Source organism: Bacillus coreaensis, assembly GCF_050586445.1.
Taxonomy (GTDB): Bacteria; Bacillota; Bacilli; order Bacillales; family Cytobacillaceae; genus Robertmurraya_A; species Robertmurraya_A coreaensis.
In genome coordinates this window covers 1-57,671 of record NZ_JBOCCY010000011.1, presented here as the reverse complement: position 1 = coordinate 57,671, position 57,671 = coordinate 1, and the positions used below count along the sequence as shown (strand labels likewise).

Annotated in this window: 55 protein-coding genes (1 of these 55 running past the window's edge); 45 read left to right on the top strand and 10 right to left on the bottom strand. The window is 38.1% G+C overall.

Annotated features, from left to right (window positions below; genetic code table 11):
* The 5 genes from ACQ5H4_RS16285 to rarD all read left to right on the top strand — a co-directional run.
* Nucleotides 1–953: the 3' portion of a cysteine desulfurase family protein gene (locus ACQ5H4_RS16285; RefSeq protein ID WP_430776055.1), read on the top strand. The gene continues 190 nt to the left of window position 1, outside the view; only the last 953 of its 1,143 coding nucleotides appear in the window; its start codon lies off the left edge, out of view; the stop codon is at nt 951–953.
* Nucleotides 953–2,164 carry a tRNA uracil 4-sulfurtransferase ThiI gene (gene thiI / locus ACQ5H4_RS16280; protein WP_430776054.1) on the top strand — a complete coding sequence of 404 codons (1,212 nt, stop codon included), beginning with the start codon at nt 953–955 and terminating at the stop codon, nt 2,162–2,164. Before ACQ5H4_RS16285 ends, thiI begins: the two co-directional genes overlap by 1 nt.
* Nucleotides 2,165–2,248: 84 nt before the next feature.
* Complete coding sequence (locus tag ACQ5H4_RS16275) at nt 2,249–2,449, top strand: alpha/beta-type small acid-soluble spore protein (RefSeq protein WP_430776053.1); 201 nt, start codon at nt 2,249–2,251, stop codon at nt 2,447–2,449.
* Between the two features lie 159 nt (nt 2,450–2,608).
* Complete coding sequence (gene mbcS, locus ACQ5H4_RS16270; protein WP_430776052.1) at nt 2,609–4,195, top strand: acyl-CoA synthetase MbcS; 1,587 nt, start codon at nt 2,609–2,611, stop codon at nt 4,193–4,195.
* 125 nt (nt 4,196–4,320) lie between these two features.
* The gene (gene rarD, locus ACQ5H4_RS16265; RefSeq protein ID WP_430776051.1) at nt 4,321–5,247 is read left to right on the top strand and encodes an EamA family transporter RarD; all 927 of its coding nucleotides are present in this window, start codon (nt 4,321–4,323) and stop codon (nt 5,245–5,247) included.
* A 315-nt stretch (nt 5,248–5,562) separates the two neighbouring features.
* Here rarD and ACQ5H4_RS16260 read toward each other — a convergent pair whose 3' ends face one another.
* Nucleotides 5,563–6,468 carry a nuclease-related domain-containing protein gene (locus ACQ5H4_RS16260; protein ID WP_430776050.1) on the bottom strand — a complete coding sequence of 302 codons (906 nt, stop codon included), beginning with the start codon at nt 6,466–6,468 and terminating at the stop codon, nt 5,563–5,565.
* A gap of 47 nt (nt 6,469–6,515) precedes the next feature.
* On the bottom strand, nt 6,516–7,316 hold the full coding sequence (locus tag ACQ5H4_RS16255) for an NAD kinase (RefSeq protein WP_430776049.1): 801 nt from the start codon (nt 7,314–7,316) through the stop codon (nt 6,516–6,518).
* 146 nt (nt 7,317–7,462) lie between these two features.
* On the opposite strand from ACQ5H4_RS16255, the gene sppA reads away from it, so the two are divergent.
* The 10 genes from sppA (at nt 7,463) to ACQ5H4_RS16205 (ending at nt 16,061) form a co-directional block, all read left to right on the top strand.
* Entirely contained in the window at nt 7,463–8,473 is a 1,011-nt protein-coding gene (sppA, locus tag ACQ5H4_RS16250) for a signal peptide peptidase SppA (RefSeq protein ID WP_430776048.1), read from the top strand.
* A 43-nt stretch (nt 8,474–8,516) separates the two neighbouring features.
* Nucleotides 8,517–8,984 (top strand): RDD family protein, encoded by a 468-nt coding sequence (locus tag ACQ5H4_RS16245; protein ID WP_430776127.1) that lies wholly within the window; start codon nt 8,517–8,519, stop codon nt 8,982–8,984.
* A gap of 82 nt (nt 8,985–9,066) precedes the next feature.
* Nucleotides 9,067–9,762, top strand: a complete 696-nt coding sequence (locus ACQ5H4_RS16240) for a DUF2953 domain-containing protein (RefSeq protein WP_430776047.1) — start codon at nt 9,067–9,069, stop codon at nt 9,760–9,762.
* Between the two features lie 12 nt (nt 9,763–9,774).
* Nucleotides 9,775–10,236: a GerW family sporulation protein gene (gene ytfJ / locus ACQ5H4_RS16235; RefSeq protein WP_430776046.1), complete on the top strand. Its 462-nt coding sequence runs from the start codon at nt 9,775–9,777 to the stop codon at nt 10,234–10,236.
* Nucleotides 10,237–10,367: 131 nt separating this feature from the next.
* On the top strand, nt 10,368–10,868 hold the full coding sequence (gene tpx / locus ACQ5H4_RS16230) for a thiol peroxidase (protein ID WP_430776045.1): 501 nt from the start codon (nt 10,368–10,370) through the stop codon (nt 10,866–10,868).
* Between the two features lie 113 nt (nt 10,869–10,981).
* Nucleotides 10,982–11,965, top strand: a complete 984-nt coding sequence (locus ACQ5H4_RS16225; protein WP_430776044.1) for a class I SAM-dependent methyltransferase — start codon at nt 10,982–10,984, stop codon at nt 11,963–11,965.
* A gap of 222 nt (nt 11,966–12,187) precedes the next feature.
* Complete coding sequence (locus ACQ5H4_RS16220) at nt 12,188–13,375, top strand: acetate kinase (protein ID WP_430776043.1); 1,188 nt, start codon at nt 12,188–12,190, stop codon at nt 13,373–13,375.
* A gap of 104 nt (nt 13,376–13,479) precedes the next feature.
* Nucleotides 13,480–14,322, top strand: a complete 843-nt coding sequence (locus ACQ5H4_RS16215) for an EcsC family protein (RefSeq protein WP_430776042.1) — start codon at nt 13,480–13,482, stop codon at nt 14,320–14,322.
* On the top strand, nt 14,315–14,827 hold the full coding sequence (locus tag ACQ5H4_RS16210) for a MogA/MoaB family molybdenum cofactor biosynthesis protein (protein WP_430776041.1): 513 nt from the start codon (nt 14,315–14,317) through the stop codon (nt 14,825–14,827). The genes ACQ5H4_RS16215 and ACQ5H4_RS16210 overlap by 8 nt, the downstream gene beginning before the upstream one ends.
* 97 nt (nt 14,828–14,924) lie before the next feature.
* Entirely contained in the window at nt 14,925–16,061 is a 1,137-nt protein-coding gene (locus tag ACQ5H4_RS16205; protein ID WP_430776040.1) for a metallophosphoesterase, read from the top strand.
* Nucleotides 16,062–16,090: 29 nt separating this feature from the next.
* Here the strand turns inward: ACQ5H4_RS16205 and ACQ5H4_RS16200 are convergent, their stop codons facing one another.
* Nucleotides 16,091–16,405 (bottom strand): hypothetical protein, encoded by a 315-nt coding sequence (locus tag ACQ5H4_RS16200; protein ID WP_430776039.1) that lies wholly within the window; start codon nt 16,403–16,405, stop codon nt 16,091–16,093.
* 211 nt (nt 16,406–16,616) lie between these two features.
* Here ACQ5H4_RS16200 and ACQ5H4_RS16195 point away from each other — a divergent pair, with 211 nt between their 5' ends.
* Together ACQ5H4_RS16195 and argH are read left to right on the top strand one after the other, a co-directional pair.
* A complete protein-coding gene (locus tag ACQ5H4_RS16195; protein WP_430776038.1) occupies nt 16,617–17,822 on the top strand; it encodes an argininosuccinate synthase in 1,206 nt (401 codons plus the stop codon).
* Nucleotides 17,819–19,213: an argininosuccinate lyase gene (gene argH, locus ACQ5H4_RS16190; RefSeq protein ID WP_430776037.1), complete on the top strand. Its 1,395-nt coding sequence runs from the start codon at nt 17,819–17,821 to the stop codon at nt 19,211–19,213. The genes ACQ5H4_RS16195 and argH overlap by 4 nt, the downstream gene beginning before the upstream one ends.
* 22 nt (nt 19,214–19,235) lie before the next feature.
* On the opposite strand, the gene ACQ5H4_RS16185 is transcribed toward argH, so the two are convergent.
* Nucleotides 19,236–19,682 carry a universal stress protein gene (locus tag ACQ5H4_RS16185; protein ID WP_119709383.1) on the bottom strand — a complete coding sequence of 149 codons (447 nt, stop codon included), beginning with the start codon at nt 19,680–19,682 and terminating at the stop codon, nt 19,236–19,238.
* Between the two features lie 112 nt (nt 19,683–19,794).
* Between ACQ5H4_RS16185 and ACQ5H4_RS16180 the strand changes: the two genes are divergently transcribed.
* Nucleotides 19,795–19,965 carry a hypothetical protein gene (locus ACQ5H4_RS16180; RefSeq protein ID WP_430776036.1) on the top strand — a complete coding sequence of 57 codons (171 nt, stop codon included), beginning with the start codon at nt 19,795–19,797 and terminating at the stop codon, nt 19,963–19,965.
* Nucleotides 19,966–20,008: 43 nt separating this feature from the next.
* Here ACQ5H4_RS16180 and ACQ5H4_RS16175 read toward each other — a convergent pair whose 3' ends face one another.
* The gene (locus ACQ5H4_RS16175) at nt 20,009–22,087 is read right to left on the bottom strand and encodes a transglycosylase domain-containing protein (protein WP_430776035.1); all 2,079 of its coding nucleotides are present in this window, start codon (nt 22,085–22,087) and stop codon (nt 20,009–20,011) included.
* 151 nt (nt 22,088–22,238) lie between these two features.
* On the opposite strand from ACQ5H4_RS16175, the gene ald reads away from it, so the two are divergent.
* Complete coding sequence (ald, locus tag ACQ5H4_RS16170) at nt 22,239–23,357, top strand: alanine dehydrogenase (protein ID WP_430776034.1); 1,119 nt, start codon at nt 22,239–22,241, stop codon at nt 23,355–23,357.
* A gap of 43 nt (nt 23,358–23,400) precedes the next feature.
* Here ald and ACQ5H4_RS16165 read toward each other — a convergent pair whose 3' ends face one another.
* The gene (locus ACQ5H4_RS16165; protein ID WP_430776033.1) at nt 23,401–24,498 is read right to left on the bottom strand and encodes a M24 family metallopeptidase; all 1,098 of its coding nucleotides are present in this window, start codon (nt 24,496–24,498) and stop codon (nt 23,401–23,403) included.
* A gap of 116 nt (nt 24,499–24,614) precedes the next feature.
* Here ACQ5H4_RS16165 and ACQ5H4_RS16160 point away from each other — a divergent pair, with 116 nt between their 5' ends.
* From ACQ5H4_RS16160 to ACQ5H4_RS16150, 3 genes are all read left to right on the top strand, one after another.
* On the top strand, nt 24,615–25,295 hold the full coding sequence (locus ACQ5H4_RS16160; RefSeq protein WP_430776032.1) for a metal-dependent hydrolase: 681 nt from the start codon (nt 24,615–24,617) through the stop codon (nt 25,293–25,295).
* A 98-nt stretch (nt 25,296–25,393) separates the two neighbouring features.
* Nucleotides 25,394–25,636, top strand: coding sequence for a hypothetical protein (locus tag ACQ5H4_RS16155; RefSeq protein ID WP_430776031.1), 243 nt, complete (start codon nt 25,394–25,396; stop codon nt 25,634–25,636).
* Nucleotides 25,637–25,747: 111 nt separating this feature from the next.
* Nucleotides 25,748–27,067: a DRTGG domain-containing protein gene (locus ACQ5H4_RS16150; protein WP_430776030.1), complete on the top strand. Its 1,320-nt coding sequence runs from the start codon at nt 25,748–25,750 to the stop codon at nt 27,065–27,067.
* Nucleotides 27,068–27,105: 38 nt separating this feature from the next.
* On the opposite strand, the gene ACQ5H4_RS16145 is transcribed toward ACQ5H4_RS16150, so the two are convergent.
* Entirely contained in the window at nt 27,106–27,414 is a 309-nt protein-coding gene (locus ACQ5H4_RS16145; protein ID WP_430776029.1) for a YtpI family protein, read from the bottom strand.
* A 115-nt stretch (nt 27,415–27,529) separates the two neighbouring features.
* On the opposite strand from ACQ5H4_RS16145, the gene ACQ5H4_RS16140 reads away from it, so the two are divergent.
* Nucleotides 27,530–28,462 (top strand): DHH family phosphoesterase, encoded by a 933-nt coding sequence (locus ACQ5H4_RS16140; RefSeq protein WP_430776028.1) that lies wholly within the window; start codon nt 27,530–27,532, stop codon nt 28,460–28,462.
* A 33-nt stretch (nt 28,463–28,495) separates the two neighbouring features.
* Here ACQ5H4_RS16140 and ytrI read toward each other — a convergent pair whose 3' ends face one another.
* Together ytrI and ytrH are read right to left on the bottom strand one after the other, a co-directional pair.
* Nucleotides 28,496–29,002, bottom strand: a complete 507-nt coding sequence (gene ytrI, locus ACQ5H4_RS16135) for a sporulation membrane protein YtrI (protein ID WP_430776027.1) — start codon at nt 29,000–29,002, stop codon at nt 28,496–28,498.
* Between the two features lies 1 nt (nt 29,003).
* Nucleotides 29,004–29,345, bottom strand: coding sequence for a sporulation membrane protein YtrH (gene ytrH / locus ACQ5H4_RS16130; RefSeq protein ID WP_430776126.1), 342 nt, complete (start codon nt 29,343–29,345; stop codon nt 29,004–29,006).
* Nucleotides 29,346–29,483: 138 nt separating this feature from the next.
* Between ytrH and dnaE the strand changes: the two genes are divergently transcribed.
* The 8 genes from dnaE to ACQ5H4_RS16090 all read left to right on the top strand — a co-directional run bounded on the left by dnaE (nt 29,484) and on the right by ACQ5H4_RS16090 (nt 40,351).
* Entirely contained in the window at nt 29,484–32,843 is a 3,360-nt protein-coding gene (gene dnaE / locus ACQ5H4_RS16125; protein WP_430776026.1) for a DNA polymerase III subunit alpha, read from the top strand.
* 119 nt (nt 32,844–32,962) lie between these two features.
* On the top strand, nt 32,963–34,201 hold the full coding sequence (gene ystJ, locus ACQ5H4_RS16120) for an NADP-dependent malic enzyme (protein WP_430776025.1): 1,239 nt from the start codon (nt 32,963–32,965) through the stop codon (nt 34,199–34,201).
* A 13-nt stretch (nt 34,202–34,214) separates the two neighbouring features.
* The gene (locus ACQ5H4_RS16115; RefSeq protein WP_430776125.1) at nt 34,215–34,838 is read left to right on the top strand and encodes a FadR/GntR family transcriptional regulator; all 624 of its coding nucleotides are present in this window, start codon (nt 34,215–34,217) and stop codon (nt 34,836–34,838) included.
* 148 nt (nt 34,839–34,986) lie between these two features.
* Entirely contained in the window at nt 34,987–35,862 is an 876-nt protein-coding gene (gene accD / locus ACQ5H4_RS16110) for an acetyl-CoA carboxylase, carboxyltransferase subunit beta (protein ID WP_430776124.1), read from the top strand.
* A complete protein-coding gene (gene accA / locus ACQ5H4_RS16105) occupies nt 35,847–36,827 on the top strand; it encodes an acetyl-CoA carboxylase carboxyl transferase subunit alpha (RefSeq protein WP_430776024.1) in 981 nt (326 codons plus the stop codon). Before accD ends, accA begins: the two co-directional genes overlap by 16 nt.
* A 293-nt stretch (nt 36,828–37,120) precedes the next feature.
* Nucleotides 37,121–38,080 carry a 6-phosphofructokinase gene (pfkA, locus tag ACQ5H4_RS16100; protein ID WP_430776023.1) on the top strand — a complete coding sequence of 320 codons (960 nt, stop codon included), beginning with the start codon at nt 37,121–37,123 and terminating at the stop codon, nt 38,078–38,080.
* A gap of 32 nt (nt 38,081–38,112) precedes the next feature.
* A complete protein-coding gene (gene pyk, locus ACQ5H4_RS16095; RefSeq protein WP_430776022.1) occupies nt 38,113–39,870 on the top strand; it encodes a pyruvate kinase in 1,758 nt (585 codons plus the stop codon).
* A gap of 94 nt (nt 39,871–39,964) precedes the next feature.
* On the top strand, nt 39,965–40,351 hold the full coding sequence (locus tag ACQ5H4_RS16090; protein ID WP_430776021.1) for an FxsA family protein: 387 nt from the start codon (nt 39,965–39,967) through the stop codon (nt 40,349–40,351).
* Between the two features lie 26 nt (nt 40,352–40,377).
* Here ACQ5H4_RS16090 and ytvI read toward each other — a convergent pair whose 3' ends face one another.
* Nucleotides 40,378–41,466, bottom strand: a complete 1,089-nt coding sequence (gene ytvI, locus ACQ5H4_RS16085) for a sporulation integral membrane protein YtvI (protein ID WP_430776020.1) — start codon at nt 41,464–41,466, stop codon at nt 40,378–40,380.
* 246 nt (nt 41,467–41,712) lie between these two features.
* On the opposite strand from ytvI, the gene ACQ5H4_RS16080 reads away from it, so the two are divergent.
* The 14 genes from ACQ5H4_RS16080 to ACQ5H4_RS16015 all read left to right on the top strand — a co-directional run bounded on the left by ACQ5H4_RS16080 (nt 41,713) and on the right by ACQ5H4_RS16015 (nt 57,461).
* On the top strand, nt 41,713–42,171 hold the full coding sequence (locus ACQ5H4_RS16080) for a DUF441 domain-containing protein (RefSeq protein ID WP_430776019.1): 459 nt from the start codon (nt 41,713–41,715) through the stop codon (nt 42,169–42,171).
* A gap of 242 nt (nt 42,172–42,413) precedes the next feature.
* Nucleotides 42,414–43,532 (top strand): citrate synthase, encoded by a 1,119-nt coding sequence (citZ, locus tag ACQ5H4_RS16075; RefSeq protein ID WP_430776018.1) that lies wholly within the window; start codon nt 42,414–42,416, stop codon nt 43,530–43,532.
* A gap of 185 nt (nt 43,533–43,717) precedes the next feature.
* On the top strand, nt 43,718–44,986 hold the full coding sequence (gene icd / locus ACQ5H4_RS16070) for an NADP-dependent isocitrate dehydrogenase (RefSeq protein WP_430776017.1): 1,269 nt from the start codon (nt 43,718–43,720) through the stop codon (nt 44,984–44,986).
* 105 nt (nt 44,987–45,091) lie between these two features.
* Nucleotides 45,092–46,030 (top strand): malate dehydrogenase, encoded by a 939-nt coding sequence (gene mdh, locus ACQ5H4_RS16065; RefSeq protein WP_340904866.1) that lies wholly within the window; start codon nt 45,092–45,094, stop codon nt 46,028–46,030.
* Between the two features lie 115 nt (nt 46,031–46,145).
* Nucleotides 46,146–46,622 carry a MaoC/PaaZ C-terminal domain-containing protein gene (locus ACQ5H4_RS16060; protein ID WP_430776016.1) on the top strand — a complete coding sequence of 159 codons (477 nt, stop codon included), beginning with the start codon at nt 46,146–46,148 and terminating at the stop codon, nt 46,620–46,622.
* Nucleotides 46,623–46,746: 124 nt separating this feature from the next.
* Nucleotides 46,747–47,463 (top strand): response regulator transcription factor, encoded by a 717-nt coding sequence (locus ACQ5H4_RS16055; RefSeq protein WP_251513619.1) that lies wholly within the window; start codon nt 46,747–46,749, stop codon nt 47,461–47,463.
* Nucleotides 47,460–49,229: a two-component system histidine kinase PnpS gene (gene pnpS, locus ACQ5H4_RS16050; RefSeq protein WP_430776015.1), complete on the top strand. Its 1,770-nt coding sequence runs from the start codon at nt 47,460–47,462 to the stop codon at nt 49,227–49,229. The genes ACQ5H4_RS16055 and pnpS overlap by 4 nt, the downstream gene beginning before the upstream one ends.
* Nucleotides 49,230–49,451: 222 nt before the next feature.
* A complete protein-coding gene (hflK, locus tag ACQ5H4_RS16045; protein ID WP_430776014.1) occupies nt 49,452–50,417 on the top strand; it encodes an FtsH protease activity modulator HflK in 966 nt (321 codons plus the stop codon).
* Entirely contained in the window at nt 50,410–51,345 is a 936-nt protein-coding gene (gene hflC, locus ACQ5H4_RS16040) for a protease modulator HflC (RefSeq protein ID WP_430776013.1), read from the top strand. Before hflK ends, hflC begins: the two co-directional genes overlap by 8 nt.
* Before the next feature lie 114 nt (nt 51,346–51,459).
* Nucleotides 51,460–54,093, top strand: coding sequence for a DNA polymerase I (polA, locus tag ACQ5H4_RS16035; RefSeq protein WP_430776012.1), 2,634 nt, complete (start codon nt 51,460–51,462; stop codon nt 54,091–54,093).
* A 21-nt stretch (nt 54,094–54,114) separates the two neighbouring features.
* Entirely contained in the window at nt 54,115–54,942 is an 828-nt protein-coding gene (gene mutM, locus ACQ5H4_RS16030) for a DNA-formamidopyrimidine glycosylase (protein WP_430776011.1), read from the top strand.
* Nucleotides 54,943–55,007: 65 nt separating this feature from the next.
* Entirely contained in the window at nt 55,008–55,646 is a 639-nt protein-coding gene (gene ytaF, locus ACQ5H4_RS16025) for a sporulation membrane protein YtaF (RefSeq protein WP_430776010.1), read from the top strand.
* Between the two features lie 50 nt (nt 55,647–55,696).
* On the top strand, nt 55,697–56,302 hold the full coding sequence (gene coaE / locus ACQ5H4_RS16020; protein ID WP_430776009.1) for a dephospho-CoA kinase: 606 nt from the start codon (nt 55,697–55,699) through the stop codon (nt 56,300–56,302).
* A 115-nt stretch (nt 56,303–56,417) separates the two neighbouring features.
* Nucleotides 56,418–57,461: a glyceraldehyde-3-phosphate dehydrogenase gene (locus tag ACQ5H4_RS16015; protein ID WP_430776008.1), complete on the top strand. Its 1,044-nt coding sequence runs from the start codon at nt 56,418–56,420 to the stop codon at nt 57,459–57,461.
* The last annotated feature ends 210 nt before the right edge of the window (nt 57,462–57,671 follow it).

Sequence of the window (57,671 nt, the reverse complement as noted above, 5' to 3'; positions counted from 1 at the left end):
ACTTTACATCAGGAGGTACGGAAAGCAATAACTTAGCAATTAAAGGTACAGCACTTATGTATCGAAACAGAGGGAATCATATTATTACATCAGCGGTTGAGCACGCTTCCGTAAGAGAAGCGTATCAGCAGCTGAAGGAATTAGGGTTTCGAATAACGGTCATTCCAGTTGATGCGGAAGGTAGAGTTTCTGTTACTGAAATAGAAGAGGCCATCTGTCACGATACGATATTAGTGTCGATTATGCATGTCAATAATGAGGTTGGTACCATTCAGCCTATTGAAGAAATCGGCGACATGCTAAAAGGATATTCAAAGATATTATTTCATGTGGATTTTGTACAAGGGGTTGGAAAAGTAGCTCTCGATATTCAAAAACACCATATTGATCTCTGCTCGATATCAGCACATAAATTTAATGGGTTAAAGGGAACAGGAGTGTTAGTCGTTCGTGAGGGGGTCCATATTTCTCCACTTTTTTCAGGAGGAAATCAAGAATGGAAGCTTCGAAGTGGGACGGAGAATGTTGCCGGTGCTGTTTCAATGGCAAAAGCATTGCGATTAACTTTACAAAGTTATGAAACGAAGTTGGCCCAAATATCCGAAATTCAAAGTTATCTACTTAAAGAACTAAAAATGCTTGAAGATATTGTCATTCATACTCCAAGCAAAGGGCGAGCTCCTCATATCATAAATTTCTCTGTAAAAGGTTTTAGAGGAGAAGTATTTGTACATGCGTTAGAAGAGAAAGGGTTAATCGTCTCGACGACAAGTGCGTGTTCTTCAAAAAAGAAGGCCATAAGCCATACGCTATTGGCTATGAATGTCTCAAAGGACGTCGCAGAAAGTGCGATTCGCATGAGCTTATCGTATGAAAACACACTTGAAGAGGCAAATAAGGTGATTTCAATCATACAAACAACAGTTACTGAACTAAGAGAGGTTATGCACTAATGAATTATGATCGAATTTTAATAAGGTACGGAGAGATATCAACTAAGGGAAGAAATCGTACGAAGTTTGTTGAAAAGTTGAAAAGAAGTGCTAAGCGTGCACTAACAGACTTTCCAAACATCATTATTGAGACCACTAGGGACCGTATGTATATTTTGTTAAATGGGGAAAATGGTGAGGGAATTATCGAGAAGTTAAAAATCCTTCCTGGCATTCAGTCCTTTAGTCCGGTTATTAAGACTAGCTTGGAGCTCGAGGAAATTAAGGATGCGGCTTTACAATTATTCTTAAACAAATATAGTGTAGGAGATACTTTTAAAATTTCAACGAGACGGGCAAATAAGGAATATCCTCTTGATACGGGGCAACTAAATTATGCTCTTGGTTCTCACATTTTACAAAATGTCCCTGACTTAAAGGTAGATGTGAAAAATCCAACCATTAATGTTCAGGTTGAGGTACGTACAGAAGCTGTTTATCTCTCAATCGAGACGATTATGGGGGCAGGTGGTATGCCTATCGGATCTAGCGGAAAGGCCATGTTGATGCTATCTGGTGGAATTGATAGCCCAGTTGCTGGCTATATGGCCATGAAAAGAGGGGTTGAAATAGAGGCTGTTCATTTCTTTAGTCCCCCTTTTACTAGTGAGCGTTCCAAACAAAAGGTAGTTGAATTAGCAGAAAAGTTGTCATTACTAAATGGCGGTTACTTTACTCTCCATATCGTTCCTTTTACGGCTATTCAACAGCTTATACAAAAGCAAATACCTGAGAACTATACCATGACGGCAACTAGACGGATGATGCTTCGAATAACTGAAGAAATTCGCCGCAAATTTGAAGGATTAGCCATCGTAACGGGAGAAAGCTTAGGCCAAGTGGCTAGTCAAACCTTAGAAAGCATGCTTGCGATTAATGATGTTACATCCACACCGATATTAAGACCTTTAATCACTATGGATAAGTCTGAAATAATTAATATCGCAAAAACGATTGATACCCATCATATTTCGATACAGCCTTATGAGGACTGTTGTACTGTTTTTGTCCCTGCAGCCCCGAAAACAAAACCAAAGCTTGAAAAGGTTCAATATTACGAAGGCTTTGTTGACTTTGAGCAGCTAATTCAAGAAGCAGTTGATAAAGTTGAAACCATTCAAATAAAACCAGATCACAATAAAAAGGATCAAATATTTGGAGAATTATTCTAACGTAATTGTGAACAATTTCCAAGTGATTATTTGAATGAAGGCCATGTGTTTGACACATTCTATACTCACAAGGAGGTGATTCACATGGCAAGCAACAACAATTCAAATCAATTACTTGTAGCAGGTGCTCAACAAGCTATCGACCAAATGAAGTACGAAATCGCTACTGAGTTTGGTGTTAACTTAGGTGCTGAAACAACTTCTCGTGCTAACGGATCTGTTGGTGGAGAAATTACAAAACGCCTAGTTTCTTTTGCTCAACAGTCTATGAGCGGAAGACAATAATCACTCCAACTAAATAGAGAAATGGCTACAGAGGCATTCCCTTAAACGGGGTGCCTCTTTTATTTGTTATAAAACAATTTTAAATTTTAAAATAATTTTGTATAATAACATGTGTGACATCAGGGACAGTACATAGAAAATATTTTAGGGGGAGAGGCAGTGAAACGAGAAGATTTACTAGCACCTGAAAAATATAATGTAGTAAGTGAAATGGAACGATTTTCTGACGATCACGAAAGAGTTGCCCTTATTTGGGAAGATGAGCAGGGACGTAAACAGCAAATCACCTATCAACAATTATTAGTGAATGCTAATAAAATTGGAAACGTTTTCTTAAATGAGGGATTAAAACAAGGTGATGTTATTCTAATTGTCGTGCCTCGATTGATTGAAGCCTACGAGGTATATATTGCAGCGCTAAAAGCTGGACTCGTTGTTATTCCAAGCTCGGAAATGCTGCGTACAAAGGACCTTCAATACCGTATTCAACACGGAGACGTAAAGGCAGTTATAAGTTATTATCCTTATATTGAACAATTTAGTGAGATAGATGTGTGTAACGGTATCCCTCGGTTTGTCATTGGTGGAAAAGCAGAAGGGTGGAAGACGTTAGAAGAAGAAATGAAGACAGCTTCTACAGAACTAGAAGTAGCATCTACAAGATGTGATGATATGGCTTTCTTATCTTATACTTCAGGAACGACAGGGAATCCAAAAGGGGTTGTTCATACGCATGGGTGGGCTTATGCTCATCTGAGAACAGCTGCTCCACACTGGTTATGTATAGAAGAAGGAGATCGTGTATGGGCAACGGCAGGGCCTGGGTGGCAAAAATGGATTTGGAGTCCTTTTTTATCAGTGTTAGGCTCAGGAGCTACTGGTTTTGTATACAATGGAAAGTTTGATCCAAGCAAATACTTGAGCTTATTGCAAGATTACAATATAAACGTACTTTGCTGTACTCCAACTGAGTATCGATTGATGGCAAAGGTAGAAAATATACATGAATATCAACTGCATAGCCTTCACAGTGCTGTATCAGCTGGGGAGCCATTAAACAGAAATGTCATTGATACATTCAAAAAGTACTTCCAGGTCGATGTTCGTGATGGTTATGGGCAAACAGAGAACACATTACTTGTAGGTATTACAAAGGGAATGGAACTAAAAGCAGGCTCAATGGGGAAACCAACTCCAGGTAACCATGTAGAAATTATTAATGAGTACGGTGAAGCGTGTGAGGTCGGAGAGGTAGGAGATATCGCTGTTCACGTCGATACACCAGCACTATTTAAAAATTACTACAAGGATCCAGAAAGAACAGCTATGCAGTTTCGCGGTGATTACTATGTGACGGGTGATAAAGCAAAAAAAGATGAGGACGGTTACTTTTGGTTTGAAGGCCGTGGTGATGATATTATTATTAGCTCTGGTTATACCATCGGACCTTTTGAAGTAGAAGACGCATTGGTTAAGCATCCATTCGTTAAAGAATGCGCGGTGGTTGCAAGCCCTGATGAGGTGCGTGGGAATGTGGTGAAAGCATTTATTGTCTTAAAAGAGGGCATTGATGAAAATGATCCACAATTAATCAGCACCCTTCAAAATCACGTCAAGGAGTTAACAGCCCCTTATAAATATCCAAGAAAAATTGATTTTATCAAAGAACTACCGAAAACAACCTCTGGGAAAATTCGCCGTGTTGAGTTAAGGATAAGAGAGCAAGAGCTTGCTGGCCAAAATTAATGAGTTGTACTTGGGAGAAGAATACCATTTCTTCTCTTTTTATTTTGAAAAAATGTATAGCGTGAAAGGAAATTTCCCCTTATAATAAGTTATTGTTTCGAGTCTAGAAAGAATAGAGGGTCCACATGGAGAAAAAAGAGATAAAACAAGGTGTGTTATATGCAGGCCTTTCGTATTTAATTTGGGGAATATTACCGGTTTATTGGAAACTGCTCGAACATGTAAATGCTGAGGATATTCTAGCCAACCGTATCTTCTGGTCATTTGTGTTTATGATGGTAGTTTTATTTTTTTCAAAAAAGATCGGAGATTTGCTTTCGGTCTTAAAAGGGTTTAGGCAAAACCGTAAAGAAATGTATGCACTAATTATCGCATCTTTATTAATTAGTACCAACTGGTTTATTTATATATGGGCAGTGAATCATCATCATATGATTGAAGCGAGCCTGGGGTATTATATTAATCCGTTAGTCAGTGTTCTATTAGGAGTTATTTTCTTAAAAGAGAAGCTTTCTCCTGCTCAGTATGTATCCTTTATCATCGCTGGAATTGGGGTACTGATTTTAGGAATTTCGTACGGCAAGTTTCCGTGGATATCGATTGTATTAGCATTCTCCTTCGGGGTTTATGGACTAGCGAAAAAAATGATTAAAGTAGACTCTGCTGTTGGTCTAACATTAGAGACAATGGTTGTTACCCCGTTTGCCTTAGCTTATATGGTTTTCTTATTTTTCAATGGGGAGCATGCGTTATTTGCAGGTTCTGTAACAACTAATCTATTATTGGTCGGAGCTGGAGCAGCGACTGCCTTGCCGCTTCTGTATTTTGCAAAAGGAGCTCAAAAGATTCCGTTATCCATGCTAGGATTACTGCAATATATCGCACCAACGATTACGCTTATATTAGGTGTACTTGTATATGGAGAGCAGTTTACAAAACACCACCTACAAGCATTTATCTTTATCTGGTCCGCATTGACAATATACACCATATCCAGGACCAAATTATTTACCAACTCTGCAGGATCATTTCGGAAAAGATCTGGAGCCTAATGGGAAAAGGAGAAGCTGACTGCTTGGCAGTCAGCTTTTTAACTGTGGTTTGTGCCATAAAAGGATGAGTTAATGGAGTTCTAATTGCCCGGTTGGTCGGCGGAATAAGTGAAGCGGTCAAATAGAGGAGTTCTAATTGCCCGGTTGAGCGGTGGAACAAGTGAAGCGGTCAAATAGAGGAGTTCTAATTGCCCGGTTGGGCGGCGGAACAAGTGAAGCGGTCAAATAGAGCAGTTCTATCTGCCTCGTTGGGTGGAAAAAAGGTAAAGTAGTTAGATAGAAAGAAGATGGCTAGGTTCAACGAAAAAATCAGATCTAAATAAAGTAAGTGTATCGCTGCGAGCTTTGACTAATATATTGTTTCTTTAGTATGCGTCGTACAGATTTTTCCGATACAACCCCTCCGCACCAGTCAAATACACCATTAGTAGTTAGCAGTTTATCGGGAAACAGTTTTTGAAATTCGACAAGGCTTCTTAGTATAGCTTCTTCAACTAGCTGCCTATTACCGCAAGATTTACAGTATATATAGGATTGACTACATGGAAATAGAAACATTCCACAATATGAACAAGGAATTCCTTTTATTAACTCTTGATAACTATAATTAGGCAATCGTTCAAATGGGTTTTTATCCAAATGGCATGAGACAATTCTCTCTGCAAGAGCTTCATCGTGAGCAGTAATACTATAAACATCGCGATTGGTATTTTGTATAAATCGATTTATTTGACTTGGTAGTAACATAGAAGAATGAATGGGTGCATAAAAGAGAGTGAACTCGGGGTTTACAAATACTAGATAAGCTTCAACGGGGATGTTTATGCCTAGGTCTTTTAATAATCTTCTAAAGGCGGTTTCGGTTCGCTGGAGTTGTATGAGGGGGTTTTGGATTTCCGTTTTCTTAATCGTATACCAACGATTATTTTCTAAAAAATATTCTCCGTCAAAATTTTTCACTTCAAAAATGATAAACTTCTTTTTCAAGAGCAATGAGTCAATTTGAAATGTATGTCCACCACTATTTGTAAATAATAAATCATTCATCATTAAATAATTGGGGGATGATAGCCCATTAGTCATTAGGTAATCCCACTGCAATTCTCCGGCATACCCTTTTTCCAATTTTTCAAGCCGAGCAACCTCTAGTAATTTCATTCGTTTATCCAAGTACCTTAAAATCAAGAGTTCTTTCGGTACCGTTCTTTGTTTTATGATCAATTGATAACCTCCTAAATAGGGGCTTGTCCAAAGCCCCCGAAATCAAATTATAAGAATGTTCTCTTCACTTTTTCCCAGAACGAGTTGTCCTTCAGCTTTACCGTTTTAATTTTCTTTTCACTTAGTTGGATATCCACTCTCTCGACATGTTGTAAGCTGAGGGCTTCATTGTCCATGCCCATTGTTGGGTGATCGTTTCCATCTTGTACAACTCTTAAGGAAAGCTTTCTTTCTCCGCTTAAGATAAATGGGGATCCTAGCGTACGATAATAATTCGTATTTAAGGACGCAAGCTCACTTACTTGCATTGACGGTAGGAATGGATCTACAACTGCTCCGTTGACTGATTTACTATATGCTGTACTGCCTGTTGGTGTAGAAACGATTATCCCGTCTCCACGGAAGGTTTCGAAATGAAGATCATCAATAAATACTTCTAGAACGAATGTCTTAATAATAGATGAGCGAATACTAAACTCGTTCAAACATTGGAACGACATTTGTCCATCCACCAAAACATCAATAGTTGGGTAGCGTCTCACTTCTATTTGTTCATTTGTCATAGCCTCAATCATTTTATCAGTTTCATTGATATGAAAGTCACAGTAAACCTTTAAACTTTCACTTGTGGAAATCCCTGCATATAGGCAGTCCTCACGAAAGCCAGTCTTTCTAACAGCTTGTAGGAACGTTCCATCTCCACCGACACTAACGATAATATTTGCGTCTTTGTGGTCTTTGACTACCGTAAACCCTTGTTGGGCTGCAAGCTCATAAAGTGGTGAAACCGTTTCTAACATATCCGAATCTTTTTTGTGATATAAAAAAATATTTCGACGGTTTGGCATTGTAAATTCCTCCAGACAGATTTTAAATTTACCATTATATCTTTATTTTGTTAAAATGTAGGCTATGGAATTTAGTTTACCTGTTTTTGAAACATTTTAAAAGGAGAACCGTAATAGTAGAGGAAGTGGAAAAAGGAGGATTCTAGATGAATGGAAAGCGTTGGACAGCACTCGGTATTGCTGTAGTATTATTAGTTTTTTCTTGGGTGACAAATGCACTCTCTTCGATGGCTTTTAGCAATATCGAGAGCTCATGGACAGAGGTGTTTTCGGCCACAGAGGAGCCTTTTATCGAAGAAGTAATTGAGGAAGGAAATGCAGCAAAGAAAATTGCTGTGCTAGAAGTAAATGGAGCGATTCAAGATACGGGGGATGTAACATCATTTTTCCAGTCACCTGGATATAATCATTCAGCTTTTATGGAGAACTTGGATCATGTGAAAGAAGATAAAGATGTGAAAGGAATTATTTTAAAGGTCAATTCACCTGGTGGCGGTGTGGTTGAAAGTGCAGAGATTCATGACAAACTCGTAGAAATCTCTGAAGAGACAAAAAAACCAATCTATGTATCAATGGGTTCTATGGCAGCTTCAGGAGGGTATTATATTTCTGCCCCTGCTGATAAAATTTACGCAAGTCCTGAAACGTTAACGGGCTCGTTAGGAGTAATTATGCAGGGAGTAAATTATGCTGGATTAGCAGAAAAATATGGCGTGGAGTTTGTAACAATTAAAAGTGGAGAGTTTAAGGATATAATGAGTCCTTCGAGAGAGATGACAGAAGAGGAAAAAAATATCCTTCAAACGATGATTAACAACTCTTACGAAGGATTTGTGAATGTGATTGCATCTGGTAGAGGATTGACTGAAGAAGAAGTAAGAACGATTGCAGACGGTCGAATCTATGATGGAAGACAGGCAAAAGAAATTGGTTTAATTGATGATTTTGGATATTTTGAAGATGTAACAGAAGCTATGAAGAAAAATGAAAAATTAGCTGGAGCGCAGGTAGTGAGCTATAGTGAGAACTTTGGCTTTGGTTCATTATTCAGTATGGCAGCTAATAAAATGGTTGGGAAAGATATAGAGATGACTGGTCTAATGAAGCTATTGTCACAGCCAAATTCTCCAAGACTGATGTATATGTATGCGGAATAAGGAGGGGGATTATATGGACAACAATCAATTAGACAAGGAATCAATGGAAGTGGAGGAACATCCAGTTCCCTCTCAAACAGGGTATACCGTTTTCTCGAATGCACGGTTCGCAGGCTTTTGGATGAGATTTTGGGCGTACTTACTGGATTTACTTGTGATTGGAAGTATCGATCGAATCCTCATTAATCCGATCTTTCGTGCCATTGGGCTAGACTTGCATAGTGGTGACTTTTTTGCTCCAATTACAATCGCCACTGCACTCACGTTTTATGGATATTTTGTATTAATGACAAAATTCTATGGTCAAACATTAGGAAAAATGATTTTTGGTTTACGGGTGATTTCTTTACACGGTGAAAAGCTAACTTGGAGCACGGTACTTTTTCGAGAGTGGGTTGGTCGTTTTATTTCCGCGTTTATCTTTATTTTATATGTGCTCGTAGCTTTTCTTCCTAAAAAGCAAGGAATACATGATTTATTTGCAGATACCTCAGTTGTTCATGAGAAATAATAGTAAACCTGTCAACAAATATGTTGGCAGGTTTATTTTTTTGTATATTGTCGATAATGATATGCGGAAGGGTGTGAGAGTAATGAAGTGGCTACTTTTAATCCTAATCATACTATTGCTTTTATTTTTGCTTATCATTTTTTTAAAACTAAAGGTGTATATCCACTTCTATCATGGACAAGACGATGACCATTTGAGAATTAAATTCAAATCTTTATTTGGTCTTATTCAATACAAACTTGAAATTCCAGTCATTCAAATAGATGATGATTCACCAACTGTTGTTGTAAAAACAAAAAAAGAACCTGGTGCAAAAGAACAAGTGAAGGATGAACAAACAAGTAAATTTTCACCAAAAGAGATTATAGATAGCTTTAAAGATATCGAGGTTTTAATACAGCATGTGGTAGGGTTGCATACAATCATCCGCAAGTTTCTAAAAAAAGTAACGATTAAAGATATAAAATGGGACTCCGTCATTGGTGTTGGAAATGCTGCATATACGGGGATGATTACTGGGGCATGCTGGGCAGCAAAAGGGAGCCTTATTGGCGTTTTGAGTACGTATATGCGAATGAGGAATCTTCCGCAAATCACCGTTACCCCTCACTTTCAAATGGCGATATCTCAAACCTCCTTTACATGTATGATTCAATTTCGTATCGGGCATGCTATGTTAGCAGGAATTAAACTGATTAAATTTTGGAAGGGTGGACGGCCTACTTTTAAAACAAAGCCGTTATCTACTTTATCTAATGAAAAATCTAAACCCATATAAGGAGGAGTTTAAATGTCTGAGCATCCAATACAAGGGTTAATGACAACAGCAATGGAAAATCTAAAGGAAATGATTGATGTAAATACAATCATTGGTGATCCAGTTGAAACCCCTGATGGCAGTGTAATCTTAACTGTTTCAAAGGTTGGCTTTGGATTTGCAGCAGGTGGTAGTGAGTTTACACTTGATAATGGAAAGGAAGAAGCTTCAAAGCATCCATTTGGTGGAGGTAGCGGTGGAGGCGTTTCTATTACTCCGATTGCATTCTTAATTGTAAATTCCAAAGAGGTAAAAATGGTTCACCTTGATGAGAGTACACATTTATATGAAAAGATTTTGGATCTGGCTCCTCAAGCAGTGGACAAAATTCAACAAATGATGTCAAAAAATAAGGATCAAAGTCAAAACAGTGGCGATAACCAACAGCCAAATCCAGATGAATATAACGGTCCTAAGCATGATTTGCAAATATAAGATTAGTGGGTTAACTTTCCTGATAGGGAGTTAACTCTTTTTCTTTGAAAAATGAGCGTAATTATTTGCAAAATTAAGTTGGACGGGCTATGATTTTTGTGTACATATACTGGAAAGGGAGGAATTTTTTTATGGCATCAATTACATTTAAGGGGAATCCTGTTACATTATTAGGTCAAGAAGTTAAAGTGGGCGACACAGCACCTGATTTTTCTGTTCTAGCAAATGATTTATCACCAGTTACATTAGCTGATAGCAAAGGTAAAGTTCGTCTAATCAGTGTCGTACCATCTATTGATACAGGAGTATGTGATGCTCAAACTCGTCGTTTTAACGAAGAAGCAGCGAAGTTAGATAATGTACAAATTCTAACGGTTAGCGTTGACTTACCATTCGCACAGAAGCGTTGGTGTGCATCTGCAGGTATCGATAAAGTACAAACCGTTTCTGACCATAGAGATCTTTCTTTTGGAGAAGCATTTGGCGTGGCAATCCAAGAATTACGCCTCCTTGCTCGTGCTGTTTTTGTTATTGACTCTAATGACAAAGTAACATACGTCGAGTATGTAAGTGAAGCAACTGATCATCCAAACTATGAAGCAGCGGTAGAAGCAGCGAAAGCAGCACAATAATCAAGATCAGAAAGCCTCGATCACCTTCGAGGCTTTTTTACATCTCTTTAAAATTGCCTTCTTTCCCTATGCTAGATACAATAGAAGATATGAATTTTTCAGGAGGAAGAAATATGACACCTTCTACTTTAGAAGATTTATTTACATTGTTTAATGAGACGGCTTCTATTTTACAGGAGGAGCTAAATTGTACATACCTAGAGGCATTAGCTGAAACGGGTGAAAACCTATTTCAACAATCAGTCTTACAAGAAGAGTTAAGTGAATTAACACTTAAGAGATTAAAGAAAAGCTACGAAGCGTTTCGTCCGGACAAATATTCAGCTGAGGAATTACGTAAGGCGTATCAATTAGCTATATTAAAAGGGATGAAGGAAAGTGTACAACCAAATCATCAGATGACTCCTGATGCTGTAGGAATGTTGGTAGGTTATTTAGTGGATAAGTTTGTCCAATCAACAAATTTCCGATTGCTTGACCCAGCGGTTGGTACTGGGAACTTACTAACGACGGTGATGAATCATCAGGTAAATAAAAAGGTGACTGCGATTGGAGTAGACATAGACGATTTATTGATCCATCTTGCATTCGTAAATGCAAACCTTCAAGAACATCAAATTGAATTGTTCAATCAGGATAGTTTAGAACCGCTATTTATTGATCCTGTGGATGCAGTCGTGGCTGATTTACCAGTTGGCTATTATCCAAATGATGTTCGAGCACAAGAATATCAGTTAAAGTCATCTGAAGGCCATTCATACGCTCATCATCTGTTTATTGAGCAAAGTGTGAAACACACGAAGGATGGCGGATATTTATTTTTTATTATTCCCAATGGTTTATTTGAAAGTGAAGAGGCACCAAAGCTGCATGCTTTCTTAAAGGAACAGGCTCATATCCAAGGAATCCTGCAATTACCAATGACCATGTTTAAACATAAACAAGCAGCAAAAAGCATTTTAATCCTGCAAAAACTAGGGGGAGACATTAAGCCACCTAAGCAGGTACTTCTTGTCAACATTCCGACACTTTCTAAAGGGCAAGATGTGGAGCGAATGCTCAGAAACATTGATATATGGATAAAAGAGAACAAATAATAAGGAACCGATAGCTGAAAAAAGTGCTATCGGTTTTTTGCCTTATTTTCAGAATATAATTACTTTATTCTGTAACCGATACCAAAATTAGCTTGTTCTTGAAATGTATGTGAGGCAGTGATTAAATGGGGAATGGAGAGATAGAAACGAGCGTCTTAGTGCAAAATATATTTGTATTAGCGTATTTTAGAGTTTCTTTAAAAAAGGAGCGGTACTTATAATATGTCAAAGGTAATTGCGATTAACGCAGGAAGTTCATCACTGAAATTTCAATTATTCGAAATGCCGAATGAAGAAGTTATTACAAAAGGGCTAATTGAGCGTATTGGCCTTAAAGATTCAATTTTCACGATTTCTGTAAATGGTGAAAAGGTTGAAGAGGTTACAGATATTCCTGATCATGCTGTTGCAGTTAAAATGCTTTTAAATAAGCTTACTGAATCTGGTATTATTAAGTCACTTGAAGAAATAAATGGTATTGGTCACCGTGTCGTCCATGGTGGGGAAGAATTCAATGACTCTGTTTTAATAACAGATGAAGTATTAAGTAAGATTGAAGATTTATCAGAGCTAGCACCTCTTCATAACCCTGCTAATATTACTGGAATTCGTGCGTTCCAACAAGTACTTCCAAATGTGTCAGCGGTTGCTGTATTTGATACAGCCTTCCATCAAACCATGCCAGAAAGTTCTTTCTTATACAGCTTGCCTTACGAGTATTATAAAGATTACGGCATTCGTAAATATGGTTTCCACGGTACGTCACATAAGTATGTGTCAGAGCGTGCAGCTGAACTATTAGGTCGTCCACTTGAACAGCTTCGCTTGATTTCTTGTCACTTAGGTAATGGTGCAAGTATTGCAGCGATTGAAGGTGGTAAGTCTATTGATACATCTATGGGCTTCACTCCACTTGCTGGTGTAACAATGGGAACTCGTTCAGGAAATATTGACCCAGCGTTAATTCCTTTCATTATGGAGAAAACAGGAAACAATGCTGACGAAGTATTGGATATCCTTAATAAAAAGAGTGGAATGTTAGGCGTATCCGGATTCTCAAGTGACCTTCGTGATATTGAGTTGGAAGCTGAAAAAGGGAATGAACGTGCGGAATTAGCGTTAGAAGTATTCGGTAACCGAATCCACAAGTATATTGGTTCATATGCATCTCGCATGTATGGTGTTGATGCAATCATCTTTACAGCAGGTATTGGTGAGAACAGCCAAGCAATTCGTGCACGTGTACTTCAGGGCTTAGAGTTTATGGGTGTATATTGGGATCCAGCTCTAAACAAGACGCGTGGAGAAGAAGCGTTTATTAACTATCCGCATTCTCCAGTAAAAGTAATTGTTATCCCAACGAATGAAGAAGTTATGATTGCACGTGATGTTTTAAAATTAGCTCTATAATATTCTAATACACAGGCAAATGCTGATCAGGCATTTGCCTGTTGCTTTTTCTCCAAAAACAATGAGTATGCTATACTTAAGCTAGTTAAAAAGGAGGGAAAGCAATGGCTTTAACAAGTCGTGAAAAACAAGTGATGGCCTCGATTAAAGAATGGGAAGAGAGTCTTTACAGCTATTCTCCTAATGATCTTGAAGTAACGTATGATAAATACGTAGAGCGAGTTTTTTCCCTATTACCAGAAGAAACCCAAAAACAGTTTTACATAGCCTTAGATAGCTGGTTATTCCATCTACATGCATTAATACAAGGAAGTCAACTTCAGTTCGACGCAAAAGAACGAATCCTATCAGCTGGAAGAGTATTCGGCCAAAGTATTACGCAAATTGACGATTTGAAACAGTTGAGTATTGATCAACTTCAGTACATTGCTGAACAACAAATTTCGAGACATAGACTTTATTCCTTTGCTCAAGGAGGAATGTCTGGAACTGGTGGAGCTCTTTTATTGGGTGTGGATCTTCCTGCAGTAACCGTGATAAATCTTAGAGTGATTCAACTTATTGCTATGACTTATGGATACGAAGTTAATACTCCATTTGAAATGATGAATTCATTGAAAGTATTTCATGCGGCAACTCTTCCAGTCCGAATGCAGGTATATAGCTGGGAAGAATTAAAGCAGGATTTCGGGAAACATAGAGAATACTTTTATGAGGGAAAAGAAGAACTGACAGATATAACATGGATGGAACAACCTCTGAAGCAGATCTTTAAATCGATTGCGATTCTTTTCTTTAAAAATAAGACGCTTCAAGGAATTCCTCTTATATCAATGGCGATTGGGGCAGGAAGCAATTATCAACTAACACGTAAAGTTACGGATTTTGCTCACTCCTATTACCAATTGCGTTATCTAGAAGAAAAGGAGAATACATACGATGAGTAGGGATGAGCACAAGCAAACTGCACCACGCTCTGTGACATGTAAGGTCATTACCGTGAGTGATACAAGAACAGAGGAAACCGATAAAAGTGGTCAGCTCATGATATCCTTATTGAAGGAAAATGGTCATGTAATTGGAGATTATGTGATTGTTAAAGATTCACAAGAGGAAATTACAAGGGAAGTTCTTCAGGGTTGTACCGATGAAAGGGTCGATGTTATATTAACAAATGGTGGTACAGGTATTGCGAAACGTGATGTAACGATTGAAACGGTTCAAGCGCTATTTGAGAAAGAAATAAGTGGGTTTGGGGAATTGTTTCGTATGCTTAGCTATACAGAAGACATCGGCTCTGCTGCTATTTTATCTCGAGCGATTGCTGGTGTTATCCAAAATAAAGCGATCTTTTCTACTCCAGGTTCAACAGGGGCAGTAAGACTAGCGATGAATAAGTTAATCTTGCCTGAGCTCGGCCATATAGTGAGGGAATTGAAAAAAGATTTGTAAAAAAGTGAGACATTAGTGCTCACTTTTTTTTGGTTAATTGAAGGGCAGTTTGGGAAGAGTAATAAATCAATCACTTCTTACATTAGAAGGTGGGTAGATGAGAAATTTATTCTTTTTCGCTATTTTTGCCTTACTTATTGCATCACCTGCTGAGCAAATGATGGCAATAGAAGAGCCAGTTCCTCCGTCAATCGAGCTACGTATTCTGGAAACGACAGATCTACATAGTTATATGATGGATTATGATTATCGAAACAATCAAGAAACAATCGAATTCGGATTTGCAAGGACGGCAAGTTTGATTAAAGAAGCAAGAAAGGAAGCAAAAAATGTGCTTCTATTTGATAATGGTGATTTAATTCAAGGAAGTGCATTAGCTGAGCTTGCTTCTAAAACGTATCAATTTGACCAAAGCTTTATCCATCCAGCATTTAAGGCGTTAAATCGTCTCCGATATGACGGGGCAACACTTGGAAATCATGAGTTTAATTTCGGATTAAACTTCTTGCAAACGAGCTTACGGGGAGCTGATTTTCCATATGTGAATGCAAATATTTATGTGGAAGACCATAATTTACACCCATTTGATGATATCAACTATTTTAATCCGTACATGATATTAGATAAAAGATTCACAGATACAATGGGGGTTGAGCAAAATATCAAGGTTGGTGTACTTGGGTTAATTACTCCTATTGCAGCAAAGTGGGATGAGGAGCATTTTAAAGGGAAAATAAAAATAAAAAGCATGGTGTCATCAGCTAAGCATTTCATACCGATTATGAAGGGGAAAGGTGCTGATATCATTATTGTTCTAGCCCATGCCGGTCTGGCTGCCGATGAGGGAGTAGTAAACAAAAGAGAAAATAGTGTAATGGCGTTAACTGAAGTGGAAGGAATTGATGCGATTCTATATGGTCATAGCCATTCTCTATTTCCGAACGATGATTATTTTTTACAGCAACAATTTATTAATATTGAAAAAGGGACCATCCATAATACTCCATTAGTTCAAGCTGGATATTGGGGGAATCATTTAGGGATGATTGATTTATCAATCAGGAAGATAAATGATGTGTGGAAGGTAGTAGATTCTCGATCAGAGGTAAGATCGATTTATAAAAAATCAGGAAAAGAAAAGGTGCCTCTTGTCCAGCCTGATGAGGAAATTATTGATGCTTTGAGAAACGATCATTCAAACACGCTTGAGTATATAAAAAATAATAAAGAATAAAAGAGCCTTCAGGCGTCTGAAGGTTCTTTTTAATGGTGAGCTTTCCCACCGATATCCTGATTTGTTCGGTACCATAACCAAAGATCATTAATGATGGAAGCGAGTTCTGCGATTTCCGTATTTAATTGGCATGATTTCTGAAAATCACTTTCATCTGATAAAGAGGCTTGCTTCTTATTAATATGGTCTTCTAGTTCTGCTATTCGATCAGGAATATGTCCTCTTATTTTCTCCCACTCCAACAGAATGCTTTGCTGTGTATGAAAGGTATAATCCTCCCAGTTCTTATGCAAAGTAGGGAGCTTGATACCTAATCTCTCATTTAATTCAAAGTGTTTTTCCATTGAAAGATCCTCCGTTTCATCTAATAACCATTTTACTACAGTCCATTCATGCCTTCCAGAAGGAAGCTGTATAAATAATTTAATAAATTTTTATACATTTTTAAGAATAAGTATTGAAAATAGGGAGAAAACTTGTTACATTTGTATACATATTATTAAAGTATAAAAATATAAATCATTTGAATATTTATTCGATATTAGGAGGATTACCATGTCAGTTCAAAAAGTTGTTCTTGCTTATTCAGGAGGTTTAGATACATCAGTAGCAGTAAAGTGGCTTCAAGATCAAGGGTATGCAGTAGTTGCGTGTTGTTTGGATGTAGGAGAAGGTAAAGATCTAGATTTTATTAAAGAGAAAGCATTGCAGGTGGGTGCGGTATCATCGTACGTTATTGATGCAAAAGAAGAATTCGCGCATGAATATGCATTAATTGCACTGCAAGCACAAGCGATGTACGAAGATAAGTATCCTCTTGTATCAGCACTATCTCGTCCTCTAATTGCAAAAAAATTAGTAGAAGTTGCTGAGCAAGAAGGAGCAGTTGCAGTAGCGCATGGTTGTACAGGAAAAGGAAACGACCAAGTTCGTTTTGAAGTATCCATTTCTGCGTTAAACCCTGATTTAAAGGTTCTTGCTCCAGTACGTGAGTGGAGCTGGTCTCGTGAAGAAGAAATTGAGTATGCAAAGAACAACGGAATTCCAATTCCGATTAACTTAGATAGCCCATATTCTATTGACCAAAATCTTTGGGGTAGAGCAGCTGAATGTGGAGTGTTAGAAGATCCTTGGGCAGCACCACCTGAAGGTGCATACGATATTACATTGCCACTTGAGCAAACACCAGATCAAGCGGATGTTGTTGAAATTGAGTTTGTTAGTGGAGTTCCTGTTAGCCTAAACGGAAAAAACTACCCACTTTCAGAGCTTATTTTAGAATTAAATGGATTGGCTGGTAAGCATGGTGTTGGCCGTATCGACCATGTAGAAAACAGACTTGTGGGTATTAAATCTCGTGAAGTGTATGAGTGCCCAGGAGCGATGACATTATTAAAAGCACATAAAGAGCTTGAAGATTTAACGCTTGTTAAGGAAGTAGCACATTTTAAGCCGGTTATTAGCAAAAAGATTGCTGAAGTGATTTATGATGGACTTTGGTTCTCTCCACTAACTACTGCTTTAAAAGCATTCCTTAAGGAAACGCAAAAGTATGTAACTGGTACCGTTCGTGTGAAGCTATTTAAAGGTCATGCGATTGTTGAGGGAAGAAAGTCAGAGTACTCCTTGTATGATGAAAAATTAGCAACGTATACAGCAGAAGATCAGTTTGATCATCAGTCAGCGGTAGGATTTATTCAGCTATGGGGTCTGCCAACTAAGGTACAATCTCAAGTGCAACAAAAGAAGGTGACTGTGTGAAAAAGCTTTGGGGAGGACGCTTTACCAAAACAGCAGAGGAATGGGTAGACGAATTTGGAGCCTCCATTTCCTTTGATAAAGAGCTAGTCCTAGAAGATATTCAAGGTAGTTTAGCACATGTAAGTATGCTTTCTTCGTGCGGTATTATATCGTACGAGGAAGCAGCACAAATTACAGATGGGCTAAAAGTTTTACAAGAAAAGGCAATCAATGATGAGCTTGAATTCTCAGTAGAATTAGAGGATATTCACTTGAATCTTGAGAGTCAGCTTATTCAATTAATTGGTCCTGTTGGTGGAAAGCTCCACACAGGAAGAAGTAGAAATGACCAAGTGGCAACCGATATGCATTTGTACTTACGAAAGGAAACTTTGCATGTTGTTGAATTGATTGAAGGACTGCAGCAAAGTTTGTTAGTGCAGGCTGAAAAGCATGTGGAAACTATCATGCCAGGCTATACACACTTACAAAGAGCGCAGCCTATCTCATTTGCTCATCATTTGCTTGCTTATTTTTGGATGCTTGAGCGTGACAAAGAGAGATTCCAAGAAAGTATTAAGAGAATTAATAAATCTCCACTAGGTGCAGGAGCTTTAGCCGGAACGACCTTTCCTATTGATCGTGAACTCACAGCTAGCCTACTAGAGTTTTCGAGTATTTATGAGAATAGTTTAGATGCAGTTAGTGATCGAGATTTTATATTGGAATTTATGTCTGGAAGCTCTATCTTGATGATGCATTTATCAAGACTTGCTGAGGAGTTTATTTTATGGTCAAGTCAAGAGTTTCGCTTTATTGAGCTTGATGATAGCTTTACAACTGGTTCTAGTATTATGCCGCAAAAGAAAAATCCTGATATGGCTGAGTTAATCCGTGGGAAGACAGGAAGAGTATATGGCAATCTTTTTGGTTTGTTAACGGTTTTAAAGGGTCTGCCGCTTGCTTACAACAAGGATATGCAGGAAGATAAAGAAGGCATGTTCGATACGGTAAAGACCATTACTGGCTCACTGAAGATTTTTGCTGGAATGGTTGAAACCATGAAAGTGAATGTGAACGAAATGGAAGTTGCTACAAAGCAGGACTTCTCTAATGCGACAGAGCTTGCTGATTATTTATCAGGGAAAGGAATTCCGTTCCGTGAAGCTCATGAAATCGTAGGAAAGCTAGTGCTTACATGCGTTCAAAGTCAATGCTATTTAGCTGACTTACCTCTCGAGCAATATAAGGAAGCAAATTCATTATTCGAGAATGATATATATGAGGTGTTAAATCCAGTCACTGCAGTGAAACGTAGAAACTCAGCAGGAGGAACAGGGTTTGCTCAGGTCGAAGAGGCTATACTTAAAGCAAAATCAAAGATAAATCAAGAAAAGCACGCTAATGATTAAATAGCGTGCTTTTCTACGTTATTTATTCTTTTTCTGTACGTACAACCAAAACATCACAGCGCGCATAACGGGTAATATGTTCGGAAACGCTTCCGATTAAAAATCGTTCTACCGCATTTAATCCTGTTGCTCCACAAATAATTAAATCTACTTCATGCTTTTTCGCTAAGTCTTTGGGAATTTTCACCTTTGGAGAACCATAATCGATCTCGTAGGTTACATGTTGAACGCCTGCATTCAATGCCTGCTCTTTGTAGCTTTCCATAAGCTCCGTAGCAAACTTGTCTGCTCGTTCCGCAATCGTACGGTCATAGGCTTCAACGGTTGCAAAAGTTCGAGTGTCGATGATGTGAGCTAATAAAATAGTTGCATTGTTCCTTTTGGCTACTTCGATTGATTTCTTAAAAGCCCATTCTGCTTCTTTAGAACCGTCCACAGCAACTAATATCTTCTTATACGTAAGACTCATGTTCATCTCCTCCTTTACTTTTATTATACAATACCCAATTCATGTATATCTGTAGCAATTTTTCGAAAAATAATATAGGCGGGAAAATACACTTTAAAGGAGCTCATAAAAAATGAAAAAGGAAGAGATGAAAGGGCAATCGCATTATATTTACGACCAGCAAGGCGAGAGTAGTGTTAGTGAACAAATTATGGATGCCTATAATAGTGGTGTCATTGATCAGCCTAACGGTCAGTTTGACAATGAAAAGTATGATAGCATGATTGGGAATGAATCGGAGTAGTAATGAAAAAAGGAAGCCCTTTGGCTTCCTTTTTTAATCAAAACTATTGCTTTAGTTCTTGTAGTCTTTCTTTTAACAATTGTCCGGCTGTTTTTAAGTCTTCTTTCATTTTATCTATCACTTGGCTCCATTTTGAGCTTTCTTCTTTAATTACTTGCTCAATCTTTTCTGCTTTTTCCTTAATTGCTTCTTGCGTTTCTTCTGCGTCTTGTTCGCCTTGCATTCTAGCATTTACAGATTTCACCGTAAAGGGTGTTTGATCCGTATATGGAATGGCCGACTCCATAATTTTCTTGAAGATTGGAACGACTGTATCTGAGCTTGAACCGGATAAATAATGATCTTGGTCGGTCTGATCATAACCAATCCAGATGGCACCCACTAGGTCAGGAGTATACCCGACAAACCATTGGTCCTTTGTTCCATCAACGCCTGAAAAGCTTAGCTGGGTGGAACCTGTTTTCCCAGCAATAGGTGTTCCATTAATTTGTGCAGCGGTACCTGTTCCAGATTCCACAACATTTAAAAGCATGGAGGTCATTTCATTAGCGACTTTTTTGCTTGTTACTTGTACAACCTTTTTTTTATGTTCAACGATAATATTTCCCGTTGGACCTTCTATTTTTGTTATAAGATGATCATCGGCACGTTTCCCCTTATTGGCTAAGGCGGAATAAGCGGCAGCTAATCGGAGCGGAGAGGTTCCTTCGTTCATACCTCCGAGTGCAATCGCTAAATGCTCATCCTCTTCCTGGAGTGCAATACCAAATTTATTTAACGATTCTATTCCTTTGTTTAATCCTATTTGATCTAGAAGCCAAACGGCTGGGAGATTCAAAGATTCCTGCATCGCAACATACATTGGAACTTCATCTGTATATGTTTTATTATAATTTTCGGGTTGGTAGTCACCAAATGCTTGCTGCTTATCTTCTAACACGGAGGATAAGGTATACCCTTCTTCAAGGGCTGGGGTATAAACAGCTAATGGCTTTAATGTCGATCCTGGCTGTGTCTTTAAATGGGTCGCCCGATTAAATCCACGGAAAACCGATTCTCCACGTCCTCCAACTAGGGCTCTTACCCCACCAGTTGACGGATCTAGAAGTACAGAACCACTTTGAACAATCGCATCGTTCTTGCCTCTAGGAAAATTGTTATTATTCGAATAAATGGTTTCAAGAGAGGATTGAAGGTTTTGGTCCATTTCTGTAAAAATCTTGTACCCTCTAGTTAATATTTCTTCCTGTGTTAAGCCATATTTGGATATCGCTTCGTCAAGAACCGCATCTGTATAGGAAGGGTATTTTCGATCTAGAAAGCTGCCGCCACCTTCTTCAAGAACAATCTTTTCATCTATGGCTTGCTTATACTCCTGCTCAGTGATAAATGTATTTTCCTTCATTTCTGCGAGTACAACATCCCTGCGTTCAATAGCTGCATCGTAATTTTGAAATGGATTACGTGCAGAAGGTGCTTGGAGAAGTCCGGCAAGCAACGCGGATTCGCTAATAGTTAATTCAGTAGCACTTTTATTAAAATATTTGGCAGCTGCTTGATCAATTCCCCATGCCCCATGTCCAAAATATACTTGATTCATATACATTTGAAGGATTTCTTCTTTTTCGTACTTTTTTTCAATTTCAAGGGCAAGAAATAATTCTTCAATTTTTCTTTTATATGTTCTCTCAGGGGAGAGTAGGGCATTTTTGGTTAGTTGCTGAGTTAATGTACTACCGCCTCCCGTAATACGACCAGCCAGTAAATTTTTAAAGAATGCTCTAGTAATACCTTTCAGGTCAAAACCATTATGGTCATAAAAGCGGTGATCCTCTATAGCAACAACTGCGTTGCCAACATAATCAGGGAGATCTGAAATCTCCACACCTTTGTTTCGGTTAGTGCTAATCTCTGTAGCCAAATCTCCATCCTTGTCGTAAATAACAGTTGATTGTCTTAATCCTTCCTTTAAGGTTTGTACATTTGCTTGACTAGCGATGAAAGCAAAATAAAGAATCGCAAATAATACAAAAACTAGAAGAAGTAATAATAAAAATTGGATAATATGTGTGTTTCTCCAAAAACGAATGATTGCATTACGAAATGTTTCGAATCGTTCCATTGAATACCTATCCTTTAAAAATGAAATTATGACCATTATAACAGGAAATTATGTCAAAGGATGATAGAAATCTCTTTATTCCTATAATAAAAAAGTGGTATATTTATTATCGGCTTCATGATCACTGATTACATATTTTGGAGGGTAAGGCATGCGTATTGGAGTTCCTAAAGAAATAAAGAACAACGAAAATCGAGTCGCTATGACTCCTGCTGGTGTTATTAATTTAGTGAAGTTTGGGCATGTAGTACATATTGAAACAGGGGCTGGTCTTGGATCAGGTTTTAGTGACGCTGATTATGAGGATGCTGGTGCCATCATTGTTGAAAGCGCTTTAGAAGCGTGGTCGATGGATATGGTAATGAAAGTTAAAGAACCACTTCGAGAGGAATATCAGTATTTCCGAGAAGGATTGATTTTATTTACATATTTACATTTAGCTCCAGAGCCAGAATTAACAAAGGCATTAATCGAAAACAAAGTAGTTGGAATTGCCTATGAAACGGTCCAACTTTCCAATGGAAGCCTTCCGCTATTAACTCCAATGAGTGAAGTAGCTGGACGAATGGCTACACAGATTGGTGCCCAATTCCTAGAGAAGGTACATGGCGGGAAAGGAATTCTTCTTGCTGGTGTACCAGGTGTGAGTAGAGGAAAGGTAACCATTATTGGTGGTGGAGTTGCAGGAACAAATGCAGCAAAAATGGCGATTGGACTGGGTGCAAGTGTCACGATTATCGACCTTAGTCCTGACCGACTTCGTCAGCTTGATGACATTTTCGGAAGTGATGTGACGACCCTAATGTCTAACCACTACAATATCGCTGAAGAAGTAAAGAGCTCTGACTTAGTCATTGGTGCTGTGTTAATACCAGGAGCGAAAGCACCTAAGCTTGTAACAGAAGAAATGATTCAGTCTATGTCACAAGGCTCGGTTGTAGTCGATATTGCCATTGACCAAGGTGGGATTTTTGAAACGACGGACCGTATTACCACACATGATAAGCCAACATATGAAAAGTATGGCGTTGTGCATTATGCTGTAGCAAACATGCCAGGCGCAGTACCGCGTACGTCAACGATGGCTTTAACAAATGTAACGGTACCATATGCACTACAAATTGCAAACAAGGGCTACAAAAAAGCTTGTCTTGAAAATGAAGCATTATTAAAAGGAATCAATACCCTTGAAGGGTATGTAACCTATGAAGCTGTGGCAGAAGCTCATGGATTAGAGTATGCAGCTTCTCGTGAACTATTAGAAAAATAGAATACAAGAAAAGCTCCTTGAAAAATGTTCAAGGAGCTTTTCTTTATCTTATTATTTGTAATTCTTTTGGGAATTTTGTTAATATCTCAACCCCATTGGAGGTAACAAGAACGTCATCTTCAATTCTTACACCCGCTACTCCAGGAACGTAAATCCCTGGTTCGATCGTAAAAACCATTCCTTCTTCAAGTAATAGTGTATTCGTTTCTGTGAGTGATGGATATTCATGAACACTTATTCCTAGCCCGTGACCGAGTCGGTGAGGAAAATATTCCCCATAACCGGCATTTGAAATAATATTTCTTGCAGTAAGGTCGACCGATTGACAAGTGACACCAGGCTTACTAGCTTCGATAGCTGCGGCTTGAGCTTTTAATACGGTATCATAGATGTCTTTTTGCTTGTCACTAATATCACCTAAAGCAACGGTACGAGTAATATCTGAACAGTATCCGTCAACAATGACTCCTAAATCAAAAAGAACAAGATCGCCTTTTTTCATTTTAGTCAATCCAGGGTTTCCATGAGGAGAAGCTCCATTTTCCCCCGTCAAAACCATGGTAGAAAAAGACATTTCTGAAACACCTTTTTTCTTTAATTCATATTCAATGGCTGCTAATACTTCTAGTTCTGTTTTCCCTTCCGCAATTTCGGAACATCCCACTTCAATTGCGTAATCAGCTAGGGCACACGCCTCACGAATCGTAGAAATTTCACTCTCGCTTTTTACCATCCGTAATTTGCGGAGCTTTTCCTCCGCAGGAAGAAAGGAAGCTTGTGGAAAAAGGGAACCAATAAGCTCGTAGCGCTCCACATTCATATGTTCTTTTTCAATGGCTATTTTTTCTACAGACTTCGTTCGATCGTAACAAAGCTTATGTATCAATGTCCATGGATTTTCGATATCCGTATATCCGATAATATCATATCCCCAGCCTGCCTTCTTTGCATCTTCCTTCTCCATGGAAGGACAAACAAGCAATGGGTCTCCACTTTGGAAAATACCTACACCTAGTAATCTTTCGTGGGGATCACTTAAAAATCCACTTACATAAAACACGCTGTCAGGGTTCGTTAAAAAGCAAAAGTCAATTTGTTCTTGTTTAAGCCATTCTGCTATTGTGTGCAGTTTATCCGTCACAATTATTCCCCCTCTACTATAAATTTAGAGTAACAACATTACTTTTGAAAGTAAACTTATATTGGTAGTAAAATATGGGTATAAGGAAATTGAAAAGTCAAAAGGAGTGTGGAGAAATGAAAATTAGCTTTCATGGACATTCAGTTATTTTAGTTGAGGCAAACGGAACGAGAATTCTTTTTGATCCTTTTATTAATGGAAACCCAGCAACCGATTTAAAAGTAGGGGAAGTAAAAGCAGATGTGATAATTGTAACTCATGGACATAATGATCATCTTGGGGATACCGTTGAACTGGCGAAAAAGAATAATGCGCTAGTAATCGGAACAGCAGAAATGGCAGATTATTTAAGTTCAAAAGGGATACGAACACACGGATTGCATATCGGAGGGGGATTTAGTTTTGAGTTTGGTAGAGTAAAGCTAACCCAAGCATTTCACGGGTCAGGGTACATAAACGAGAAAAATGAAATCGTTTACCTTGGTATGCCTGCAGGTGTCCTTTTAACGATTGACGGAAAGACGATTTACCATGCTGGCGATACAGGACTATTTTCAGATATGAAACTAATTGGAGACAGAAATCAAATTGATGTAGCTTTCCTGCCGATCGGGGACAATTTCACGATGGGACCGGACGATGCGGCTTATGCAGCGGAACTTCTCCAAGCGAAGAAGGTTGTACCTATTCACTTTGATACCTTCCCATTGCTTAAGCAAGATCCACAAGCATTTATTAACATGCTTCCAACAGGAGTTGGAGTCGTGCTTGAAGTAGGTCAGTCAATAGAATTATAGAAAAGGTAGTCGGTGAATCATCATAGATGAATTCATCGACTACTTTTTATTTTTCTGCATACATTTTTACTAATTGGACAAGAAAGGAGCTCTAAAATATGAAAAAAAATCGATACTTATTTTGTTTGCTATCCTGTGGTGTGATGCTTTATTACGGAGTACCACAATTATCAGCGTATAACGCAGGCTCGGCAGGTGTTTTCTCTGTGGCATGGTTACTATTAGCCATTTTCGTAATCGCTGGTAATTTGTCGGCCATCATGTATGCGCCTAAGAAGAAAACCGCTACTCAAGCTCATTTATCAAAAAAACAGGTAAGAAAAAAGCTGCGAGCCTACTAATTACCTATCAGCAAAGAGAAATCAAATTGTAATCAAGCCCCTTCACGCTTTATAATAAAAGGATAAATACCAAACTAATAGAAAATACAGAATTTATAAAGGGTGAAGGTCTTGGCTACAAAACATGAGCAAATTCTTCAATATATTGATGAACTACCGATAGGTGAAAAAATTTCAGTAAGGCAAATTGCCAAGGCGCTTAATGTGAGTGAAGGAACAGCATATCGTGCCATAAAGGATGCAGAGAATAAAGGGTATGTGAGTACGATTGAACGTGTAGGAACGATTCGAATTGAAAGAAAGAAAAAAGAGAATATTGAAAAGCTAACTTTTGCAGAAGTAGTAAATATTGTTGATGGACAAGTTCTCGGTGGACGTGCGGGTTTACATAAAACGTTAAATAAGTTTGTCATTGGTGCGATGAAGCTTGAACAAATGATGCGTTACACAGGTGCAGGCAATCTACTCATTGTTGGGAACCGGACGAAGGCTCATGAGTATGCATTAAATGCTGGAGCTGCCGTGCTCATCACTGGTGGTTTTGATACAGAGGATGAAGTGAAAAGGTTGGCTGATGACCTTCAGCTGCCTATCATTTCAACTAGCTATGATACCTTTACGGTTGCTGCAATGATAAACCGTGCCATTTACGATCAGTTAATAAAGAAAGAAATTGTTCTTGTTGAAGATATATTAACGTCGATTAACGAGACAATCTATTTAAAAACAACGGATACGATTGAAGATTGGCATGAAAAAAATCGTGAAACCACACATAGTCGTTTTCCGGTAGTCGACCACCAAATGAAGGTGCAAGGGATGGTTACTTCAAAGGACGTGATGGGAATTGGAGATACTACAAGCATTGAAAAAATCATGACAAAAAATCCGATGACTGTTACTGGAAAAACAAGTGTTGCCTCCTGTGCTCATTCGATGGTATGGGAAGGAATCGAGGTCCTTCCAGTTGTTGACGACAATAATCGCTTAGAGGGAATCATTAGCAGACAGGATGTACTAAAGGCTTTACAGATGATTCAACGACAGCCTCAAGTAGGAGAAACGATTGATGACATCGTTACAAATCAGCTAGTTGTCACGAAAGGAAAAACAAAGAACGAGGATGTTCTCCGCTGTGAAGTAAGCCCCCAAATGACTAACTCGATTGGGACGATATCCTATGGTGTTTTCACTACTATTGTGACAGAGGCAGCCAATGGTGTTTTAAGAGGATATAAAAAAGGTGATCTAGTCGTTGAAAATATGACGATTTATTTTCTAAAACCAGTCCAAATGGATAGTGTATTAGAAATTTATCCGAAAGTGCTAGAGGTTGGCCGTAAATTCGGAAAGGTCGATGTGGAAGTATATAACGAAAATGTTTTAGTTGGTAAAGCGATGATGATGTGCCAGCTCATTGATCGACACTAGGAAAAAGGAGTTGTTCTTTAAATGAACAACTCCCGTACTTACATTTGCTTTTTTAATTCATTTGCTTCCTTTGCTGCAAGAGGAAGGAAATACTTATAAGCTTTTATCCCACCCCAAATATTGTATGCTCCAAGGACGATAAAAACTGCTCCTATGATATATACTACAGTGGATTGAGAGATCATGATACGATTCATTCCAAAGGATGCAATAAATAATCCTAGAGCAATATTGCTTTTTGCGGAAATCCATTTCTTTTCTGCCGGACGGTTGGAACGAAAGAATTGGATTTTATAAAAAATATAAAACATAATAGATATTACAATAATAATGACAAAAATAGGCATATCATTCCTCCAAGCTTCGACATTCTCCCATTATTCTACCTTGTATATAAAATAATTTCTACTTTTTCTCTTTTTGTGTTAAAAAGAGAGTATTAGGAAAAAAAGGAGACCAGCAATGAAAGATCAAATAATTGAAACGATTAAACAGTACGATACCATTATTATCCATCGACATGTTCGTCCAGATCCAGATGCGTATGGATCACAAGGGGGATTGGCAGAAGTTTTAAAGGCTTCTTTCCCGGACAAAACGATTTACACAGTGGGGCAAGAAGAGCGGTCTTTACATTACTTAAGAAGGCTTGATGAAATAAGCGATGATACATATAATGGGGCTCTAGTTATTGTGACAGATACGGCAAATCAAGAGCGTATTTGTGACCAAAGATATCTATCTGGAGACAAATTAATAAAGATAGACCATCATCCAAACGAGGATCCATATGGTGATATTGTGTGGGTAGATACGACTTCTAGCTCAACAAGTGAAATGATTTATGAACTTTATTTGTATGGTCAAGAAAAGGGCTTACAAATGTCAGATCAAGCAGCAAGATTATTGTATGCAGGAATTGTTGGAGATACGGGGAGATTTCTTTACCCAAGTACGAATGATCGCACATTCCAATATGCTGGCGAGTTGATAAAATATAATTTCTCTCGTACAGAAGTGTATGACGGAATGTACGAATTACCAATGAATGTTGTTAAATTGAATGGCTATGTACTTCAAAATTTTGAAATGAACGAAAATGGCGTTGCATCCATGATCCTTCCAAAGGAACTGCTTGCTTCATACGATGTAAGGGCAGCAGATGCCTCCCTACTTGTGAGTGCACTAGGAAGTGTACAAGGAATTAAAGCATGGGCATTCTTTATTGAGGAAAGTGATCAAATTCGTGTTCGCCTTCGATCAAAAGGTCCAGTTATTAATGGAGTGGCTAAAAAATATAAAGGTGGCGGTCATCCTCTTGCAGCTGGAGCCTCTATCTATTCATGGGATGAAGTACCACATGTCATGAAGGATATTGAAGAAGTATGTAAGTAATAGAAGAGGTAGGAACTCGTTTTCGTTCCTACCTTAATTATTCGCTAATTGCATCTCAAGTTGAATGGACAACGTAGTATAAAACACAATTTCCTTTACTTTTAATTGATATCTTTTATCATTTATTTTGTGTGTCCGATTTTCAATGACCTTTTTCACCCAATCACTACTTTTAAAAGCAGTATCTATATCCATCTTTAATAGTGGGTTGATATCCTCTTTAATGGCCTCTTCCACCTCATAAATGCTAAAGGAATCTAATTCGTATTTTTGATTCACATTAATTTTAATTTTTATATCTTGGACGATTAGAAGTTCTTCGTTTTTCTTATTAAGTTCACGATAGTCATTTTGCCAAATATTTTTTTCCTTTTCTAAATCCTTTACACGTTCTTCTTGCTGCTTCAGCTCTTTTGAGTAGGTTTCTTGCCAATCTCCGTAAATATAAAGAAATACACACCAACTGATTACTCCACCTAACGCCATTCCTGCAATAAACTGCTGGACAGCACGAAGTCGGTAGAAAGGCGGGATTCTCATATTAAATATGCTCCTGAGTTAACCAGTTAATGATCGTTGCTCCCGTTTGTGCACCACCCATAGCAGTAAGAATGAGCAGGAATTGTTTAAAGATATCCTTCGTACCTCCATCTAAAAAACCTTTTTCAAAGCTATAGACGGTATCAAATGTTCCACCTATCGCAGCAATAATTGCCCAAATCCGTATCGAAGTGGATATTCGGTAAATTTCGGTTAGCATTGGTTTACCGGTCAAGAATGCGGATAGCCCACCAATGAGCGCCCCACCTAATAAAACACCTAGAGCTATAAAATAGGCATCTATTAAAATCGATATATACGGTTGTTCGCTCACAAGAATCATCTCCACAAAATATAAGTATTGATACATCATATGGACAAACTCAAAAAAATATGAGCTATCATGAAGCGAACATATTTTCTTTTTTACGTCTATGCCCATATAATAAAAGAAGAATGAAGCAGTTAGGGTGTGATATTTATGTCTTTTGTTCACCTTCAAGTGCAAAGTGCGTTTACTTTATTATCAAGCACAGCTTCCGTTGAACAATTGGTAAAGGGAGCAAAAGAAAAGGGATTTACGATGCTTGCATTAACTGATTTTAATGTCATGCATGGAGCAGTCACCTTTTATAAGCAATGTTTAAAGCATGAGATGAAACCGATCATTGGACTTACAGTGGATGTTAAAAGTGAAATAACTTCCAATAAGGCGCACCCGCTTGTACTTTTAGCGAAAAATCAGGTAGGATTCCAAAACTTAATGAAAATTTCGAGTGTTGTACAAACGAAGTCCAAGGAAGGTATTCCATTAAAATGGCTTAGGCATTATGCAAGAGGATTATTTGCGATTTCTCCTGGCCGTGCGGGAGAAATCGAATCGTATTTAATAGAGAATAATGAAGAAAAAGCAGCACAATGTGTGGAGTTATATAAACATATTTTTGAAGAAGAAAGCTTTTATCTGTCGTTACAAAATCATCACATTCCTACTGAAACAAGTCTTTTAAACAAAGTCATTGCTCTAGGGAACTCTCAATCGGTACAAACAGTTGTCACAAATGATGTTAGATATTTACAACAATCTGATTCATTTGCCCATGAGTGTTTGTTAGCCATAAAAAATGGAGAGAAGTTACAGGATGATGACAGGAAACGTTTGGAGACAGACCAATATTATTTAAAAACGAGCTCAGAAATGGTTGACCTTTTTACAGACTTCCCTGAAGCGTTAGAAAATACTTGGCGAATTGCTGAAGAGTGTAATGTTATGGTAGAGCTACATAAGCAAAAGCTTCCTAAGTACCCAACAGTAGAGGGGGAAACGGCAGAAGGATTGTTAGAAAAGCTTTGCATGAAAGGACTTACTGAAAGGTACAGCGATGTAACCGAATCACACACAGATCGATTACGATACGAATTAAACGTAATAAAGAAAATGAAATTTGCTGATTACTTTTTAATTGTTTGGGATTTTATGAGGTTTTCACGTGAAAAGCATATATTAACTGGTCCAGGTAGAGGTTCGGCAGCAGGATCATTGGTTTCATATGTGTTGTACATTACGGATGTTGACCCGTTAAAATACGATTTGTTATTTGAAAGGTTTTTAAATCCAGAACGTATTTCAATGCCTGATATTGATATCGATTTTCCAGACCATCGCCGCGATGAGGTGATAGAATATGTTGCTAATAAGTACGGAGAAGCACATGTGGCTCAAATCGTTACTTTTGGTACGCTAGCAGCGAAAGCGGCCCTTCGTGATGTTGGAAGAGTCTTTGGATTGAATACAAAGGAGCTCGAAGGTCTGTCAAGAACAGTACCTTCGCAACTGGGAATTTCATTAAAAGACGCCTATGCTCAGTCGGAAAGGCTACGTGCATTTGTCAATGAATCTCCTACAAACCAAAGGCTGTTTGAGACCGCAGTAAAGTTAGAGGGACTTCCAAGGCACACTTCCACCCATGCAGCAGGGGTAGTGATTTCTGAAGAACCGCTTGTTAACACTGTCCCCATAAGTGAGGGCAGTCAATCTGTGTATCTGACTCAATATGCGATGGACGTTCTCGAAGAGGTTGGACTTTTAAAAATGGATTTTCTGGGCTTAAGGAATTTAACACTCATAGAATCTATTATTGATATGATAAAAAAGAGGGCAAGGATCAATCTTGATATAAAATCGATCCCTTTGGATGATCAAGAGACGTTTTCCATGTTAAGCCGTGGAGAAACGACGGGAGTGTTCCAATTAGAGTCTGAAGGGATGAGAAACGTATTAAAACGGTTAAAGCCAACAAATTTTGAAGATATTGTTGCGGTAAACGCTCTTTACCGTCCCGGACCTATGGAAAATATTCCGATGTTTATAGATAGAAAGCATGGGAAAGAGCATATCTCGTATTTACATGAAGATTTGCAGCCGATACTTGAAAATACGTATGGAATCATCGTGTATCAAGAACAAATCATGCAAATTGCCTCAACGATGGCGGGCTTTAGCTTAGGTGAGGCCGACTTATTAAGGAGAGCAGTTGGAAAAAAGAAAAAAGAAATTCTGGATAAAGAAAGACAGCATTTTGTTGAAGGAGCAATCACAAAGGGGTATGAGACAAGCATTGCCAATGAGGTATACGATCTTATCGTAAAATTTGCAAACTATGGATTTAATAGGAGCCATGCGGTTGCATACAGTGTGATTGCGTATCAACTTGCATATCTTAAAGCGAAATATCCAGTGTATTTTATGGCTGCGTTATTGTCTTCGGTAATCGGTAATGAATCAAAAATCGCCCAATATATCAAAGAATGTCGAGAAATGGGTATTCAAATTTTGCCACCATCTATTAACAAAAGCGGCTATACCTTCTTAGTGGAAAATCATGCGATTCGATATAGTCTTACCGCCATAAAAGGGATAGGTGTTACTGCTTTAAAAGGTTTGTTCACCGCTAGAAAAAGCAAAAAATTTACGGACCTGTTTGATTTTTGTATTCGAGTGTCAGCTAAATCAGTTAACCGCAAGGCATTAGAAACGCTCATTCATTCAGGTAGCTTCGATGAATTCGGAGAAGACCGTGCGGTGCTGTTGGCTAGCCTTGACGTTGCTTTAGATCATGCACAGTTGGTAAATCCGGATGATGCTCAGCAAGGAGATTTATTTTCAGATGATGAGTTTTTCTTGAAACCAAAGTATGTAACAGTTGATCCGATAAGGGCTGAAGATAAATTAAGGCAGGAAAAAGAGGCACTAGGATTATATCTTTCGGACCATCCTGTTTCGATTTATGAAAGAGAAGCAAAGTTGGAACAAGCAACGGCAATTTCCTCTATTTCAAACGAAGGAAGAAATATAAGGGTTTTGGTCTATATTACAGAATTGAAGAAAATCCGTACAAAAAAAGGAGAAACGATGGCTTTCTTGACTGTATCGGATCAAAGTGGTGATATGGAGGCGGTTGTGTTTCCTACTGTTCTTAAAAGATTTTCTATTCTCTTACAACAAGGAAATATTGTGATTTTTGACGGGAAAATCGAAGAACGAAATGGAGCAAAGCAACTCATTATATCATCGGCCAAGGAAGTTGTTAGAGTCGAAGAAGCGGTGGAAGGTAAAAACGTACTATATCTAAAAATACAAAAGCATCAAGAACAAGGTGAATTCTTGCACGCATTAAAGAAATTGTTAAATAGGCATAGTGGCGGTACACCTGTTATTCTTTACTACGAAGAAACGAGGAAAAGTATAAGGCTTGGGAAAGAGGATTATGTGCAACCCACAACGGTACTATTGAAGGAAATCCAATCGCTGCTAGGTTCAGATAATGTCATTTTGAAATAATTAGCCTTTACATCCTTTTGTATTATGTTATATTGTTGTATTGTTGTAAGTATACGTGGTCTGACCACTAATGGGGATGGAGAAAAGAAAGTTATTTTAACTAAGGGGTGGAATGCATTTTGACTTTACGTGAAGAAGCATTACATATGCACAGAGTAAACAAGGGTAAGCTCGAGTCAAAATCAAAAGTTCAAGTTAGGAATGCAAATGATCTAAGTCTTGCCTATTCGCCAGGAGTGGCCGAGCCTTGTAAAGAAATTTATGACAAGCCTGAAACGGTCTATGATTATACGATGAAAGGGAATATGGTTGCTGTTGTTTCTGATGGAACAGCTGTACTTGGACTAGGAAACATCGGTCCAGAAGCGGCACTTCCGGTAATGGAAGGCAAAGCTGTTTTGTTCAAAAGCTTTGCAGGAGTTGATGCATTTCCAATCTGCTTAGGTACAACCGATGTCGAAAAAATTATTGAGACCGTCAAGTTACTAGAACCAACATTCGGGGGAATAAACCTTGAAGACATTGCTGCTCCTAATTGCTTTGTGATTGAGGAGAGGCTAAAAAAGGAAACAAATATACCTGTATTTCATGATGATCAGCACGGTACAGCAATCGTTACAGTGGCTGGTTTAGTGAACGCATTAAAGCTAGTTGGCAAATCGATGAATGAAATTAAGGTTGTAGCTAACGGAGCTGGTGCAGCAGGGATTGCTATTATGAAACTTCTATATACCTATGGTGTACGGGATATTATTATGTGTGACACTAAAGGGGCTATATACGAAGGTAGACCGTTTGGAATGAACGACATTAAAAATGAAATAGCTAAATATACAAATCGTAATCAAGAAACAGGTAGTCTTGCAGACGCATTAAAAGGTGCAGATGTGTTTATTGGAGTATCCGTTGCTGGTGCCTTAACGGGTGATATGATTCAAACAATGAATGAGGATCCTATTATTTTCGCTATGGCGAATCCAACACCGGAGATTATGCCTGATGAAGCAAAAAAAGCTGGAGCCAAGGTTATCGGAACAGGACGTTCTGACTTCCCGAACCAAGTAAATAATGTACTAGCCTTCCCTGGAATCTTCAGAGGTGCTTTAGACGTAAGAGCCACTCATATTAATGAAAAAATGAAGGTGGCAGCGGTTGAAGCGATTGCTAGTCTTGTTTCAGATGATGAGTTAAGCGCTGATTACGTTATTCCGGCACCATTCGATGCGAGAGTAGCGCCTGAGGTAGCAGCGGCAGTTGCGAAGGCAGCTATGGAAACAGGTGTAGCGAGAATGAAGGTTGACCCGCTAGAGATTAAGGCAAGAACTAGCCAGCTTTCCGTTATCGGAAAGAGCGAGTGATCTTAAAGTGAGTATTGAACCGGTGGAACGAGGATCAAAGGTTTATCTAGAAATTGTCAAACAACTTCGCAATATGATTGAACAGGATGGCTTAACACCCGGAGATAAAATTCCATCAGAGCGAGAACTTTGTGAGCGTCTTAATGTAGGACGCTCCTCTGTTCGTGAAGCTTTAAGAGCTTTAGAGCTTTTAGGACTTATTGAGACCCGCCGAGGAGAAGGTACCTTTATAAGAGATTTTCGCAGTAACCAACTTGTGCAGCTTCTTGGTACATTTGTGCTTCAAGATACAAAAGCAAAACAAGATGTGATTGAAACGAAATATTTAATCGAATTAGATTGTTTAAGACTTATTCTCCGAAGAAATAATGAAAAGCAACTAGAAGATTTAAAAAATTGGATTGAAACTTGTGAGTTTACGGACGATCAATTTTTTATAAAAATTGTTGAGCTAGCAGATAATCATTTATTCTATCGTATTTGGTCGATATTAAATGATTATTACGATGCACTAAAGCTTCCGAAGATGGAGAGAAAGGATCCGTTCTACTCTGCAATCGTACAAGCCTTACTAGGTGGAAATGAGGCGGATGTCCTTCGGGCCTACTATTCATTACGAAAACTGTCGAATGACTAACGACAAATATCTGCAGAATTTTCTGTGACATTATACTAACATGATAAAAAGAACTAGACGAGGCTTCATATAATAAGGCATTATTTTTCACTATAGTGGTCTGACCACTGAGATTATTAGAAACATATGGGGAGGTTTAAGCTTGCCGATTAAAGACCTATTTACAAAATCAAAGAAGAAAAAATATGCAACAATTCCAACTGAAGCTGCAAAGCAAGATGTCCCAGAAGGGATAATGACCAAGTGTCCAAGCTGTAAGAAGATCATGTACTCCAAGGAGCTAATGAAGAACCTTAAGGTTTGTGCTCACTGTGGGTACCATCATCCGATGAATTCAAAAGAGAGGCTGAATAGCTTCATTGACGAAGGAAGCTTCGTTGAACTTGATCGTTATATGATTTCTGAGAACCCACTTGGATTCCCCGATTATATAGAAAAGCTTGAAAAAGATCGTCAGAAAACAAACTTAAATGAAGCTGTTGTGACAGGTGTGTGTAAAGTGGAAGGTCATGACGCAGTTGTTGCCGTGATGGATTCTACTTTTAGAATGGGAAGCATGGGTTCTGTAGTTGGTGAGAAGATTACGAGAGCGATTGAAAAAGCAGGTGAGCTATCGATACCATTTATCATCTTTACTGCATCTGGAGGAGCAAGGATGCAAGAGGGAGTATTGAGCTTAATGCAGATGGCCAAGACGAGTGTTGCGCTTAAAAAGTTTAGCGACGAAGGGAATCTGATCATTTCAATCATGACACACCCAACTACTGGCGGAGTATCTGCTAGCTTTGCTTCTCTTGGTGACTATAATTTTGCTGAACCAGGTGCATTAATTGGATTTGCGGGAAGAAGAATTATTGAACAAACCATTAGAGAAGACCTACCTGAGGATTTTCAAACAGCAGAATTTCTTTTAAAGCATGGTCAGCTAGACGCGGTGATATCCAGAGGAGACTTGAGGGACAAAATTTCAACATTGCTTGATATTCATACGCCTGGAGGTGAAATAGAATGGTTGGAGAACTAGAATTCGAAAAACCAGTCGTTGAGCTGAAAAAGAAAATTGCAGAATTAAAAGAATTTACTGCGAGTGCAGAAGTGGATTTGTCAGATGAAATTGAAAAGCTTGAGGCAAGACTTCAAAAGCTTGAAAAAGATATCTATGAAAACATGAAGCCATGGGATCGAGTACAAATTGCGAGACACCCTGCCAGACCAACTACTCTTGACTACTTATCCATTATCTTTTCTGATTTCATTGAATGTCATGGGGACCGCTTTTTTGGAGATGACGAAGCGATTGTAGCAGGAGTAGCAAAATTCCAAGGTTTGCCTGTTACTATTATTGGTCATCAGCGAGGGAAAGATACAAAGGAAAATATCCGGAGAAATTTTGGAATGCCACATCCTGAAGGATACCGTAAAGCACTGAGACTTATGAAGCAAGCCGAGAAATTCAATCGTCCGATTATTTGCTTTATAGATACAAAGGGTGCGTATCCTGGGAAAGCTGCCGAAGAAAGAGGTCAGAGCGAAGCAATTGCTAAAAACCTTTTTGAAATGGCAAGCTTAACCGTACCTATTGTTTGTATTGTCATAGGAGAAGGTGGAAGTGGTGGAGCTCTAGCGCTTGGTGTGGGTGATCATATCCATATGCTTGAAAATTCGACGTATTCGGTTATTTCCCCTGAGGGAGCTGCAGCTATTCTATGGAAGGATGCCTCTCTTGCGAAACAAGCAGCGGAAACGATGAAAATCACTGCACCAGACTTAAAGGACCTTGGAGTAATTGATGAAATTATTTCTGAGGTTAGAGGTGGAGCCCATAAAGATGTAACTGCTCAAGCAGAAAGCATTAGGGAAACGATCCAACAATCTTTAAGACAGTTGTTACAATTAAAAGAAAATGAACTGCTTGCTTTAAGATATGAAAAATACAAGAACATGGGTAAATATACATTTTTGCACGAATATATTGGCGTAAATGGATGAGTGTGTTTCGACACACTCTTTCTTATTTTTTAAGAGAAATCCCAATTAAATGACAGTGAAAATAGAATTATGAACTTTTTTAGAAAAAAAGAGTGGTATTAAGCGCTTTCAATTAAAAAACTATTTCGTCTATTGATTTAATGTTTATGATAGAGTTGAGAACATTGTTTCTTCATGGTATTTTAGAAATATTCCCGGGTATTCTGTAAATAATAGTAGTGCATCACATGTCGTATTATTCATCATCTAACTATACATAATACTTCAACAATCCAATACAGAGGTGATTTGCATTGAAAAGAATCGGTGTGTTAACAAGTGGTGGAGATTCACCAGGTATGAACGCAGCTGTACGTGCGGTCGTTCGTAAGGCTATTTTTAATGATATGGAAGTATATGGAGTTTATAATGGCTACTCAGGCTTAATTAACGGAAATATCAAGAAATTAGAACTAGGTTCTGTTGGTGATATTATTCATCGTGGAGGAACCATGCTTTATTCTGCTCGTTGTGAGGAGTTTAAAACAAAAGAAGGACAGCAAAAAGGAATTGAGCAATTAAAGAAATTTGGTATTGAAGGCCTAGTTGTTGTTGGTGGCGATGGTTCCTACAGAGGTGCAAAGGCATTAACAGAGCAAGGTTTCCCTTGTGTTGGTGTACCAGGTACAATTGATAATGATATACCAGGTACAGATTATACAATTGGATTTGATACTGCTCTAAATACGGTTATTGATGCGGTTGACAAAATTCGTGATACGGCGACTTCTCATGATAGAGCTTTTATTATCGAAGTTATGGGTCGAGATGCAGGAGATATTGCTCTTTGGGCTGGTTTAGCAGGAGGAGCTGAAACAATCATTATTCCAGAAGTTGGGTATGACATGGATGAGATTGCAGCTCGTTTGAAAAGTGGACATGAGCGAGGCAAAAAACACAGCATCATCGTTGTTGCAGAAGGTGTTTGCAGCGGTAATGAATTTAGTAAGAAAATCAAGGATGCAACCGACCTTGACACTCGTGTGTCTGTGTTAGGACATATTCAACGGGGTGGATCTCCTACTGCAGCAGATAGAGTACTTGCTAGCCGTCTAGGGGCATTTGCAGTTGAGCTATTGTTACAAGGCAAGGGTGGAAGAGCGGTAGGTATTGAAAAGAATGAGCTCGTTGACCACGATATCATTGAAATTTTAACTAGAAAACATACGGTAAATCAAAGTATGTACAACTTGTCAAAAGAGTTATCCATTTAACGTTTTTAAAATATTAGGAGGTCCACAATTGTATGCGTAAAACGAAAATTGTTTGTACTATAGGCCCAGCAAGTGAAAGCGTAGAAAAATTAACACAGCTGATTGAGGCTGGGATGAATGTTGCTCGTCTAAACTTCTCACACGGTGACCATGAAGAACACGGTGCTCGTATTAGAAATATCCGTGAAGCTGCAAAGCAAACAGGAAAAACGGTTGCTATCCTTTTAGATACAAAAGGTCCAGAAATCCGTACAAATAACATGGTAGATGGTGCAATTGAATTAGTTTCCGGAAACCATGTGATTGTTTCAATGACTGAGGTTGAAGGAACGGTAGATAAATTCTCGATTACATATCCTGGATTAATTGATGATGTAAACGAAGGATCAAAAATCTTACTAGATGACGGTTTAATCGGTTTGGAAGTTACTAAGATTGACCGTAATGCTGGAGAAATTCATACAAAAATTTTAAATACGGGCACACTTAAAAATAAAAAAGGTGTAAACGTACCAGGTGTTTCTGTAAATCTGCCAGGAATAACAGAAAAGGATGCAAACGATATTATTTTTGGTATCGAGCAAGGAGTTGACTTTATTGCTGCTTCCTTTGTACGTCGTGCATCAGATGTACTAGAAATTCGTCGTCTATTAGAGGAACATAATGCAACACATATCCACATTATCCCTAAGATTGAAAATCAAGAAGGTGTTGATAAAATCGACGAAATTCTTGAAATCTCTGACGGGCTAATGGTTGCACGTGGTGACCTTGGGGTAGAAATTCCAGCGGAAGAGGTACCTCTTGTTCAAAAAAGCTTAATTAAAAAATGTAATGCACAAGGGAAGCCAGTTATTACGGCTACTCAAATGCTTGATTCTATGCAACGTAATCCCCGTCCAACAAGAGCGGAAGCAAGTGACGTAGCAAATGCGATTTTTGATGGAACAGACGCTATTATGCTTTCAGGGGAAACAGCTGCAGGTGTGTATCCTGTAGAAGCGGTTCAAACGATGCATAATATTGCATCTCGTGCAGAATCTGCATTAGATCATAAAGAAATCTTATCTAACCGTAGCAAAGACAATGAACATAATATTACAGATGCAATTGGACAATCTGTTGCACACACAGCATTAAACCTGGGTGCTAATGCGATCATTGCTCCTACGGAAAGTGGTCATACGGCTAGAATGATCTCTAAATACCGTCCAAAAGCTCCAATCGTTGCTGTAACATCTGATGACGGTGTATCTCGTCGCTTATCACTAGCTTGGGGTGTGTATCCTCAAATCGGAAAACAAGCGACTACTACGGATGAGATGCTTGATACAGCAGTAGAGGAAAGCTTAAACAGCGGTATCGTTTCTCGCGGAGATTTAGTGGTAATTACTGCAGGAGCGGTAAATGTTAAAGGTACAACAAACTTAATGAAAATCCATGTGGTTGGCGATGTAGTATTAAAAGCTCAAGGAATCGGAAGAAAAACAGCTTTTGGTAAAGTTGTGATTGCTAACTCAGCGAAAGAAGCATTAGAAAGAGTAACAGAAGGTTCTATCCTTGTTACGATTGGCTCAGATGCGGATATGGTTCCGGCAATTGAGAAATGCAGGGCGTTAGTTACGGAAGAAGGTGGCTTAACAAGCCATGCTGCAGTAGTAGGACTTAGCCTTGGAATTCCAGTAATTGTAGGCGCTGAAGGTGCAACTGCTAGCTTAAAGGATGGACAAGAAATTACAATTGACGCTTCACATGGTGTTATTTATAACGGTCACGCAAGCGTACTATAGATAGAAGATGAAGAAGTAGCCGAGTTGGCTGCTTCTTTTTTGCTGTTTTTAAGGAATACACATATAATAAAAGGACAACTAGGAGGCGATTATTTTGCGTTATATCGTTTTACTATTAATTATCATACCGGCAGCAGAAATCGGACTTTTGTTATTATCAGGTAAGACCATTGGCATCTGGACCACCATAACGCTTATTATTCTAACGGGCTTGCTTGGTGCCTACCTAGCAAAGCAACAAGGACTAGACACGATCAGCAAGGCTCAACATCTCCTACAATCAGGTCAAATGCCTGGCGATGTTCTATTGGATGGAGTTTGTATTATTATCGGAGGCACACTTCTATTAACACCAGGTTTTATAACAGATGCAACGGGCTTCCTATTACTAGCCCCTCCAACAAGAAAATTCTTCAAAATCATACTCAATAAAGCATTCCAAAATTGGATGAATAAAGGAAGAATCAAGATTATTAAATAAAAAAGTCCATTCATGAGAATGGACTTTTATGCTTCTTTCCCCTTAATAAAGGACCAAATATCTTTAAATACATTTGCTCGGTGCAAGGTTGTGATGATCACAAGGGTCACAGGCCCTGCAATTAACCCTAAAAAGCCAATTAATTTAAACCCAACAAATAACGCGATTAAAGTTGCAAGAGGATCTAGACCTATATTTGAAGATAATACTTTTGGCTCCATGACTTGTCGTTGGACAAGTACAATGATATACAAAACTCCTAAACCAATTGCTAAACTCATCTCTCCAGCAATGACCTCATAAATAATCCATGGAACAAACACAGCACCTGTTCCTAAGTAAGGAATAATATCGACTAATCCTGTTACAAGTGCGATGGTAATCGCATAATCTACACGTAAAATTAGAAGCCCAATAAGGATGATCACAGTAGTAATAGATATTAAAGTTAGTTGAGCCTTTATAAAGCCGAACAGCGCTTTTTTTAAATCTTCAAGTACCCTCTTTGTACTGCTTTTTGCACGGTGCGGAATAATCTTATTGCTAAACCGTGATAGACGATACCAATCCTTACTAATGAAAAAGGTTGCCAACAAGGAGAATATGACTACGGTTGCAGCATTTGGAAACCAAGATAGGATATTAGGTATATTTCCAAAGAAACTTTGAACAAAATCACCAATCGTAGATCCAATTGTTCTTCCTACATTTTGTATATTGGTTAAAATCGTGTCTTGCTGACCAGTATCTAAAGAATTAAATAGGCTTGTTAATTGGTTATAAAGAGGAATAATCTGTGCAGCGATAAAGTCCTCGATAAAATTAATAAGAGTATCTAAATGTCTTGGTACGACATCAGCTAAATAGTCTGCACCCGACACAATTTCTGCAATTAATAGAGTAATGAATCCTGCAAATAAAGCAAAAATAAAGATAATCCCTATTAAAACAGCAAGTGTTCTAGGTAACCGAGCTTTGCTTTCTAAAAAATTTACAAATGGATTTAGCATAAAAGCAATTAAAAGGCCGATGATAAAAGGGTATGTAACCTTTGAAATTTGAATTAGGATAAAAACGGATAAAAATATACTAACAATTACGATCAAAAAGCGCATAGTTCTAAATAAATAGGTGAGATTCAGATAAATCGCCCTCCTAATAGTAGAGTAAATGGTAGACTAAAGGACTTGCTTACTCTTTATTTTACCTACGTATGAAGATTATGGAAAGTTTTGTTTATAAAGAATAATGGGTTACTTATAATTCGACAAATCTTGTGGGTTTCAGAAAGGAAGGTTTGATTGTTTATTTGCTAAGTTTTCCTATGGTAAAATAACGTCTATATAAAGGAGGCCTTGAGATTGCTAACACAAGCTAGCTTATTTTTGTTCATTTTATTACTAATTGGTTTTATCGCAAAAAACCAATCTTTAATTATAGCCGTTGGGGCACTATTGATACTTAAAATAATTGGTGTGGATTCAAAAATATTTTCTTATATCCAATCAAAAGGAATTAATTGGGGAGTAACGGTCATTACTTTCGCCGTATTAGCTCCTATTGCAAGTGGTGAAATAGGATTTAAAGACCTAACGGCTGCCTTTAAATCCCCTTATGCATGGATTGCTTTAGTATCCGGGATGGCGGTAGCGTTAATAGCCAAAGGTGGCATAACACTCTTGGCGAAGGATCCCCACATTACCACCGCTCTTGTGCTGGGAACGATCTTGGCTGTTTCTCTTTTTAAGGGTGTTGCAGTAGGACCATTAATTGGTGCAGGTATCGCGTATTTAGCCATGAAATTTTTTGAACTCTTCTAAAAGGTGATAAGTTTTATGAATTACTAGGCTTAAGTTTTTCTAATAAAATATTAATTTTTTCACATTTTAGGCGGTTTTCGTTCACAAATGTCAGATAATTGTTTATAATAGGACTTGTAAGCGCATCCTTTTTATGGGTGTGAAAAAATTTATAGTCTTATAGTTATCTATAATGTTAATATTTTAATAACTCAGAGAGTTTAGAAGGGTTAGCGAATCACTTTGTAAAGGAGAGGGTCAATATGACAGCAACACGTGGTCTTGAAGGGGTAGTAGCTACGACTTCTTCTGTCAGTTCAATCATTGATGATACACTAACATACGTAGGGTACGATATTGATGATTTAGCAGAGAATGCCAGCTTTGAAGAAGTAATCTATCTTCTTTGGCATAGGAGACTTCCTACACAGCAAGAACTAGCAGAGTTAAAAAGCCAATTGTCGGTAAATGCAGAGCTACCCAAACAAGTGCTTGAGCATTTTAAGTTATATCCAATTAATGAAGTACACCCAATGGCTGCACTTCGTACCGCTGTTTCGCTATTAGGCTTGTATGACGAAGAAAGTGATGTAATGGAAGAGCAAGCAAACTATCGCAAGGCAGTTCGTCTTCAAGCTAAGATGCCTGCAATTGTGACAGCATTTGCACGTATTCGAAAAGGGTTGGAGCCAATTCCACCTAGAACGGACTTAAGCTTTGCAGCTAATTTCCTTTATATGCTTTCAGGAAAAGAGCCAGAGCCAATTGCAGTCGAAGCATTTAACAAGGCACTTGTCCTTCATGCAGATCATGAATTAAATGCGTCTACATTCACAGCTCGTGTATGTGTAGCAACTTTATCAGATGTATACTCTGGTGTAACATCAGCTATTGGAGCATTAAAAGGTCCTTTACATGGTGGAGCAAATGAAGCTGTAATGAAGATGTTAACTGAGATTGGGACATTAGAAAATGTTGATACTTATGTTCGTGGTAAATTAGCGAACAAGGAAAAAATCATGGGCTTTGGTCACCGTGTTTACAGAAAAGGAGACCCTCGTGCAAAACACTTAAAGCTTATGGCAGAGAAACTCACTAACTTAACAGGCGAACCACATTGGTTTGAAATGTCTACAAAAATTGAGAACATTGTAACCGGTGAAAAGAATCTTCCACCAAACGTAGACTTCTACTCTGCTTCTGTATATCATAGCTTAGGAATTGACCACGATTTATTTACCCCGATCTTTGCAGTAAGCCGCGTTTCCGGTTGGTTAGCTCATATTCTTGAACAATATGAAAATAATCGATTGATTCGTCCAAGAGCAGACTATACTGGTCCTGGAATGCAAAAATATGTAGCGATTGAGCAAAGAGGTTAACTTAAAAAGAATACAGCATTTTACTTTTAGCTAAAATATTGCTGTAATAGAGAGGAGAGGTTAGAGGCATTTGGCTCTAACCTTTGATTCTGATGTTGCCCGCTATGGATAGAAATCTTTTATACATATTGATTCACCTTGAGTGAGGCACATCTTGTTAGACAAAATGGAGGGAGAATTATACTATGCAAGGTGAAAAAATTACTGTAACAAATGGAGTTTTAAATGTACCAAATCATCCAGTAGTACCTTTTATTGAAGGAGACGGCACGGGATCTGATATTTGGGCTGCTGCATCTAGAGTGCTTGATGCTGCTGTTGAAAAAGCTTATAACGGTGAAAAGAAGATTGTATGGAAAGAAGTACTTGCAGGTGAAAAAGCGTTCAATCAAACAGGAGAATGGCTACCAAAAGAAACGTTAGAGTTAATTAACGAATATTTGATTGCTATTAAAGGACCTTTAACAACACCAATTGGTGGCGGAATTCGTTCACTGAATGTGGCTCTTCGCCAAGAGCTTGATTTATATGTATGTTTACGTCCAGTTCGCTGGTTTGAAGGAGTTCCTTCTCCAGTTAAACGTCCACAAGATACGGATATGGTAATCTTCCGTGAAAATACAGAAGACATTTACGCTGGTATTGAATATGCAAAAGGTTCGGATGAAGTGAAAAAGCTAATTTCTTTCCTTCAAAATGAAATGGGAGTAAATAAAATCCGCTTCCCAGAAACATCAGGCCTTGGAATCAAGCCAGTTTCTGAAGAAGGAACTGCTCGTCTAGTTCGTGCTGCAATTGAATATGCGATCAAAGAGGGACGTAAATCTTTAACTCTTGTTCATAAAGGTAACATCATGAAATTCACTGAAGGTGCGTTTAAGAACTGGGGTTATGAGCTTGTTGAGAGAGAATACGGTGATAAAGTATTCACATGGGCACAGTATGACCGTATAAAGGATGAACAAGGCACAGAGGCTGCAAATCAAGCTCAAGCAGATGCAGAAGCTCAAGGGAAAATCATCGTGAAAGATGCAATTGCAGATATTTTCCTACAACAAATTCTAACTCGCCCACGTGAGTTTGATGTAGTTGCTACAATGAACCTTAACGGAGACTATATTTCAGATGCGTTAGCTGCACAAGTAGGTGGAATTGGAATTGCACCTGGGGCAAACATCAACTATGTAACAGGTCATGCTATTTTTGAAGCTACACACGGTACAGCACCAAAGTATGCTGGATTAGATAAAGTAAACCCTTCATCTGTTATTCTATCTGGTGTATTAATGCTTGAACATCTAGGCTGGAATGAAGCAGCGAAGTTAATCATCGATTCTATGGAAAAGTCAATCGCTTCTAAAGTGGTTACTTATGACTTTGCACGATTGATGGACGGAGCAACAGAAGTGAAGTGCTCAGAATTTGGAGATGTGCTTATTAAGAACATGGGATAAATTGTTCTAGAGGCTGTTCTTTCTAGAACAGCCTTTTTATAATTGTTTAGCTTTTATGAAAAGTGACTTAGGGCAATGACTTTCAAAATGTAGGGGGAAAAGGTTATGTCAATGAAGCGTAAAAAGATCTCGGTAATTGGTGGGGGCTTTACTGGAGCTACAACAGCTTTTCTACTTGCACAAAAAGAACTTGGAGATGTCGTTTTGCTGGATATACCGCAAATGGAAAATCCAACAAAGGGAAAGGCTTTAGATATGCTTGAAGCAAGTCCGGTTCAAGGGTTTGATGCAAATATCACAGGCACAGCAGATTATGCAGATACGAAGGATTCTGATATTGTTGTTATCACCGCAGGAATCGCAAGAAAACCTGGAATGAGTCGAGATGATCTTGTTCAAACCAATCAAAAGGTTATGAAAGCTGTTGCATCAGAAGTAGCTAAATACTCACCAAACTGTACGATTATCGTTTTGACAAATCCAGTGGATGCAATGACCTATACGGTTTTCCAAGAAACGGGTTTCCCAAAAAATCGTGTAATTGGTCAATCAGGTGTTCTTGATACTGCACGCTTCCGTACATTTGTGGCCCAAGAGTTAAATTTATCTGTTAAAGACATAACTGGCTTTGTCCTAGGTGGCCACGGTGACGATATGGTCCCTCTTGTTAGGTACTCATATGCTGGTGGAATTCCACTTGAGACATTACTTTCGAAGGAACGCCTAGAGGCTATTGTTGAACGTACGAGAAAAGGTGGAGGAGAAATTGTTAATCTATTAGGAAATGGAAGTGCTTACTATGCACCTGCTGCTTCTCTAGTAGAAATGTGTGAAGCAATCTTAAAGGATCAGCGTCGTGTTCTCCCATCTATTGCTTACCTTGAGGGTGAATATGGATATAAAGGTATTTACCTAGGGGTACCAACGATCCTCGGAGCTAATGGAATAGAACAAGTAATTGAGCTTGAGTTAACAGATGAAGAAAAGAGTGCCTTAGATAAATCAGCAGCTGCTGTACGAAATGTAATGGACGTATTAGTTTAATAAAATCGAAAATTCGGGGGTTCTTCCCCGAATTTTTTGTTCTTCTATGCTTTTGCTATAATAATTTATAGGATTCGATAGTAGAACGATTTCATTTATTGGAGGTATCGTCAGCATGTTGTTAGGTAAAAAGAGAAAAATGGGCCGTAAAATTAATGAGATTTCTAGAGGAGAAAAACTTTCCCTGACAGAAAAGATTGAAGATAAGGACTTACTACTATATCTTGGTCTAACGAATGACGCGAACCCGTTGTATATTCAGCATGATTATGCTTCACAAACTCCTTTTAAAAAGCCACTGGTGCCTAGTATTATGCTCACCGGAATCATTACTTCTGCAATTTCTAAATATTTGCCTGGGCCAGGTAGCCACATCCTAAAACAGGATATTGAATATGTGAAACCAGTATATCATTATGAAATGATTGATTTCATGTTCGAAGTGACAGAAGTAAGTATAAGCAATCATACAATTGAAATTACAGTTGAAGGGAAAAATGAAGAGGAAGAACAAGTACTAAAAGCACTCCTTTTAGTTTGTCCTCCTCATCAATTAGAGGCATTAGATGGTCATGCATTGGATAATTTTTAACAGGAAATGGACGTGCTTTTTAAGAGTAAGTCTCTTTTTTATGAATTTTTTGTTATCTTTATTAAATGAATATGTATTATAATGGATGTGGATGATGGGGTAATACGTTAATGTGGAGGCTTTTATGGAAAAAAGAGTGCTTGTAGTCGATGATGAGCAGTCAATTGTAACGCTCCTGCAGTACAATTTACAACAGGCTGGTTATGAAGTGTTAACTGCTGCGGATGGGGAAGAAGGACGAAATATTGCTTTGGAACAGGAACTAGACTTAATTATTTTGGATTTAATGCTTCCGAAGCTTGATGGAATTGAAGTTTGTAAACAGCTTCGTCAACAGAAAATCTTGACGCCTATTCTTATGTTGACTGCAAAAGACGATGAGTTTGACAAAGTTCTCGGACTTGAACTAGGTGCAGATGATTATATGACAAAACCGTTTAGTCCAAGAGAAGTCATAGCGAGAGTCAAAGCAATTCTTAGAAGAACCCAAGTACAACCAGAACCAGTTGCGGTACAAGAAGAGGAAAAAGATGTGCTTCAGGTGGCAGAGCTGAAAATTTATCCAGAACAGTATGAGGCGTATTCTGGAGATATATTACTGGAGCTCACTCCAAAAGAATTTGAATTATTACTCTATTTAGCAAGACACAAAGGAAGAGTTTTAACACGAGATCAGCTTTTAAGTGCGGTATGGAATTATGATTTTGCAGGAGACACGCGAATTGTTGATGTTCATATTAGCCACTTAAGAGAGAAAATTGAACAAAATACAAAAAAACCAGTTTATATAAAAACGATTCGAGGCTTAGGCTATAAGATGGAGGAGCCTAAGGGAGAATGATAAAATTTCGAACGAGACTCTTGTTTGCCCTAATTATGCTTATTTTTATTGTACTAATAGGGTTAGGCTTATTGTTAGGACAATTGTTCAAAGGATACTATATTGATTCCTTTGATGGGAGGATGAAGCAGGAAACAAAGCTAGTCTCTACGTATATTCGAGATACTGGTGGCATAAGCGATATTTCTAAAGATAGAATAAACGAGTTTAGTGATACGTTAAGTTCTCGAATCACGATACTAGAGAATAATGGAAATGTTATTTATGACAGTGGCGCCCTAGAAAATACGAGTAATAAGAGGCATGAAAGTGTCCTAAAGTCCATCTTTGAAAATCAATTAGAAAAAGAAGATGAAATCATTGAAGTAGGTGGAGGATATAATCTTCACTATTATTGGGACAGTGTAGATTCTAATGGTGAGACTGAGGGAATCATTGTATTAAGTACGAAACTAACAGAAATAAAAAATGCATACGAACAGATCTGGTGGATATTAACGATTTCACTCGGGATCGCATTATTTGTCATTATTTTATTGGGTTATAAAATAACGATCATGTACACAAAGCCGATTGAATCTGCTACCAATGTAGCTATTGAGCTTGCGAAAGGAAATTATCGTGCTAGAACGTACGAGGATCATGCTGATGAAACAGGTATGCTTAGCAGTTCAATTAATATTTTAGCGCGAAATCTACAGGAGCTCATGAAGTCGAAGGAAATTCAACAAGATCGCTTAGGGACCTTAATTGAAAATATGGGAAGCGGACTTATATTAATTGATAGTCGTGGCTATATTAATTTGGTCAATCGGACGTATAAAGAAATTTTTCAAATAGAATCAAATGAGTATTTGGAAAAGCTTTACTACGAAGTGATTGACCAAAAAGACATTTGTGATTTAATAGAAGAAATCTTTATGACTGAACACAAAATTAGAAAACAACTAATTGTTCCTGTAGGGATTGAGAGAAGACATTTTGAAGTTTATGGTGTTCCAATTATCGGCCTAAACGATGTTTGGAAAGGGATTTTATTAGTTTTCCATGATATCACTGAGATTAAGAAGCTTGAACAAATGCGTAAAGATTTTGTTGCAAATGTATCACATGAGTTAAAGACACCTATTACTTCTATAAAGGGATTTTCCGAAACCTTACTAGATGGAGCCATGGAGGACAGGCAGACTTTAGAGGCTTTCCTAACGATTATTTTGAAAGAAAGCGATCGTTTACAAACATTAATACAAGACTTATTAGATCTTTCAAAGATGGAGAAGCAAGGCTTTCAATTGTCCATTCAAAAAATAAATATTGTTGAAGTGTTACATGAAGTTCTTCCCATTTTAGCAGGTAAGGCAATTGAAAAGAAAATTGACCTTCAATTTGAAGCCGAGGAAGAAGCGATCTTTGTTGAAGGTGACGTATATAGATTAAAACAAGTGTTTATTAATTTAATAACGAATGCCATTTCCTACACTCCTGAAGGGGGTACTGTAAAGGTCGAAGTTCGTGAAAGGACAAGCAAGATAAGAATAAAGGTCATAGATACGGGTATTGGAATTGAGCGAAAGGAAATTCCAAGAATCTTTGAACGTTTTTATCGAGTGGACCGAGCAAGAAGTAGAAACTCTGGTGGTACAGGTTTAGGCTTAGCCATTGTGAAGCATTTGATTGAAGCTCATAGAGGGAACATCCGAGTAGAAAGTAAGGTTGGAAGAGGGACCACTTTCATTATTGAACTATTAAAAGAGATTCCTAAATAATATAGGTGACTTGGATACAGATTTTACAGTACATTTACAATTATTATAATATTCCTTAATAATTGTTCTGTAATATCATAAGGGAAAACCCCTTCATCCAAGGACCTAAAGAAAAGGTGAAAGCTAACCCCGCTTTCACCTTTTCTTTTTTATTGAAACCTTTTTCACGCCCATTCGTATAACAATTAACTGTTCTTAATAAAGAGAAAGAGGTGAAGGTTGTTGCTTAGTTTAAAAAGAATTTATTCACTGGTAGGTCTAATACTTTTAATTATAGTACTAAGTTTTGTAGTTTTTACGACGTGGTATACGGTTGATGAATCAGAACAGGCTGTTATATTAACCTTTGGGAAGGTAGAAGAAGGAATAACAGAACCTGGGTTACATTTTAAAATGCCTTGGCCTATTCAAAATGTAGAGAAGCTTTCGAAGGAAACGTTTAGTTTACAGTTTGGATATGAAGAAAAAGATGGCGAAATTGTTGAGTTCGATAATGAAACAAAAATGATTACAGGCGATGAAAACATCGTTCTGGCAGATCTTGTTGTTCAATGGAAGATAACGACGCCTTCTAAATACCTATATAATGCAGATAATCCAGAAGAGATTTTACGTGATGCCACTTCAGCGTCTCTTCGTAGCATTATAGGAAGCTCCAAAATTGATGATGCCTTAACCTCTGGGAAAGGTGAAATAGAAGCAAGTGTCAGAGACCTACTGTCGACGCTAATGGATAAATACGATATAGGGATTACTATCATGGCGGTGAAGCTGCAAGATGTGGAGCTTCCGAATGAAGAAGTTCGTAAAGCATTTACGAATGTTACAGATGCTCGTGAAACGATGAATACAAAAATTAACGAGGCGAAGAAGTATCAAAATCAAAAAATCAATGAAGCAGAAGGAGAAAAGAAAGCCCTTGTATCAAGAGCCGAGGGGGACCAATCAGCAAGAATTGAGATTGCTAGAGGAGATGTAGCGGTTTTTAATAAGCTCTACGAAGAATATAAAAACAATCCTGAAGTAACTAGACAAAGGCTTGTGTTAGAAACGTTAGAGGAAGTATTACCAGGAACAGAGATTTATATTATGAATGATGATGGTGATACATTGAAGTATTTCCCGATTAGACCACTAGAAAAAGAAGAAGCAAAACCTGCGGCAGAGGGGAGTGGAAACAATGAGTGATGGAAATGTAATCGATATGAAAGAGCGTTCTGGAGATGGGTTTAAGTGGCGGAATTATACCAAATTTGGATTGATCGCGCTTTTAATCCTTCTATTGATTGGGATCACTCTCACCAATTTATTTATCGTTAAGGAAGGAGAATACCGAGTGATTCGCCAATTCGGTGAAGTGGTTCGAATTGAGAGTACTCCTGGTCTTAGCTATAAAATCCCATTTGTTCAAAGTGTTTCGACTCTCCCAAAATATCAAATGACCTATGATGTTAATGAAGCTGAAATTAATACAAAAGATAAAAAGCGTATGTTGATTGACAATTATGCTGTTTGGAAAATTGAAGATCCTAAAAAAATGATCTCGAATGCAAGAACTCTTGAAAATGCTGAAGGTAGAATGGAGGAGTTTATTTACTCCGTTGTTCGATCAGAGCTTGGAAAATTAAACTACGAAGAAATCATTAATGATGAGGCGTCAACTAGAGGTTCTTTAAATGATAAAATTACAGAGAAGGTTAATGAACTCCTCTCACAAGATAATTACGGAATCGTTGTAACGGATGTGCGTATGAAAAGAACCGATCTCCCGAAGGAAAACGAACAGTCGGTGTTCACTCGGATGATCTCAGAACGTGAATCAAAGGCACAGGAGTATTTATCAATAGGGGATGCAGAGAAAAACATCATTATTGCAGAAACGGATCGCCAGGTGAAGGAAACACTAGCGAAGGCGCAAGCAGATGCCGAAACGATTCGTGCGGAGGGAGAAGCACAAGCTGCGAAGGTATATAATGAGGCATTCTCGAAAGACCCAAACTTCTATCAATTATTTAGAACATTAGAATCGTATAAAAAGACAATTAACGGTGAAACGGTTATTGTTTTACCATCAGATTCACCTTATGCCCGTTTGCTTATGGGATATACAGAGTAAATATAAAGCCGGCGTTTTCCTTTCCTATCGTGGTCATGGTAGAATAAAGAAGGAAAACACTGGCTTTTTTACATATTACATGAGACAAGCTTTAGTTAGAAAGGGAGGCTTCCTTTGAAAAAGAAACTCGTATTAATTGATGGAAATAGCATTGCTTACCGAGCATTTTTTGCTCTGCCATTGCTCAACAATGATAAAGGAATTCATACGAATGCCGTTTATGGATTTACGATGATGCTCTTGAGGATATTGGAGGATGAGAAGCCATCACATATAATGGTTGCGTTTGATGCTGGAAAAACAACCTTCCGCCATAAGACATTTAGTGAGTATAAGGGTGGGCGTCAAAAAACACCACCTGAGCTATCCGAACAATTTCCTTTTATTCGAGAAGTATTGGACGCATATCGAATCAAAAGATATGAACTTGAAAACTATGAAGCAGATGATATTATTGGTACTTTGTCGAAGAAGGCAGAGGAAGATGGCTATGAAGTAAAGGTTATTTCAGGAGATAAAGATTTAACCCAGTTGAGTTCTGAAAAAACAACTGTTGCGATCACCAAAAAAGGAATCACAGAAATTGAGGAATATACTCCAGAGCATATCAAAGAAAAATATGGTTTAACACCAAAGCAGATCATTGATATGAAAGGGTTGATGGGGGATACTTCTGATAATATTCCTGGTGTTCCTGGAGTTGGAGAAAAAACCGCTATTAAACTGTTAGCGGAGTTTGAGACACTCGAAAAACTGCTAGAGTCGATAGACCAAGTGAGCGGAAAGAAATTAAAAGAAAAACTTGAGGAATTTAAAGACCAGGCCATTATGAGTAAAGAGCTTGCGACCATAACTAGAGAAGCACCAGTTACGGTACAACTCGAGGAATTCGAATATGACGAGTTTGACCGTGACAAGGTTGTACAGTTATTTAAAGAATTAGGTTTTAATTCACTACTGGATAAATTGGGAGATCACACAGGAGATTCTGTGGAAGAACCTTTGGAGAGTGTTGAATACACAACTGTACAAGAAGTAACAGATGAACTATTTGCAGATGAAAATGCCTTATACATTGAAGTGTTAGAGGATAATTATCATTATGCTGATATTGTGGGTATATCACTAGTCAATGAAAGGGGGAACTTTTTCATTCCTACCAATGTAGCCATAGAGTCATCCGTTTTTAAAATTTGGGCTGAAAATGAAGCTTCTAAAAAAATCGTATATGATGCGAAAAGGACAGAGGTATCACTAAGACATCACCATATCCACCTTAAAGGGATTGAGTTTGACTTACTGTTAGCCTCCTATATTATGAATCCAGCCGAGTCTGTTGATGATATTTCAACGACTGCTAAACGCTATGGTTTTACGAGTATTAATTCTGATGAGGCTTTTTACGGAAAAGGGGCTAAGAGAAAGATTCCTGAACCGGAACAGCTTGGAGAGCATCTCGTTCGAAAAGGGCTTGTATTACAAGATCTACGAGATAAGCTTGAACAAGAGTTAAAAGCAAATGAACAATTTGAACTTTATTATGATTTAGAGCTTCCTCTATCTTTGATACTAGCCGATATGGAATCGTGTGGGATTAAGATTGACCTCGACCGACTTCATGCGATGGGAGAAGCAATTACAACTCAACTAACCAATATTGAAGCTCGTATTTATGATCTTGCAGGCGAAAGCTTTAATATTAATTCACCAAAGCAGTTAGGCGTCATTCTCTTTGAAAAGTTACAACTTCCGGTAGCGAAAAAGACAAAAACAGGCTATTCAACCTCTGCAGATGTACTGGAGAAGCTTGAAGAAGAGCACGAAATTATTCGAGAAATCTTAAATTACCGTCAGCTTGGTAAGCTTCAGTCCACTTATATTGAAGGATTACTTAAAGTGATTAATCCTACAACAAATAAAGTTCATACAAGATTTAACCAGGCTTTAACTCAGACTGGAAGATTAAGCTCAACAGATCCAAATTTACAAAATATCCCTATAAGACTGGAAGAAGGTCGTAAAATTCGTCAAGCCTTTATTCCGTCTGAGGAAGGCTGGGTTATTTTTGCAGCTGATTACTCACAAATTGAATTACGTGTGTTGGCGCATATTGCAAATGACGAAAAGCTAATCGAAGCCTTTCAAGAGGGTCTAGACATTCATACAAAAACAGCGATGGATGTGTTTCATGTATCCAAGGAAGAAGTAACTTCTAACATGAGACGGCATGCAAAAGCGGTAAACTTTGGAATTGTTTACGGCATCAGTGATTATGGGTTGTCACAGAGCTTAAACATTACACGTAAAGAAGCAGGTAGCTTTATTGAAAGATACTTAGAAAGTTATCCAGGTGTGAAAGAATATATGGAAGAAATCGTAAAAGATGCAAAGCAAAAGGGATTCGTGTCAACCCTTCTGCACCGCCGAAGATATATTCCTGAAATAACGAGTAGAAACTTCAATCTTCGTAGTTTTGCGGAACGGACGGCAATGAATACGCCAATTCAAGGAAGTGCGGCGGATATTATAAAAAAAGCAATGATAGATATGGCTGATAGGCTCGAAAAAGAAAAACTTAAAACACGATTGCTGCTATCTGTACACGATGAATTAATATTCGAAGCACCAGAAGAAGAAATCGAGCGATTGAAGGAAATTGTCCCTGATGTAATGGAACATACAGTGGAGTTGAAGGTGCCACTTAAGGTTGATTATTCCTACGGTCCGACTTGGTTTGACGCGAAATAAAGGCAGTTGGGAGGAAGAATATTGCCAGAACTTCCAGAGGTCGAAACGGTTCGACGTACATTAGAAATGCTTATTTTGGATAAAGAAATCAAAAAAGTAACTGTTCTTTGGCCAAAAATTATTAAACATCCTGATGTAGATCAGTTTTGTGATGCTTTAGTTGGCGAGAGATTTGTTCAGTTAGGGAGAAGAGGGAAATTTCTTATCTTATATACTGAAAAATTTGCGTTAATTTCTCATCTGCGTATGGAAGGTAGATATGCTCATTTTGAGGCTGAGGAACCAGTCGCTCTCCACACGCATGTGATTTTTACTTTTACCGACGGAACAGAACTCCGCTACAAAGATGTGCGTAAATTTGGTACGATGCACTTATTTGAAAAAGGGAAGGAATTTAACCAGCCACCTTTATCGACTCTCGGACCTGAACCATTTGATCCGGATTTTACGTCATCCTATTTGCAAAAAAGATTATCGAAAACACAAAGGTCAATCAAAACAGCCTTGCTTGACCAAACAGTAGTCGTTGGGCTAGGTAATATTTATGTAGATGAGGCCCTTTTTCGATCGAAAATTCACCCTGAGAGAATCGCTAGCTCATTGAAGAAAAAAGAGTGGGTCATCCTTTATGAACAAATAAAGGAAACATTAGGTGAAGCAGTTGAAAAGGGTGGAAGTACGGTACGATCTTATGTGAATTCACAAGGACAAATGGGGATGTTTCAGCTTGAATTATTTGTTTACGGTCGGAAAGGTGAAAATTGTAAAATGTGTGGTACTCCTCTAGAAAAAATTGTTGTTGGTGGGCGAGGAACCGTGTTTTGTCCAAAATGTCAAAAGAAGAAGTAGGTTGAACCTTGGATGGGCTCCTATCATATACTATCCTAGCTTTTTGTTAGGAAGGAGTCTTTCCAATGGTACTATCTGTTCCATTATTACTACTTGCATTAGCAGTTAGCATTGACAGTTTTAGTGTAGGTTTCACATACGGTCTGAGGAAAATGCGAATTCCTTTTAAGTCAATCGCGGTGATCTCATTATGCTCTGCAGGAACACTCACTGTAGGGATGATTATTGGCCATTTCATTGAGTCTGTCTTATCACCTGATATCGCTGAGAGTATAGGGGGATTTATACTCATTTTATTAGGGGCTTGGGTTCTCGCTCAATTTTTTCGATCAGAGAAATCGTCCTCATCAATGCTTCCCCATCCAAAAACGATCATTGATTTTGAGATTAAATCTCTTGGGATTGTTATTCAAATATTACGAAAGCCGATGTCAGCAGACTTTGATCAATCGGGTACGATCAATGGTATTGAAGCCTATATGCTTGGTTTAGCGTTATCTTTAGATGCATTTGGGGCCGGAATAGGTGCTGCGATGCTAGACTTTTCTCCAAGCATATTAGGGACTGCTGTAGCATTAATGAGCTTTCTCTTTATTTATGCGGGATTACAGCTTGGCAAACATTTTTCAGAGAACAGTTGGCTCCAACGCTTCGCTTTTTTACCTGGTGTATTGTTAATCATTATTGGAATATGGAAAATTTAACAAAAAGCCTCCATTTGTGGAGGCTTTTACGCTAAACGGAGGAGCAAAATATGACTTTAGTCGTTGGATTAACGGGTGGCATTGCTAGTGGGAAAAGCACTGTGGCAAATATGTTTAAAGAAATGGGAATAGAGGTCATTGATGCTGATATAGAAGCAAGAAAGGCCGTTGAGATAGGAGAGGTAGCATACGAACAAATCGTTACATATTTTGGTGAAGGTATATTGGATGATGATCGAACGATTAATCGATCCATATTAGGTGAAATCATTTTTAATGACAATGTGAAGAGGCAAAAATTAAATGAAATTGTTCATCCGGATGTACGAAGAAGGATGAATGAGAAGAAGGAAGTAGCTATTTTACGAGGAGCCCAAATAGTTGTGTTGGATATTCCACTACTATTTGAAAGTGGATTAAAGCATATGGTTGACGTAGTTCTGCTTGTGTATGTTGAGAAAGATGTCCAGCTTCAGAGATTAATGGATAGAAATCTGTTAACAAAGGAGGAAGCCCTTGCTCGAATACAATCTCAAATGCCAATTGAAGATAAACGGAAGCTTGCTGATAAAATGATTAATAATAATGGGACGATAGACGATACGAAAAAGCAACTGATAGAGCTTCTTAAGGATTGGAAAACCATCACAAATTAATGTGATGGTTTTTTGTTGAAAATAGGTTTTTTTATCACCACAATCCACAACTAATATGTTATACTAATTGTAAAATACGGAAATAAAGTATAACACTTTTGAAGGGAGCCGTAACATGAAGGCTAGAGTAGCGATTAATGGGTTTGGAAGAATAGGAAGAATGGTTTTCAGAAAGGCAATTTGTGATGATGCATTAGAAATAGTAGCCATTAATGCTAGTTATCCTGCGGAAACATTAGCACATTTAATAAAGTATGACACAAATCACGGAAAGTTTGATGGTGAGGTAGTAGCTGAACATGATTCCTTATTAGTAAATGGAAAAAGAGTGAAGCTAATTAACCACCGTAATCCAGAGGAGCTACCATGGAATTCACTTAATGTTGATATCGTGATCGAAGCGACTGGGAAATTCAATGCAAGAGAGAAAGCTAGTCTCCATTTAGAAGCGGGTGCAAAGAAGGTTATATTAACCGCACCGGGTAAAGGAGAAGATATTACAATTGTTATGGGTGTGAATGAACATCAGTTAGATATATATGAGCATGAAATCATTTCAAATGCCTCTTGTACGACAAATTGTTTAGCACCTGTTGTAAAAGTACTTGAAGATCACTTTGGCATAATTAATGGGCTAATGACGACCGTGCATGCCTATACAAATGATCAAAAAAATATTGATAATCCGCATAAAGATCTTCGAAGAGCGAGAGCTTGTGGTCAATCAATCATTCCAACAAGCACAGGTGCGGCTAAAGCTCTTTCACTAGTGCTACCTAAAATGAAAGGGAAGCTGCATGGAATGTCATTAAGAGTTCCAACAACCAATGTCTCTTTAGTTGATTTAGTTGTTGATTTAAAGCGAGAAGTAACGATAGATGAGATCAATGATGTATTCGAAACAGCCTCAAAGGATGAACTAAAAGGGATACTCGACATTACAGATGAGCCATTAGTATCGGTTGACTTTAATACCAATGAACATTCTGCGATTGTTGATGGGTTGTCTACAATGGTTATAGGTGCGAACAAGGTAAAGGTTCTTGCATGGTACGATAATGAGTGGGGCTATTCTTGTCGGGTCGTTGATCTAACGAAACATGTGGCTAATCAACTGTCTTTAGCTTCAGAAAATATTAAACGAGTAAGTTCGTTGTAAATAGTCAGTCTTCTGGGAACCCCAGAAGACTGATTTTTTGTATGATTAGATGAAAGGGATTTTACTTTTCTTTTTTTTTGTAAAGATTTTTTAAATACATTATTGCAAAAAAAAAACAAACAAAGTATACTAGTCATCGTGAACTTCTTGAAATTTGGAATCTATATCTACTTAAAGGGTTAGGACCTCTTTGGACTAACTTTCCCCCGT

Bases quoted from the DNA above. Each gene is read 5' to 3' on its own strand.
- ACQ5H4_RS16240 (WP_430776047.1), top strand. From the start codon at position 9,067: ATGAAGTGGCTACTTTTAATCCTAATCATACTATTGCTTTTATTTTTG.
- ACQ5H4_RS16275 (WP_430776053.1), top strand. From the start codon at position 2,249: ATGGCAAGCAACAACAATTCAAATCAATTACTTGTAGCAGGTGCTCAA.
- ytfJ (WP_430776046.1), top strand. From the start codon at position 9,775: ATGTCTGAGCATCCAATACAAGGGTTAATGACAACAGCAATGGAAAAT.
- ACQ5H4_RS16175 (WP_430776035.1), bottom strand. From the start codon at position 22,087: ATGGAACGATTCGAAACATTTCGTAATGCAATCATTCGTTTTTGGAGA.
- ACQ5H4_RS16215 (WP_430776042.1), top strand. From the start codon at position 13,480: ATGGCTTTAACAAGTCGTGAAAAACAAGTGATGGCCTCGATTAAAGAA.
- ACQ5H4_RS16160 (WP_430776032.1), top strand. From the start codon at position 24,615: ATGAAAATTAGCTTTCATGGACATTCAGTTATTTTAGTTGAGGCAAAC.
- citZ (WP_430776018.1), top strand. From the start codon at position 42,414: ATGACAGCAACACGTGGTCTTGAAGGGGTAGTAGCTACGACTTCTTCT.
- ACQ5H4_RS16155 (WP_430776031.1), top strand. From the start codon at position 25,394: ATGAAAAAAAATCGATACTTATTTTGTTTGCTATCCTGTGGTGTGATG.
- accA (WP_430776024.1), top strand. From the start codon at position 35,847: ATGGTTGGAGAACTAGAATTCGAAAAACCAGTCGTTGAGCTGAAAAAG.
- ytrH (WP_430776126.1), bottom strand. From the start codon at position 29,345: ATGATTCTTGTGAGCGAACAACCGTATATATCGATTTTAATAGATGCC.
- ytaF (WP_430776010.1), top strand. From the start codon at position 55,008: ATGGTACTATCTGTTCCATTATTACTACTTGCATTAGCAGTTAGCATT.
- sppA (WP_430776048.1), top strand. From the start codon at position 7,463: ATGAATGGAAAGCGTTGGACAGCACTCGGTATTGCTGTAGTATTATTA.
- ACQ5H4_RS16015 (WP_430776008.1), top strand. From the start codon at position 56,418: ATGAAGGCTAGAGTAGCGATTAATGGGTTTGGAAGAATAGGAAGAATG.
- hflC (WP_430776013.1), top strand. From the start codon at position 50,410: ATGAGTGATGGAAATGTAATCGATATGAAAGAGCGTTCTGGAGATGGG.
- mdh (WP_340904866.1), top strand. From the start codon at position 45,092: ATGTCAATGAAGCGTAAAAAGATCTCGGTAATTGGTGGGGGCTTTACT.
- ACQ5H4_RS16140 (WP_430776028.1), top strand. From the start codon at position 27,530: ATGAAAGATCAAATAATTGAAACGATTAAACAGTACGATACCATTATT.
- ACQ5H4_RS16220 (WP_430776043.1), top strand. From the start codon at position 12,188: ATGTCAAAGGTAATTGCGATTAACGCAGGAAGTTCATCACTGAAATTT.
- ACQ5H4_RS16245 (WP_430776127.1), top strand. From the start codon at position 8,517: ATGGAAGTGGAGGAACATCCAGTTCCCTCTCAAACAGGGTATACCGTT.
- ACQ5H4_RS16145 (WP_430776029.1), bottom strand. From the start codon at position 27,414: ATGCCTATTTTTGTCATTATTATTGTAATATCTATTATGTTTTATATT.
- pnpS (WP_430776015.1), top strand. From the start codon at position 47,460: ATGATAAAATTTCGAACGAGACTCTTGTTTGCCCTAATTATGCTTATT.
- ACQ5H4_RS16225 (WP_430776044.1), top strand. From the start codon at position 10,982: ATGACACCTTCTACTTTAGAAGATTTATTTACATTGTTTAATGAGACG.
- ytvI (WP_430776020.1), bottom strand. From the start codon at position 41,466: ATGCGCTTTTTGATCGTAATTGTTAGTATATTTTTATCCGTTTTTATC.
- rarD (WP_430776051.1), top strand. From the start codon at position 4,321: ATGGAGAAAAAAGAGATAAAACAAGGTGTGTTATATGCAGGCCTTTCG.
- ACQ5H4_RS16200 (WP_430776039.1), bottom strand. From the start codon at position 16,405: ATGGAAAAACACTTTGAATTAAATGAGAGATTAGGTATCAAGCTCCCT.
- ACQ5H4_RS16055 (WP_251513619.1), top strand. From the start codon at position 46,747: ATGGAAAAAAGAGTGCTTGTAGTCGATGATGAGCAGTCAATTGTAACG.
- ACQ5H4_RS16180 (WP_430776036.1), top strand. From the start codon at position 19,795: ATGAAAAAGGAAGAGATGAAAGGGCAATCGCATTATATTTACGACCAG.
- tpx (WP_430776045.1), top strand. From the start codon at position 10,368: ATGGCATCAATTACATTTAAGGGGAATCCTGTTACATTATTAGGTCAA.
- coaE (WP_430776009.1), top strand. From the start codon at position 55,697: ATGACTTTAGTCGTTGGATTAACGGGTGGCATTGCTAGTGGGAAAAGC.
- ACQ5H4_RS16185 (WP_119709383.1), bottom strand. From the start codon at position 19,682: ATGAGTCTTACGTATAAGAAGATATTAGTTGCTGTGGACGGTTCTAAA.
- dnaE (WP_430776026.1), top strand. From the start codon at position 29,484: ATGTCTTTTGTTCACCTTCAAGTGCAAAGTGCGTTTACTTTATTATCA.
- icd (WP_430776017.1), top strand. From the start codon at position 43,718: ATGCAAGGTGAAAAAATTACTGTAACAAATGGAGTTTTAAATGTACCA.
- thiI (WP_430776054.1), top strand. From the start codon at position 953: ATGAATTATGATCGAATTTTAATAAGGTACGGAGAGATATCAACTAAG.
- ACQ5H4_RS16210 (WP_430776041.1), top strand. From the start codon at position 14,315: ATGAGTAGGGATGAGCACAAGCAAACTGCACCACGCTCTGTGACATGT.
- pyk (WP_430776022.1), top strand. From the start codon at position 38,113: ATGCGTAAAACGAAAATTGTTTGTACTATAGGCCCAGCAAGTGAAAGC.
- ald (WP_430776034.1), top strand. From the start codon at position 22,239: ATGCGTATTGGAGTTCCTAAAGAAATAAAGAACAACGAAAATCGAGTC.
- ACQ5H4_RS16255 (WP_430776049.1), bottom strand. From the start codon at position 7,316: ATGCCAAACCGTCGAAATATTTTTTTATATCACAAAAAAGATTCGGAT.
- ACQ5H4_RS16060 (WP_430776016.1), top strand. From the start codon at position 46,146: ATGTTGTTAGGTAAAAAGAGAAAAATGGGCCGTAAAATTAATGAGATT.
- ACQ5H4_RS16205 (WP_430776040.1), top strand. From the start codon at position 14,925: ATGAGAAATTTATTCTTTTTCGCTATTTTTGCCTTACTTATTGCATCA.
- ACQ5H4_RS16195 (WP_430776038.1), top strand. From the start codon at position 16,617: ATGTCAGTTCAAAAAGTTGTTCTTGCTTATTCAGGAGGTTTAGATACA.
- ytrI (WP_430776027.1), bottom strand. From the start codon at position 29,002: ATGAGAATCCCGCCTTTCTACCGACTTCGTGCTGTCCAGCAGTTTATT.